Annotated in this window: 55 protein-coding genes, 1 tRNA gene and 2 pseudogenes (1 of these 58 only partly in view); 33 read left to right on the top strand and 25 right to left on the bottom strand. The window is 63.1% G+C overall.

The features are described from left to right. The first annotated feature begins 36 nt into the window (after positions 1–36). A complete protein-coding gene (locus CXY73_RS15480; RefSeq protein ID WP_092107921.1) occupies positions 37–516 on the top strand; it encodes an Lrp/AsnC family transcriptional regulator in 480 nt (159 codons plus the stop codon). Between the two features lie 71 nt (positions 517–587). On the opposite strand, the gene CXY73_RS15475 is transcribed toward CXY73_RS15480, so the two are convergent. After that, complete coding sequence (locus CXY73_RS15475; protein ID WP_035840308.1) at positions 588–791, bottom strand: cold-shock protein; 204 nt, start codon at positions 789–791, stop codon at positions 588–590. 309 nt (positions 792–1100) lie between these two features. Next, the gene (locus CXY73_RS15470) at positions 1101–1937 is read right to left on the bottom strand and encodes a DUF3097 domain-containing protein (RefSeq protein WP_104134989.1); all 837 of its coding nucleotides are present in this window, start codon (positions 1935–1937) and stop codon (positions 1101–1103) included. Between the two features lie 73 nt (positions 1938–2010). On the opposite strand from CXY73_RS15470, the gene CXY73_RS15465 reads away from it, so the two are divergent. The 3 genes from CXY73_RS15465 (at position 2011) to CXY73_RS15460 (ending at position 4054) form a co-directional block, all read left to right on the top strand. Next, positions 2011–2730, top strand: coding sequence for an SOS response-associated peptidase (locus tag CXY73_RS15465; RefSeq protein WP_104178193.1), 720 nt, complete (start codon positions 2011–2013; stop codon positions 2728–2730). 91 nt (positions 2731–2821) lie between these two features. Further along, positions 2822–2986 carry a hypothetical protein gene (locus CXY73_RS22375; protein WP_199184242.1) on the top strand — a complete coding sequence of 55 codons (165 nt, stop codon included), beginning with the start codon at positions 2822–2824 and terminating at the stop codon, positions 2984–2986. 129 nt (positions 2987–3115) lie between these two features. Next, positions 3116–4054, top strand: a complete 939-nt coding sequence (locus CXY73_RS15460; RefSeq protein WP_104178192.1) for a DnaJ domain-containing protein — start codon at positions 3116–3118, stop codon at positions 4052–4054. Positions 4055–4057: 3 nt separating this feature from the next. Here CXY73_RS15460 and CXY73_RS15455 read toward each other — a convergent pair whose 3' ends face one another. Beyond that, entirely contained in the window at positions 4058–4936 is an 879-nt protein-coding gene (locus CXY73_RS15455; protein WP_104134986.1) for a hypothetical protein, read from the bottom strand. A gap of 83 nt (positions 4937–5019) precedes the next feature. Here CXY73_RS15455 and CXY73_RS15450 point away from each other — a divergent pair, with 83 nt between their 5' ends. Genes CXY73_RS15450 through CXY73_RS15435 form a run of 4 tightly spaced genes read left to right on the top strand, consistent with a single transcriptional unit; the run spans position 5020 to position 8494 of the window. Further along, complete coding sequence (locus CXY73_RS15450; protein WP_104135014.1) at positions 5020–5424, top strand: hypothetical protein; 405 nt, start codon at positions 5020–5022, stop codon at positions 5422–5424. Between the two features lie 50 nt (positions 5425–5474). Beyond that, on the top strand, positions 5475–6632 hold the full coding sequence (locus tag CXY73_RS15445) for a DUF2092 domain-containing protein (protein WP_104178191.1): 1158 nt from the start codon (positions 5475–5477) through the stop codon (positions 6630–6632). A gap of 37 nt (positions 6633–6669) precedes the next feature. Beyond that, complete coding sequence (locus CXY73_RS15440) at positions 6670–7638, top strand: ATP-binding cassette domain-containing protein (RefSeq protein WP_233198381.1); 969 nt, start codon at positions 6670–6672, stop codon at positions 7636–7638. Beyond that, a complete protein-coding gene (locus CXY73_RS15435; RefSeq protein WP_104178190.1) occupies positions 7625–8494 on the top strand; it encodes an ABC transporter permease in 870 nt (289 codons plus the stop codon). The genes CXY73_RS15440 and CXY73_RS15435 overlap by 14 nt, the downstream gene beginning before the upstream one ends. A 92-nt stretch (positions 8495–8586) precedes the next feature. Here CXY73_RS15435 and CXY73_RS15430 read toward each other — a convergent pair. Then, positions 8587–8671: transfer RNA gene (locus tag CXY73_RS15430), tRNA-Leu, on the bottom strand. 106 nt (positions 8672–8777) lie between these two features. Between CXY73_RS15430 and CXY73_RS15425 the strand changes: the two genes are divergently transcribed. The 3 genes from CXY73_RS15425 to mshC are packed head-to-tail and all read left to right on the top strand — an operon-like array spanning position 8778 to position 12376. Then, entirely contained in the window at positions 8778–10145 is a 1368-nt protein-coding gene (locus CXY73_RS15425) for a M20/M25/M40 family metallo-hydrolase (RefSeq protein ID WP_104178189.1), read from the top strand. A gap of 59 nt (positions 10146–10204) precedes the next feature. Next, positions 10205–11059 (top strand): undecaprenyl-diphosphate phosphatase, encoded by an 855-nt coding sequence (locus CXY73_RS15420; RefSeq protein WP_104178188.1) that lies wholly within the window; start codon positions 10205–10207, stop codon positions 11057–11059. 42 nt (positions 11060–11101) lie between these two features. Beyond that, on the top strand, positions 11102–12376 hold the full coding sequence (mshC, locus tag CXY73_RS15415; protein ID WP_104178187.1) for a cysteine--1-D-myo-inosityl 2-amino-2-deoxy-alpha-D-glucopyranoside ligase: 1275 nt from the start codon (positions 11102–11104) through the stop codon (positions 12374–12376). Between the two features lie 3 nt (positions 12377–12379). Here mshC and CXY73_RS15410 read toward each other — a convergent pair whose 3' ends face one another. Continuing rightward, complete coding sequence (locus tag CXY73_RS15410) at positions 12380–13336, bottom strand: proteasome assembly chaperone family protein (RefSeq protein WP_104178186.1); 957 nt, start codon at positions 13334–13336, stop codon at positions 12380–12382. Positions 13337–13419: 83 nt separating this feature from the next. On the opposite strand from CXY73_RS15410, the gene CXY73_RS15405 reads away from it, so the two are divergent. From CXY73_RS15405 to lnt, 9 genes are all read left to right on the top strand, one after another. Then, a complete protein-coding gene (locus tag CXY73_RS15405; RefSeq protein WP_255411393.1) occupies positions 13420–14184 on the top strand; it encodes an HAD family phosphatase in 765 nt (254 codons plus the stop codon). Further along, entirely contained in the window at positions 14181–15182 is a 1002-nt protein-coding gene (locus tag CXY73_RS15400) for a tRNA (adenine-N1)-methyltransferase (protein WP_104134979.1), read from the top strand. The genes CXY73_RS15405 and CXY73_RS15400 overlap by 4 nt, the downstream gene beginning before the upstream one ends. A gap of 127 nt (positions 15183–15309) precedes the next feature. Beyond that, positions 15310–16257, top strand: a complete 948-nt coding sequence (locus tag CXY73_RS15395) for an FKBP-type peptidyl-prolyl cis-trans isomerase (RefSeq protein WP_146071776.1) — start codon at positions 15310–15312, stop codon at positions 16255–16257. Between the two features lie 17 nt (positions 16258–16274). After that, a complete protein-coding gene (locus CXY73_RS22905; protein WP_233198380.1) occupies positions 16275–18410 on the top strand; it encodes a YafY family protein in 2136 nt (711 codons plus the stop codon). Between the two features lie 3 nt (positions 18411–18413). Continuing rightward, positions 18414–18740 (top strand): hypothetical protein, encoded by a 327-nt coding sequence (locus tag CXY73_RS15380; protein ID WP_104178185.1) that lies wholly within the window; start codon positions 18414–18416, stop codon positions 18738–18740. An 18-nt stretch (positions 18741–18758) separates the two neighbouring features. Further along, positions 18759–19001: a twin-arginine translocase TatA/TatE family subunit gene (gene tatA / locus CXY73_RS23340; RefSeq protein ID WP_104178184.1), complete on the top strand. Its 243-nt coding sequence runs from the start codon at positions 18759–18761 to the stop codon at positions 18999–19001. A gap of 47 nt (positions 19002–19048) precedes the next feature. Then, on the top strand, positions 19049–19810 hold the full coding sequence (gene tatC / locus CXY73_RS15370) for a twin-arginine translocase subunit TatC (protein ID WP_104178183.1): 762 nt from the start codon (positions 19049–19051) through the stop codon (positions 19808–19810). Positions 19811–19843: 33 nt separating this feature from the next. Beyond that, positions 19844–22291 (top strand): RNA helicase, encoded by a 2448-nt coding sequence (locus tag CXY73_RS15365; RefSeq protein WP_104178182.1) that lies wholly within the window; start codon positions 19844–19846, stop codon positions 22289–22291. Between the two features lie 7 nt (positions 22292–22298). Beyond that, complete coding sequence (gene lnt / locus CXY73_RS15360; RefSeq protein WP_104134973.1) at positions 22299–23825, top strand: apolipoprotein N-acyltransferase; 1527 nt, start codon at positions 22299–22301, stop codon at positions 23823–23825. Positions 23826–23920: 95 nt separating this feature from the next. On the opposite strand, the gene CXY73_RS15355 is transcribed toward lnt, so the two are convergent. The 4 genes from CXY73_RS15355 to CXY73_RS15340 form a co-directional block, all read right to left on the bottom strand. Beyond that, positions 23921–24289 (bottom strand): RNA polymerase-binding protein RbpA, encoded by a 369-nt coding sequence (locus CXY73_RS15355; RefSeq protein ID WP_104134972.1) that lies wholly within the window; start codon positions 24287–24289, stop codon positions 23921–23923. Between the two features lie 111 nt (positions 24290–24400). After that, complete coding sequence (locus CXY73_RS15350; RefSeq protein ID WP_233198379.1) at positions 24401–25165, bottom strand: glycerophosphodiester phosphodiesterase family protein; 765 nt, start codon at positions 25163–25165, stop codon at positions 24401–24403. Positions 25166–25168: 3 nt separating this feature from the next. Beyond that, complete coding sequence (locus CXY73_RS15345; protein ID WP_104134971.1) at positions 25169–26173, bottom strand: SPFH domain-containing protein; 1005 nt, start codon at positions 26171–26173, stop codon at positions 25169–25171. Further along, entirely contained in the window at positions 26166–26651 is a 486-nt protein-coding gene (locus tag CXY73_RS15340; protein WP_104134970.1) for an NfeD family protein, read from the bottom strand. Before CXY73_RS15340 ends, CXY73_RS15345 begins: the two co-directional genes overlap by 8 nt. A 193-nt stretch (positions 26652–26844) precedes the next feature. Here CXY73_RS15340 and CXY73_RS15335 point away from each other — a divergent pair, with 193 nt between their 5' ends. Together CXY73_RS15335 and CXY73_RS15330 are read left to right on the top strand one after the other, a co-directional pair. Beyond that, entirely contained in the window at positions 26845–27609 is a 765-nt protein-coding gene (locus tag CXY73_RS15335) for an SDR family oxidoreductase (protein ID WP_104178181.1), read from the top strand. A gap of 1 nt (position 27610) precedes the next feature. Continuing rightward, positions 27611–29995: an excinuclease ABC subunit UvrA gene (locus CXY73_RS15330; protein ID WP_104134968.1), complete on the top strand. Its 2385-nt coding sequence runs from the start codon at positions 27611–27613 to the stop codon at positions 29993–29995. Positions 29996–30129: 134 nt separating this feature from the next. Here CXY73_RS15330 and CXY73_RS15325 read toward each other — a convergent pair whose 3' ends face one another. Beyond that, on the bottom strand, positions 30130–31179 hold the full coding sequence (locus tag CXY73_RS15325; protein ID WP_233198378.1) for a tellurite resistance/C4-dicarboxylate transporter family protein: 1050 nt from the start codon (positions 31177–31179) through the stop codon (positions 30130–30132). 28 nt (positions 31180–31207) lie between these two features. Beyond that, entirely contained in the window at positions 31208–31735 is a 528-nt protein-coding gene (locus CXY73_RS21610) for a hypothetical protein (protein ID WP_146071775.1), read from the bottom strand. A 262-nt stretch (positions 31736–31997) separates the two neighbouring features. On the opposite strand from CXY73_RS21610, the gene CXY73_RS15315 reads away from it, so the two are divergent. Beyond that, the gene (locus CXY73_RS15315; protein WP_104134304.1) at positions 31998–32261 is read left to right on the top strand and encodes a pyridoxamine 5'-phosphate oxidase family protein; all 264 of its coding nucleotides are present in this window, start codon (positions 31998–32000) and stop codon (positions 32259–32261) included. A gap of 330 nt (positions 32262–32591) precedes the next feature. Here the strand turns inward: CXY73_RS15315 and dhaM are convergent, their stop codons facing one another. Genes dhaM through dhaK form a run of 3 tightly spaced genes read right to left on the bottom strand, consistent with a single transcriptional unit; the run spans position 32592 to position 35002 of the window. Then, the gene (dhaM, locus tag CXY73_RS15305) at positions 32592–33299 is read right to left on the bottom strand and encodes a dihydroxyacetone kinase phosphoryl donor subunit DhaM (RefSeq protein WP_104134306.1); all 708 of its coding nucleotides are present in this window, start codon (positions 33297–33299) and stop codon (positions 32592–32594) included. A 2-nt stretch (positions 33300–33301) separates the two neighbouring features. Then, positions 33302–33943 (bottom strand): dihydroxyacetone kinase subunit DhaL, encoded by a 642-nt coding sequence (dhaL, locus tag CXY73_RS15300; protein ID WP_104134327.1) that lies wholly within the window; start codon positions 33941–33943, stop codon positions 33302–33304. A gap of 57 nt (positions 33944–34000) precedes the next feature. Next, complete coding sequence (gene dhaK / locus CXY73_RS15295; protein ID WP_104134328.1) at positions 34001–35002, bottom strand: dihydroxyacetone kinase subunit DhaK; 1002 nt, start codon at positions 35000–35002, stop codon at positions 34001–34003. 214 nt (positions 35003–35216) lie between these two features. On the opposite strand from dhaK, the pseudogene CXY73_RS15290 reads away from it, so the two are divergent. Further along, positions 35217–35482, top strand: a pseudogene (locus CXY73_RS15290) (FGGY-family carbohydrate kinase); the annotation flags it as partial. A gap of 43 nt (positions 35483–35525) precedes the next feature. Here CXY73_RS15290 and trpD read toward each other — a convergent pair. Then, positions 35526–36578 (bottom strand): anthranilate phosphoribosyltransferase, encoded by a 1053-nt coding sequence (gene trpD, locus CXY73_RS15285; RefSeq protein WP_104134307.1) that lies wholly within the window; start codon positions 36576–36578, stop codon positions 35526–35528. A gap of 143 nt (positions 36579–36721) precedes the next feature. On the opposite strand from trpD, the gene CXY73_RS15280 reads away from it, so the two are divergent. The 6 genes and pseudogenes from CXY73_RS15280 (at position 36722) to CXY73_RS15260 (ending at position 41921) form a co-directional block, all read left to right on the top strand. Beyond that, a complete protein-coding gene (locus CXY73_RS15280; protein WP_255411392.1) occupies positions 36722–37351 on the top strand; it encodes a heme-copper oxidase subunit III in 630 nt (209 codons plus the stop codon). 37 nt (positions 37352–37388) lie between these two features. After that, positions 37389–38204, top strand: coding sequence for a cytochrome c (locus CXY73_RS15275; RefSeq protein ID WP_104134309.1), 816 nt, complete (start codon positions 37389–37391; stop codon positions 38202–38204). 96 nt (positions 38205–38300) lie between these two features. Continuing rightward, positions 38301–39374 (top strand): ubiquinol-cytochrome c reductase iron-sulfur subunit, encoded by a 1074-nt coding sequence (locus CXY73_RS15270; protein ID WP_104134310.1) that lies wholly within the window; start codon positions 38301–38303, stop codon positions 39372–39374. Next, entirely contained in the window at positions 39371–41047 is a 1677-nt protein-coding gene (locus CXY73_RS15265; RefSeq protein ID WP_104134311.1) for a ubiquinol-cytochrome c reductase cytochrome b subunit, read from the top strand. The genes CXY73_RS15270 and CXY73_RS15265 overlap by 4 nt, the downstream gene beginning before the upstream one ends. A gap of 34 nt (positions 41048–41081) precedes the next feature. Continuing rightward, positions 41082–41171: pseudogene (locus CXY73_RS23600) on the top strand (hypothetical protein); the annotation flags it as partial. Positions 41172–41255: 84 nt separating this feature from the next. Then, the gene (locus CXY73_RS15260) at positions 41256–41921 is read left to right on the top strand and encodes a methyltransferase domain-containing protein (protein WP_158252963.1); all 666 of its coding nucleotides are present in this window, start codon (positions 41256–41258) and stop codon (positions 41919–41921) included. Between the two features lie 76 nt (positions 41922–41997). On the opposite strand, the gene CXY73_RS15255 is transcribed toward CXY73_RS15260, so the two are convergent. The 5 genes from CXY73_RS15255 to CXY73_RS15235 all read right to left on the bottom strand — a co-directional run bounded on the left by CXY73_RS15255 (position 41998) and on the right by CXY73_RS15235 (position 47278). After that, complete coding sequence (locus CXY73_RS15255; protein WP_104134313.1) at positions 41998–42420, bottom strand: cytochrome c oxidase subunit 4; 423 nt, start codon at positions 42418–42420, stop codon at positions 41998–42000. After that, a complete protein-coding gene (gene ctaD / locus CXY73_RS15250; RefSeq protein WP_104134314.1) occupies positions 42421–44151 on the bottom strand; it encodes a cytochrome c oxidase subunit I in 1731 nt (576 codons plus the stop codon). It abuts the gene before it with no gap. A gap of 3 nt (positions 44152–44154) precedes the next feature. After that, positions 44155–45045: a cytochrome c oxidase subunit II gene (coxB, locus tag CXY73_RS15245; RefSeq protein ID WP_104178179.1), complete on the bottom strand. Its 891-nt coding sequence runs from the start codon at positions 45043–45045 to the stop codon at positions 44155–44157. A 255-nt stretch (positions 45046–45300) separates the two neighbouring features. After that, positions 45301–45684 carry an iron-sulfur cluster assembly accessory protein gene (locus CXY73_RS15240; RefSeq protein ID WP_104134316.1) on the bottom strand — a complete coding sequence of 128 codons (384 nt, stop codon included), beginning with the start codon at positions 45682–45684 and terminating at the stop codon, positions 45301–45303. Between the two features lie 130 nt (positions 45685–45814). Further along, positions 45815–47278, bottom strand: a complete 1464-nt coding sequence (locus tag CXY73_RS15235; RefSeq protein WP_104178178.1) for a dipeptidase — start codon at positions 47276–47278, stop codon at positions 45815–45817. A 38-nt stretch (positions 47279–47316) separates the two neighbouring features. Here CXY73_RS15235 and CXY73_RS15230 point away from each other — a divergent pair, with 38 nt between their 5' ends. Further along, entirely contained in the window at positions 47317–47910 is a 594-nt protein-coding gene (locus tag CXY73_RS15230) for a DUF3043 domain-containing protein (RefSeq protein ID WP_104134318.1), read from the top strand. A 37-nt stretch (positions 47911–47947) separates the two neighbouring features. On the opposite strand, the gene CXY73_RS15225 is transcribed toward CXY73_RS15230, so the two are convergent. Beyond that, positions 47948–49093 carry an alkaline phosphatase family protein gene (locus CXY73_RS15225; RefSeq protein ID WP_233198377.1) on the bottom strand — a complete coding sequence of 382 codons (1146 nt, stop codon included), beginning with the start codon at positions 49091–49093 and terminating at the stop codon, positions 47948–47950. Between the two features lie 123 nt (positions 49094–49216). Here CXY73_RS15225 and CXY73_RS15220 point away from each other — a divergent pair, with 123 nt between their 5' ends. After that, positions 49217–51706, top strand: coding sequence for a DNA topoisomerase (ATP-hydrolyzing) subunit A (locus CXY73_RS15220; RefSeq protein WP_104178177.1), 2490 nt, complete (start codon positions 49217–49219; stop codon positions 51704–51706). 14 nt (positions 51707–51720) lie between these two features. Here the strand turns inward: CXY73_RS15220 and CXY73_RS15215 are convergent, their stop codons facing one another. Next, the gene (locus CXY73_RS15215; protein ID WP_233198376.1) at positions 51721–53799 is read right to left on the bottom strand and encodes a type IIA DNA topoisomerase subunit B; all 2079 of its coding nucleotides are present in this window, start codon (positions 53797–53799) and stop codon (positions 51721–51723) included. 194 nt (positions 53800–53993) lie between these two features. Between CXY73_RS15215 and CXY73_RS15210 the strand changes: the two genes are divergently transcribed. Then, positions 53994–54245, top strand: coding sequence for a hypothetical protein (locus tag CXY73_RS15210; protein ID WP_166787589.1), 252 nt, complete (start codon positions 53994–53996; stop codon positions 54243–54245). A 125-nt stretch (positions 54246–54370) separates the two neighbouring features. Here CXY73_RS15210 and CXY73_RS15205 read toward each other — a convergent pair whose 3' ends face one another. The 3 genes in view from CXY73_RS15205 to CXY73_RS15195 are tightly spaced (at most 44 nt apart) and all read right to left on the bottom strand, a layout consistent with a single transcriptional unit that may run on beyond the window. Further along, the gene (locus CXY73_RS15205) at positions 54371–55132 is read right to left on the bottom strand and encodes a type 1 glutamine amidotransferase (protein ID WP_104178176.1); all 762 of its coding nucleotides are present in this window, start codon (positions 55130–55132) and stop codon (positions 54371–54373) included. Then, entirely contained in the window at positions 55133–56413 is a 1281-nt protein-coding gene (locus CXY73_RS15200) for a MurT ligase domain-containing protein (protein ID WP_146071774.1), read from the bottom strand. It lies immediately after the preceding gene. Positions 56414–56457: 44 nt separating this feature from the next. Beyond that, on the bottom strand, positions 56458–57200 hold the 3' portion of the coding sequence (locus tag CXY73_RS15195; RefSeq protein WP_104134322.1) for an RNA polymerase sigma factor. 535 nt of this gene lie beyond the right edge of the window; the window shows 743 of its 1278 coding nt (coding positions 536–1278); the start codon falls outside the window, past its right edge; its stop codon occupies positions 56458–56460.

Genomic DNA, 57200 nt, shown 5'->3' with positions numbered 1-57200 from the left:
ATCGCATAAACTTGCTAGAAATAAGGGAGTCTGTTGATGGAATCGAAGAAGCCGGAACTCGACCGGGTCGACCGTGCACTACTGCGCGCGCTGTCGGTCAACGCTAGAGCTTCGGGAGCGGCGCTCGCGAGCGAAATCGGAGTCGCCGAGTCCACCGTATCCCTGCGCCTGCGTCGGCTGCAGCAGCTGGGCCACATTCGCGGGTATCGGGCCAATATCGACCTGGCCGCGCTCGGGGCCAGCCTGCAGGCGCTCATCTCGGTGCGGCTGGCCAAGCATGCCCGGGTGCAGATCGATGACTTTCGCAACGCCGCCCCGCACTGGCCCGGCGTGATCGGGCTATTCCACACCGCTGGTGCCGACGATTACCTGCTGCACGTGGCCGCAGCGGATGCCTCGCACCTGCGCGACTTTGTGCTCGAGCATCTTGCGGAGCATCCGGCCGTCGCCCACACCGAGACCAACCTGATCTTTGAGTACGTCGACGGTGATGGCTGGCAGGACCTGGTCAAATAGGGCAATTCACCGGAACGGTTAAAGCGAGAACGCCCCCCGCCGAAGCGGGGAGCGTTCTTCGCAAGCTCTATTTAGAGGGCGCGGATGTTCTCGGCCTGAGGACCCTTGGGGCCCTGGGTTACCTCGAACTCGACCTTCTGGTTCTCATCGAGGGACTTGTAGCCATTCGACGCGATCGCGGAGTAGTGCGCGAAAACATCGGCGCTTCCGTCGTCGGGTGCGATAAAGCCGAAGCCCTTTTCAGCGTTGAACCATTTCACGGTACCTGTTGCCATTTGTAAAACTCCTCCAGGAGTGTTAGACCGGCCCCGACTGTCGGGACCGTTCGTCGCGGTATTCGTCGTCCGCTTCCGAAAGGAATGTGGCGCACTAACTATGATCCAGATGAATCACAATCAGTGCGTTTAAGACGTGCAAGCACTACAACTTCGAATCCAACACTAGCCCACAAGTCTGGATGGTTTCGGAATTCAGCGTATTTTTTACCGGATAGCGTGTCATTTGCTGTGGAAAAGGGGTGAACTGCGGGTCTACCACTGGGAATGACTGCGATTGCGAGATCACCGAAAACGACGAGCAAACCGTCATTGCGCTGTCACAAAGTCGATCAGGTGTTCCACCCGGCCAAGAATTTGCGGCTCCAGGTCGGCAAAAGTGCCCACCTGGCCGAGGATACGCTGCCACGCCCGGGCGATATCGGCCTGCTCCTCGTGTGGCCAGCCGAGCGCCGCGCAGATTCCGTGCTTCCACTCGATGCTCCGCGTTATCTCGGGCCACGCGGCGAGGCCAACGCGAGCCGGTTTCACCGACTGCCAGACGTCGACAAAGGGATGCCCCACCACCAGCACGTTCGCCGCAAACGGGCCGCGCGCCACGGCCTTGGCAATGCGACTCTCCTTGGACCCCGGCACGAGGTGGTCAACGAGCACGCCGACCCGGCGTTCAGGGCCAGGCCGGAACTCGCGCAGAATCTCATCCAGGTTGTCTACGCCCTCGATGTACTCGACGATGACGCCCTCGATACGCAGGTCGGCACCCCAGACTTTCTCGACGAGTTCGGCGTCGTGCCGGCCCTCGACGAAGATCCGGCTAGCCCGCGCGACGCGCGCCGGGGCATTCGGAACCGCGGTTGAGCCCGAAGCGGTGCGCACCCGGCCGAGGGCTGCCGCCATGGTCGGAGCTATCAGCGTGACCGGTTTGCCGTCGATGAGAAACCCGGAGCCGAGCGGAAACAAGCGCAGCTTGCCGTGCCGGTCCTCCAGCGTGACGATCTTCTTCTCGACCCCAATGATTGCGCCGCAGAACCCGGTTGCGATCTCTTCCACCACGAGGTCCCTGGTCGCTTCCTGGATGGGGATAATGATGCGACCGGCCTCGCGCCAGCCGGGGGAGAGTACGTCTTCGCTATATCGATCGTCCATTGCACCGACGCTAGTCGATTGTCGTCTCGTGCACTCCGCGCCGTGCTCGGGCGGGCCGCGGTATTCTGGAGACATGTGTGGTCGATTCATCATTACCGATACGGCGCCCGATCTGGCCGCCATGTTCGACGTCGAGCATGAGGGGGAGAACCTGCCGGAGCCGTCCTGGAATATTCGGCCCACGGAGCAGATTCCCATCGTGCTCGAGTCAGCGCGCACCGATCCGGCCGTGCGCCGGCTGGAATCGGCGCGCTGGTCCCTGATTCCGTCCTTTGCCACCGAGCCCACCTCGAAGTTTCCAACCTTCAATGCGCGGGCCGAGACCGCCGCCGAGAAACCGACCTTTAAAACGTCGGTGCGTTCCCGTCGGGCCCTCGTGCCGGCTACCGGTTACTTCGAGTGGCACACCGACGGAACCACGAAGAAGCCGTTTTTCATCCACTCGGATGACGGTCTGCCGCTCGCCTTCGCTGGCTTGTACTCCTGGTGGAAGAATCCGGCGGCTGCCGACGACGATCCCGCGCGGTGGGTGCTGTCAGCCGCAATCTTGACGACGGAGGCCCTGGGCCCGCTCACGCAGATTCACGACCGCACCCCGGTTCCCCTGCCTGAGGAGTGGTGGGATCAGTGGCTGGATCCGGTTACGGACGGCGACCAGACGCTCGTCGATGCTGCTGTGGCCGCATCCCGTGAGGTCGTGGAATCACTCAACTTTTACGAGGTCGCTCCGGTGGTCGGGAACGGACCCGAGCTGATCGAGCCGCTCGACGCGATCGCCGGCGATTTCCTGTAATTCCGACCGGCCCCAGCCGGTACGCTCGAATAAGTACGTTCAAACCAGTTGCTGGGCGAAAACACCGGGCACTGCCGTGAAAGGGTTTCCTATGAACATTGTCGCCTTCATCGTCGCGTTCGCGATCTTCGTCCTCGGCCTCTGGTTGTTCGGTCTGGCGTTCTCCGTCACGTCGCTGATGGGACTGACCTTCGTGGCCGGAATTCTTTGCGTATCCCTCTCCATGGCAATCCCCTTCCACCTGCTGCGCGACTAGCGATTGCGCTGAACCCTGGCTGTAGAGCGACCGGCGCCCTCGGCGGGATGTCAGATTCCCACGATACGGTGAATCCTCGGATCGTCTATGTGACGGTCTGCCCGCACCCGCAGAAAGGTATTGTCCAGGATGCATGACAGCCCGGCCGCATCCACCCCCTATGAGGTGCTCGGTGTGAGCCCGACGGCGACCAACGACGAGTTGCACCGCGCCTACCGACTGCTCCTGCGCCAAACGCACCCCGACGTCGGAGGCAGCGCGATCAGGTTTCATGCCGTGCAGTTGGCCTGGGAACACGTTGGCACGCCCGATAACCGGGCGGCCTACGATCGCCGTCGCTTCGGTGAGCCCGATCCAGAAGTGGATGCCTACGCCGCCTACGCCGCCTCTGCCGCCCGCGGCCCGGCCACGAAATCCAGCCTGAAAACCCGCATGCACGGTCACCCCGGCGGGCAGGCGCGCCTGAGATACCTCGATCTCGTGCGCGAATGGGCCGGCCGTGGCACCGTCATCGACGACCCGTACGCCCCGGCCCTGATCCGCAGCGCCCCCCGTCTCGTGCGGCATTGCCTCGCCAAGGCCCTCGCGGAGGAGGCCACCGCTCAAGTCGTGGCCAACCTCGGCATCGGATTCACCGCCTGGCACGACATCGACACCGGCCCGCAGACCGACAAGCTCGACCACATCATTCTCGGGCCGGCCGGACTGTTCGGTATCCTCTCCGAAGACTGGGGTGGCCCGGTGCAGCTGCGGCGCGGTGAACTGGTCGGCGACGACCAGGGCCCAGATGATCGCCCGATCCATCAGTTCGAAGACGCTGCGAAGTCGATCACGCGCGCTCTCAAGGTACGTTTCACCGCCCTCATTATCGTGCTGCCGGACGGCACTCTCGACGAAGCGGTGTCCCTGCCGAAGCGTGGCCGTCGCCCGATGATCATCGGAATCCCCAGGTCACGACTGGTTGGTGTACTGCGCGAGGGACTGGTCGGCATGGAACGAGGCAGCTTCGAGAAGGTTTTCGAGTTGCGCAGCACGCTGCAGAACGGTATCCGCTTCGTTAATACCTGACTATTAGGCGGGCAGCGCCAGCTGGTCGACCCAGTAGTGCAGAAAAGTCGCCCCGGCTTCATCGTGAATTTGATCACCGATGACGATGACCGGATACGGCCGGTCGAGAATTCCATCGGACGGTCTAACGTCGACGTGTGACACGTCGTAACCGGCCTCGTGCAGGTGGTCGGCCATGCGGTAGTCGCTGCGCGAGTCACCCACCGACCGCCACAACCGGGGCAGCGGACCGCTCTCGGCGAAGTAGGCGAGGGCTCGCTGAGCTGCATGGTCCTTGTCCAGGGTAACCGATTCGATATCCGTCGAGATGATGGTGGCGTCCAGCCGAAACGGAATCTGCCCGGAGGCGTCCGCGCTTTCGAGGTCTTCGAATCGAACGCCGAGCCCGTGCTTGACCATAATGGCGAAGGCGGCGACGTTGAACGCAGATTGGCGGGCCTGAAAGGCCTCCCGGCTGACATCGGTGCGCTGCTCAACGGAGATCATCGCCTGCTTTGTCTCGTCAAAGAACATCTCGGCGGCGAACGAGGTGGCGACCAGCTGGCGCACCTCGTCGGTGACGGCCGACGGCAGGGCGACGGCCCGATCAACCACGACAGTGCCCATGCCTTCGGTGCTGATCGGAAACCAGACAGCACCCTTTTCACAGACCCCATACATGCGAAAGTTCTCGGGCAACCCCCCGGCCACGAGCGGAGCGACGACCTGCTCGCGAATGAAATCGGCGGACCGCCCCGTGATGAAGGCGATCGGCACGTGCGCGCCGGCCAGGGTGATTAGATCGGACACGATGCTCGGCGTACTGATCGTGCGGGTGATCGGGCTCGCAATCGGCCCGTCTACGTCCAGGAGCAGCCCCAGCGGGGACGGAGTGTTTGGCATTGGGTCATTCTCCCATAGTCATGGGCACCTGCTGAGAACGGATGCTCCGCGCGGCCCGCAAAAAACGCCTATCGTTATTTGAGATGATTACGCGACGAGAAGTAGCACTGCGCCTGGATATCCCCCTGGAAATGGCCACCCGCCACGGCATTCCCTCGCGCCTGAGCGAGGCACAGCTGGTCAGGCTGGAAGCCGAGCCGCCGGCCTGGTTACTGCAGTCGCGCGCGAACCGCACCGGAAAGAAGCCGGTCTGGGTGCAGCTCACCTGCACCATCTGTGGCTATACCGAGGCCGTGCGGCCCAAGAAGTGGTGGCCGACGTTTACCTATATCACCTGCTCGAACCACGGGGCGGATGAACTGCCCGATCCGGCCAAAGGACTCGCGCGCAACGAGTGCGACGGCATCGGCAGCCAATTCATCGGCATCACCGATGAAGCGCCGAGCCGGAGCGAACCGACCCGCGATAGCCCTTCCGGGGACCTGTAAATACGCTGACTCCATCGTTCGAGCGCGGCGCCGGGGCGTACGATCGCGGTATGAAGCTCGTGTCTCGCAATTCTCTTGGCTGGCTGCCAGCGTTGGTCGTTCCAGCAGTCGTCGTCGCTGCCGTGATCGCTGTGCCGTTCCAGGCCGGTGCCACCGTCGATCTGCCCAGCAAGACGCCGGAACAGGTTCTTGCCCTAGTGAACGACAGCACCGTGTCGGCATTCTCGGGAACCGTTGAACAGTCGGCTGACCTGGGCCTTCCGTCGCTAGACCTCAGCGCGGGCATGAGCGACTCCATGTCGAAAGCCCTGCCCGAAAGTACCGACGGCGCCATCCCCCTGGGAATGACCACGGCCCTAGAACTCCTGAGCGGTTCGCACGAATTTCGACTGTATGTTGGCGGCGAAAGCCAGTCCCGGGTGCAGATCAAGGACCACATGGCCGAACGTGATATTGTGCACAACGGCAGCGACGTCTGGCTGTACGACTCCAGCACGAACGCGGCGATCCACCTGAGCCTTGACCTCGAAGCTAGTGCCCAGGCGAAGTCCGCCGAACTGAAGTCACAGTTGCCCACTGATCTCGCGAATCCGGCTGAGCTCGCCGAGCATTTCTTGGACGAGCTCGATCCAAGTACGACGGTCTCGGTCGGCACCGACGCCCGCATCGCGGGGCGCAACGTGTACCAACTGGTCTTCACGCCACGAACGAACGAGACGCTGAAGACCGACACGCTCGTCGCATCAGTTTCTATCGCCGTTGATTCCGCGACCGGGCTGCCGCTGCAGGTGACCGTGCTGGCCCAGGGCCAGACCGCGCCGGCAGTGCAGGTCGGTTTCACCGCCATCGACTTCGCGGCCCCGAACGCCGGCCTGTTCGACTTCACGCCCCCGGCCACCGCCACAGTGACGGAACAGGCCATGCCGTCTCCGACGGAAGGCGCTACCGGCGACCAGCCGGGCGATCACAGCCCGGCAGCGGACGAGGTTCCCGTCGTGACGGGTGCCGGCTGGTCCACCATCGTCGAGGTGCCGGCAGCAGCCATGCCGGCCGAGGTCACCGACAACCCCTTGCTTGACCAGCTGACTACGACCGTCGACGGTGGCCGTGCCCTGACCACCTCCCTTGTGACGGTATTCCTGAGCAACGACGGGCGGGTGTTCACCGGCGCGGTTCCGCTCGCCGCGCTCCAGGCAGCCGCGGAGTGACACCGGTGTCCGGGGCCGGCATCCTGCGCACGGCACTGTGACCGGCGAAACCCAGGTTCAGGGCCTGGCGATCGAGACCCGGGGACTCGCTAAGAAATTTGGCTCGCAAACGGCAGTGAATGGCATCGACCTCATGGTTCCGCGCGGCTCGGTCTTCGGTTTTCTCGGGCCTAACGGATCGGGCAAAACGACGAGCATCCGCATGCTGCTCGGGCTCAGTCTGGCGACGAGTGGCACCATTAGCGTGCTCGGTCAGTCCATGCCCGCCCGACTGCATGAGGTCCTGCCCCACGTCGGCGCCCTCGTCGAAGGTCCGGCCTTTTACCCGTTTCTGTCCGGTGCGGCCAACCTGCGTCGTCTCGACACCGCCGATCGGTTCGCCCCACGCGGCACCCGCCGGGCCAGGGTTCAGGGTGCCCTCGAACGGGTCGGTCTCTCCCACGCTGCCGATAAAAAGGTGCACGCGTACTCGCTGGGGATGAAGCAGCGGCTCGGCATCGCCAACGCCCTCCTCCTCCCACGCGAGCTGCTGGTGCTCGATGAGCCCACCAACGGCCTCGACCCGCAGGGCACCCGTGAAGTGCGCAGCCTCGTGCACTCGCTGGCCGCCGAGGGCACGACCGTGTTCGTCTCCAGCCATCTGCTCGCCGAGGTTGAGCAGATGTGCACGCACGCCGCCGTGATGAGTGCGGGCAGCCTCGTCGCGCAGGGCACCCTGGCCCAGCTGCGGCAGGTCGGCGAATCACGGGTCCACCTGCGCACACCGGATGCCGCCGGCGCGTTGCGGGTGCTCACTCACCTCGGACTCGATCCCGTACTCGCCACGAGCGATGCGGCCGACGAGGTCGTCATCGCGCTGCTCGGGGACACCAACTGGCAGCCGGAGGCTATCGTGACGGCTCTCGTGGCCGGTGGCGTGCGCATCCGAGGTTTCGCCATCGAGGAACCCAGCCTGGAAGAACGATTCGTCGCACTGACCGGGGAGGGTTTTGATGTCGTCCAGTGAATTCCTGCCGCAGACGCAGACGCACACGCGGGCGCGCGTGGGAGGCTGGGATCTGCTCGGCTCGGAGATCTCCGTACTGTTTCGTCGTCGTCGCACCTGGGCCATGCTCGCCGCCGTGGCGCTCATCCCGACCCTGCTCGCCGTGGCTGTGCGCCTGTCGTCGTCGACGCTGGACCCGGGGGAGGGGCCGCCGTTCCTCGACCGGGTCAGCCAGAACGGCCTGTTTGTCGGCTTCACCGCCATGGTGGTCGCCATTCCTCTGTTTCTGCCGCTCACCATCGGTGTTGTCGCCGGAGATACCATCGCGGGGGAGGCAAGCCTCGGCACCCTGCGCTACCTCCTGGTGGCCCCAACCGGCCGCGTACGGCTGCTGCTGATCAAGTACGCGGGCGCTGCCCTGTTCTGCCTGGTCGCCACGCTGACGTTGACCGTGTCCGGCGCCCTCATCGGCGCAGCCCTGTTCCCGGTCGGACCGGTGACGCTGCTCTCCGGCGACACCATCAGCGTGACCGAGTCGCTGTGGCGGTCCCTGCTGGTGGCCGCATATGTCACAGTGTCGCTGCTAGGACTGTCCATGATCGGACTGTTCATCTCCACCCTCACCGATGTGCCCGTTGGAGCCATGGCTGCGACGATCGTCGTTTCGGTCGTCGCGCAGCTTCTCGACGTCATCCCACAGCTCGACTGGCTGCACCCTTGGCTGTTCAGCCACTACTGGCTTGGCTTCGCCGACCTGCTGCGGCAGCCGCTCGACCTTGGCTCGTTCGGCCAGAATGCGATCGTGCAGGTTTGCTACGTCGCCGTTTTCGGGGCTTTGGCTTACAGTCGATTCGTGACCAAGGACATCTTGTCGTAACCCCTCGTCAATGAGACAATGCCGGATCCTTGGGATCCGGCATTGTGAACTGTCTCAACCAGTCCTCGTTGATCTCTCGAAAGAAATCTCCGTGTCCGAGATGGGAATTGAACCCACACGCCCTTAATGGGCACTGGCACCTCAAGCCAGCGCGTCTACCAATTCCGCCACCCGGACTGGGTGAAACGGCCTCCGGATCAACCGGCTGCCGAGGTAATAACTTAGCACGGTTTAGAACGCCCGTTGTGTCCGTGCGCCCGTTGGCGACGGGTAGCGTGTGGTTATGGCTTCCTCCCCGAACACGTTTCCGGCCCCGAGTTCCGCTGATTCAGTGGGTGCATCACCCACGGCGGCCGCTCCGAAACTCGATCTGACCGCCGAAATCGCACGTGATCTCATCCGTTTCGACACGACAAATTATGGCGGGGGTCGTTCAAACGGTGAAACGGATACCGCCGAGTACGTTGCCGAGAAACTGCGAGCCCTCGGGCTCCTGCCGCAGCTCTTCGATTCGGAGCCCGGCCGCACGAGTGTCGTGGCCCGGGTGGCAGGCAAGGATCGATCCCGCCCTGCCCTGGTTGTGCACGGGCACCTCGACGTCGTACCGGCCGACCCGGCGAATTGGAGCGTCGACCCCTTCGCCGGCGTTATCAAAGACGGCCTGCTGTGGGGGCGCGGCGCAGTCGATATGAAAAACATGGACGCCATGATTCTCGCTTCCCTGCAGGATGTGATTGGCTCCGGGGGCGCGCCGGAGCGTGACCTGGTCATCGCGTTCTTCGCCGATGAAGAGGCCGGCGGTGTGCTCGGGTCCCATTTTCTGGTGAACGAACACCCGCACCTGTTCGACGGTGCCACCGAGGCGGTCAGCGAGGTTGGCGGGTATTCCATCACCCTCGGGGGCAAGCGCGCCTACCTGCTGCAAACCGGCGAGAAGGCCCTCGTCTGGATCAAACTGATCGCCCGCGGCGAGGCCGGACACGGCTCCCGCATGCACCCGAACAACGCGGTCACACGGCTCGCCGAGGCTGTGGCGAAACTGGGGCGCCACGAGTGGCCGATTCGCCTCACCGACACGACCGAGCAGCTGCTCGGCGAGATAGCACGCATTCTCGACGTCGATCCGCAGCAGGTCGGCCCCGATGAGCTCGCTCTCGCCACCGGAACCGCGTCCGGCTTCATCCAGGCCAGCCTGCGCACCACGGCGAATCCAACCGGCCTTACCGCCGGGTACAAGCACAACGTGATCCCGGATGCGGCCGAGGCTCTCATCGACATCCGCTCGGTGCCGGGCGAGGAAGACCTCGTCCTCGCCCAAATTCAACAGATCGTGGGGAGTGACATCGAAATTGTGACGATGCACCGTGACATCGGCCTCGAGACCGAGTTCAGCGGTCCGCTGATCGAAGCCGTCGTGGGCACCCTGGGGCGCCACGATCCCGGAGCGCCGGTGTTGCCGTACCTGTTGTCGGCCGGCACCGACAATAAGGCCTTGAGCGCGCTGGGCATCAAGGGCTACGGTTTTGCCCCGCTGCGGCTGCCAGCCGACCTCGATTTCCCGGCCATGTTCCACGGCGTGGATGAACGAGTGCCCCTTGACGCATTAGTGTTTGGCAGGCAGGTTTTGACCGACCTGCTTTCCAGCTACTAGCAAACCCTGGATCCAGCTCGGAGAGGGCATCCATTGAATAATCTGAGAAAGCGAAGCGTGTGGACTTTCTGAATGCGATCATCCTGGGCTTGGTCCAGGGCCTGACCGAGTTCCTCCCGGTATCATCAAGTGCGCACATCGCCATCGTCGGCCAGTTTATGGGCACCGGCGAAGATCCGGGGGCACGCTTCACCGCGATCACCCAGATCGGCACCGAGGCGGCTGTGGTCATCTTCTTCTGGCGCGATATCGTTCGCATCATCGGCCAATGGGCCAGATCACTCGGGGGCAGCGTTCCCCGCACAGATCCGGATGCTCGAATGGGCTGGCTCATCATTCTCGGCTCGCTGCCGATCATCATCCTCGGACTGCTGTTCCAGGACCAGATCGAGACCGTGCTGCGGTCGCTCTGGATCACCGCAACCATGCTCATCGTCTTCGGCATTCTGCTCGGAATCGCCGATCATGTCGGAGCCAAACGGCGTCGACTACAAGACATTACGGTCGGGCACGGCGTCATCTTCGGATTCGCCCAGGCCCTCGCCCTCATCCCCGGCGTGTCGCGCTCCGGCGGGACCATCACGGCCGGACTGTTCCTCGGCTACGAGCGCGCCGCCGCCGCCCGCTACGCCTTTTTGCTGGCCATTCCTGCGGTGCTCGGCAGCGGCTTCTTCCAGATCTACAAGTCCATCGCCGAGCCGTGCCTGGCTGGCGCAGCCAACTGCACGCCCGAAATCTTCGGCCCGCTCGAAACGCTCGTGGCCACCGTCATCGCCTTCTTCGTGGCCCTCGCCGTGATCGCTTTCTTCATGAACTACATCTCCAAGCGCAGCTTCCTGCCGTTCGTGATTTACCGCATCGTGCTGGGAATCGTGCTGTTCATCCTCCTCGGCACGAACGTCATCTCCGCCTAGGCACTCGCAAGGCGACTGCACTTTGAAAGCTAGGCTGGTTGCATGCGTGCATGGGAACGACCCGAAATTGTCTCTGTCCCCGGCGAATCCAGTGCTCCCTGGCTCCACGACACCAAAACGGACAGCCTGGTGCTGGCGCAGCCGCGCCATGCGGCCCGGCTGTACGTCTGCGGCATCACGCCGTACGACGCGACGCACATCGGTCATGCCAACACCTACCTGGCCTTCGACACTCTGCAGCGGGTCTGGATCGATGCCGGCTTCCGCGTGCACTATGCCCAGAATGTGACGGATGTCGATGACCCGCTCCTGGAGCGTGCAACGGCCACCGGCGTGGACTGGCGCGACCTCGCCGAATCGCAGGTCGAGCTGTACCGCACCGATATGCAAGCGCTCAGCATTATTCCACCGAACGATTTCGTCGCCGTGACCGAGGTCATCGACGAGATCGCCGCCGCAGTCGCCGCACTTCGCGATGCCGGACTGGCCTACCCGGTACCGACCGACGATGCCGTAGCCGGTGCTGACGGGCAGATCGCCGCCGATCTCTACTTCGATATCGCAGCTGCGCAAGCGAACACGGGCTGGACGCTCGGCGAGGAGAGCAACCTCGACCTAGTCAGCATGCTCCGACTGTTCGCTGAGCGCGGGGGAGACCCAGACCGATTGGGCAAGCGCGACCGTCTCGATCCGCTGCTCTGGCGGGCCGCCCGGGCTGGAGAACCGGCCTGGGAATCCTGCGTCGGTGCGGGGCGACCCGGCTGGCACATCGAGTGCTCGGTCATTGCCCTGAAGGAACTCGGTACCGACTTCACCGTGCAGGGCGGCGGATCCGATCTGATCTTCCCGCACCACGACATGAGCGCCGGACACGCGGAAGGGTTGTCCGGGCATCCGCTCGCCGGCGTCTACAGCCACACCGGCATGGTCGCCTACCGGGGTGAGAAGATGAGCAAGTCGCTCGGAAACCTCGTACTGGTGTCGCAACTGCTGGCCGGGGGCATCGATCCCCGGGCCATTCGTCTCGCCCTGCTCGACCGCCACTATCGCGCCGACTGGGAGTGGACGTCGTCCCTGCTCGACGAAGGGGTGGAGCGTTTGGCCCGCTGGTCAACGGCCTTCGGTGCCGGTGCCACGGCCTTTGACGGTGCCTCCGGTTCAGCGACAGCGGTCGTGCAATCGCTTCGTCTGGCTCTCCGCCACGATCTGGACACTCCGGAGGCGCTGCGCATCATCGACCACGCTGCAGCCGACACCGTCGACGCCCCTGAACTGGTCCAGCGCGCCGTCCACGCCCTGCTGGGCGTGGCGCTCTAGAACTTACTGCCGGGGGCCCTCTGGCCGACTGCCAGGCCCGTCGGGTCGACCGTCACCGCGTCCATCACGTCCGTCAGTGCCGCGTTTACGCAGGTATTTCTCGAACTCCTTCGCGATGGCTTCGCCGCTCGCTTCGGGGGAGTCGACGGTATCGCGGGCCTGCTCAAGTTGGGCGATGTAGGCGGCCATCTCTTCATCCTCACCGGCCAGTACATCGATCCCGGTTTCCCATTCGGCCGCCTCGGTGACGAGCGCACCACGGGGGATCACGACGTCGATCACTTCTTCCAGCTTGTCGATCAGGGCCAGCATCGCCTTGGGCGACGGCGCGTTATGCACATAGTGGGGGACGGATGCCCAAATCGACAGCGTCGGAATGCCCGCAGTCTCGGCGGCATCCGACAGTACGCTGAGAATGCCGACGGGGCCCTCGTAGTTGCTGCGTTCAATCTGTAATTCGCCGCGCACTTTTGAATTGTCGCTTGACACGAAGATAGAAATGGGTCGGGTGTGCGGAACGTCGGCGAGCATCGCTCCCAGAAACACCACGCCGCTCACATCGGCGGCGAGAGCAGCGTGGAGAATCTCCGCCGCAAAACTCTTCCAGCTTCGTGAGGGTTCGGTACCGATGAGCAGGTAAATATTGCCGGCATTCGCACCACTGACGCGCAGCTCGGCGTCCTCGGCCAGCGGAACGCTCACCGGTCCGGCGGCCGTCGGTCCATACATGATCGCGCTCGGCCACCCGATCGCTCGCACGCCGTCTTCATTGGTCGACACGGTCGGTCGGTTGAACTGGTAGTCAAAGTACAGTTCCGGATCGACCTCGGTGATGACCTCGACGTCGAGGAGGTCTTTGAGCGCACGTACCGCCCCGGTCGCAGCTTCGCCGGCATCATTCCAACCCTCGAAAGCTACGACGAGAAGCCGCCCGCCCAGAAACCTAATACCGTCAGTCACCGTGTATGTCCTCAATTCTTTCGGCCTCCCGGTGGAGCGCCTCAGTCAAGGATAGGCGGTGGCCCTAGCTAGACTTGGATCCCGTGAATGTTTATCCTGTACAGCTCTCCGCGCCCGTTTCCCTGCCCGCCGCCGTCCTCTGGGACATGGACGGGACCATCGTCGACACCGAACCGTACTGGATGCGCGCCGAAACGGAGCTGGTCGCTGAATTCGGCGGCGTCTGGACGCAGGACGATGGCATGCTGCTGGTCGGCTCCGGACTGTGGAACTCTGCGGCGATTCTTCAGTCGCGCGGAGTGGATCTCACGCCAGACGCCGTTGTGGCTCGCCTCACCGACCGGGTTCAGCAGCAGCTTACCGAGCATGGTATTCCCTGGCGTCCAGGATCTCGTGAACTCCTGCAAGAGCTGAAGAAGGCGGGAGTGCCGACCGCGCTCGTGACGATGTCGGTCGAGCGCATGGCTCGGCAGATCATCAACCTGATTGATTTTCCCGCGTTTGACCTGGTGATCGCTGGCGACATGATCGCCAACAGCAAGCCGCACCCTGACCCTTACCTCGTAGCGGCCGAACGGCTCGGTGTCGATCCGCGCCGGTGCATCGCCATTGAGGACTCCGTTCCCGGTGTCGCTTCCGCTGTCGCCGCCGGAACCATCACCATCGCCGTGCCCCACCAGATCGACCTGCCGGAAAGCGACCAATACACCCGCTGGCCGACGCTGGTCGGTCGCACGATCGATGATGTGGCAGCGCTCTATCGTTTCTCCACCGCTGAACTCTCCGAATCCGTTCATCCTCTCGCCCCCACCGGGGCTGCCCGACACGAAAGCGCACCACTCGCATGAGCAACAACCAGGTCATTCAAAACAGTGGACTCTTTCGTGTCGGCGACCGCGTACAGCTCACCGGACCGAAGGGGCGGATGAACACCATTTCTCTCCAGGCCGGCCTGACTTTTCACACGCACCGTGGAATTCTCGCGCACGACGACATCATCGGGCAGCCCGACGGCTCGGTCGTCACCAACAACGTCGGGGTCGAGCATCTTGCGCTGCGCCCCCTACTGGTGGACTTCGTGATGAGCATGCCGCGCGGCGCGGCTATCATCTATCCCAAGGATGCTGCGCAAATTCTGGCCCAGGCCGATGTATTTCCCGGTGCCACTGTCGTCGAAGCCGGAGTCGGTTCAGGAGCGCTCTCGCTCTGGCTATTGCGGGCAATCGGTCCGGCCGGTCGGCTCGCTTCCTTCGAACGACGAGAGGAATTCGCTGACGTCGCCCGGGACAATATCGCTACCTTCCTCGGCAATGATCCGGAGAACTGGAGCATCACCCTCGGTGACCTCGCCGAAACCCTGCCGAAGACCATGCCGGCACAGAGCGTTGACCGAGTCGTCCTGGACATGCTGGCACCGTGGGAATGCCTTGGCTCGGTTTCCGACGTGCTCAAGCCCGGTGGGGTTTTGCTTTGCTATGTCGCCACGGTAACGCAGCTGTCCCGCGTGGCCGAGGCTATTCGTGGTACCGGTTTTTACACCAACCCGGACTCCAGCGAGACCATGATTCGCGGCTGGCACGTAGAGGGACTCGCCGTTCGCCCTGACCATCGAATGATTGGGCACACCGGATTTCTCATTACCGCCAGACGACTCGCTCCCGACACGATTCTGCCCGAATTGAAACGGCGACCGTCGAAGACCGACTTCAATGACGCCGACGTCGAGGCGTGGACACCGGGGGCGCTCGGTGAGCGCAATGTCAGTGCCAAGGTCATGCGCAAACGCGTGCGGATCGCCGGGACCAGTGCAGACCTCTCCAAGGCTCGAGACCTCGACGCCGGTTAGGATAGGGCCCGGCCCGCTTCGGTTCTACTACGTGCGAAGCGACGGCAGCACCACCCGGTCACAGAACGACCCCAGCATCCAACGCAGCACCCTGTGCTGCAGCAACCCCGTACCGAAAGAAGGACTTGTGCGCAAAGCATCCGCGCTGATCGCCACCGCCGGACTCGTGATGGCGGCATTGACCGCCTGTGCCAGCCCCGGTACGGCCCAGGCCTCCTGTGACGCACCGGTCTCCTCGGGTGCAGCCTCCGAGCTGGTGTCGGTTTCCGGCAACTTTGGTACGGCACCGGATGTCACTTTTCCGACGCCCCTCAAGTCCGCGTCCACCCAGCGCACCGAGGTCATTGCCGGATCGGGGGAAAAAGTCGTTCCCGGACAGAAGATCACCGCAGAGTTCAACCTCTACAACGGCACGACCGGTGCTGCGATCCAGCAGAGCGCTTTTGACGGCTCAACGGCCGTCCCGATCATCCTCAATGAGAGCACCCTTCCCGGATTCGTCGACGGTCTGCTCTGCGCCCAGGTCGGGGCACGCGTCGCGATCGTCATCGCACCCGAGGATGCCTTCGGACCAGCCGGCGGCAACGAACAGTTCCAGGTCGCGGAGACGGACTCCCTCGTGCTCGTGGTCGACATTGTGAAGGCCTTCCTGCCTCGGGCCGACGGCGCAGACCAGCCGGTCGCGAACGGTCTTCCCGCGGTAGTCCTGGACGCCGATGGTACGCCCGGCATTGTCGTGCCGTCCGGTGACGCGCCCACCGAACTCGAAATCGGGGTCCTCAAGAAGGGCTCCGGGGTGAAGGTCCAGGAAGATTCGACGGTCACCTTGAACTACACCGGAGTGCTCTGGAAAGAGAAGACGGTCTTTGATTCCAGCTGGGCGAACGGCAGCCCGGTCGAGTTAGTTCCCACTGAGCTCATCCCCGGCATGGCAGCGGCCCTCACCGGGCAAACCGTCGGGTCGCAAATCGTCGCCGTCATTCCGCCCGCACAGGCCTACGGCATGACCGCGTCGGGCGCAGTTCCGGCCGATTCCACGCTCATCTTCGTCTTCGACATCCTCGGCATCAACTGAACGGCGGGAGCGACCTCGTGCCTTCCCCGGTCTACCCAGACGAACGCCGCGACGCACCCAAACCGCGGCCGGTCACCGCTCCGGAACGCCTGTTCAGCCTGGTCCTGGCACTCGTAGCGACGGAATCCGGGCTGACCAAGGCGGATATCCTCGCTAACGTTCAGGGCTATCGGCAGCGATTCCTGATCGCTGGACCCAATGGCAGTCTGGAGCGCCAATTTGAGCGCGACAAGGACGACATTCGGGAACTAGGCATTCCTCTCGAGACGATCGAGACCCTGGACGATCCCGGCAGCAACCATCACTTGCGCTATCGCATACCGAAAGGACTGTACGACCTGCCGGCCGATGTGACCTTCACTCCCGACGAAGTGTCGCTGCTCAAACTCGCCGGCACGGTGTGGCGCGAAGGATCATTGTCCGGTGAATCCCGCCGCGCCCTGATCAAGTTAAATTCGCTCGGCGTCGACTCGAGCGAACCTGTGCTCGGCTACGCACCGCTGCTTCGTACGCGGGACCACAGCTTCGACCCGCTGAGCAAAGCGCTGGATCGCACCCAGGTCGTGGCCTTTCTCTACCTCAAGCCAGGCAAGAGGAAACCGCTCCGTCGCGTGGTCGTCCCCCGGGCTCTCGTTCAGCATGAGGGACGCTGGCACCTCTACGCGACCGATGAGGTTGCTCATGCGCCGCGCACCTTCCTCCTCTCGCGCATCGTGGGAGCGGTCACGGTCCTACCGGCGGCGTCCCCGGCCCCGGTCACCGACGCTGCCGACGATACGTTCGCGGGCACTGCTGCCGACAGTGCCCGCGCCCTGGCCGAATTAGAAGAGCTGTGGGCGAGCAACGTCGCGCACATCCTGGTGCAGCCGGGCACCGACGCGGCAGTACGGCTCGGCGCGCGCCAGTATGGCATCCCGGCAACGGACCCGGCGTCCAGCCGGGAGCGCATCCTGCATTTCACCGACCTGCACGTTCTCGCCGACGAATTGGCCGCCTTCGGGCCGGAAGTATTCGTCGTTGGTCCTCTCGCTCTGCGCACGGCCGTGACCAGCCGATTGCTCGCCGTTCGCGATGGGCATTCGCCCGATTTGCCGGTCCGGGCAGCCGGAGGGGCGCCGCGTCGTCGGCTGACGCAACCCAAAACGCAGCCCTCCACGCCGGCCTCGCAGTCGCGGATCGCCAGCGACCAGCTCACCATCCTACTTTCGCTGGTTCCGTACCTCATTGAGCAGGGTCCGGTGACCGTCACAGAGGTCGCCGAGCATTTCGGCCTGCCCCCTGAACGTGTGCGATCCTTGGTCAGTCTCATCGCCTTGTCCGGAATTCCCGGGGAAACACGTCAGTATTTGCACGGCGATCTCTTCGACATACTCTGGGATGAATTTGAGCTGAACGACCGCATCGTCCTCACCCATCAGGTCGCTATCGACGATTCTCCCAGGTTCTCGGCTCGGGAGGCTGCAGCGCTCATCGCCGGCCTGCAATACCTCTCGGCCCTCCCCGACAACGCTGATACGAATGCGATTGCATCGCTGATGGCCAAGTTGACGCGCGGGGCGTCGGCTCCGCCAACCCAACTGGCCGTCGCGCAGAGAGATGGCGGGGCGACACGTGCACTCGTCCAGGCAGCTCTCACGTCGGGGATGCAGGTCGAGTTCGACTACCTCAACGCTCGTGGTGCTCACGAACACCGTCGCGTCGATCCGCTGCGCATCGAATCCGTTGACAACGACTGGTACCTGCGCGGCTGGTGCCATCTCCGCGAAGCGGTGCGCACGTTCCGTCTTGATCGCATCAGCGACCCGCGCACGACCACCAAGGCACGAAGTACGCATGCCGCGGAGATTTTACTGCCCGATACCCTGTTCCAGGCCTCCAGCGGCGATCTGGATGTACGACTCGAACTCGAAACCGCCGCGCTGCCGTTGCTTGCGGACTACCGCCCCGAACGTTCGGTTCCGGTGGGTACAGGGGTTCGCACTCGCACCACCCTGCGGGTCGCCCACTCCCACGCCCTTAAACGACTGGTTGCGGGACTGGCCGGGATCGTCACCGTACTCGAACCCGCCGAACCACGCCGTGTCGTTGCCGATTGGGCGGCGGCAGGCGTCGCGCAGTACACCGATGCCCCTGTCCCGGCTGACGAGGATTAGCGGGTGCCGTGGTGGTCCTGGTTGCTTATCTGGAGTGGGCTGACGCTGGGTTCCCTGGCCGTGTTGGTATGGTCCGGTCTGCGGCTCTACCGGAAATCCCTCGGCGCTCTTTGTGCGTTCGAAGCCCTGGCCGATCAGGTCGCTGCACTGAACGTGGATGTCAGCCCGAGACCGGAGGAGTTCAGGCCAGCCGTCTTCATGGATCTTGCGGGACTGCGCCACGAGGTCGAGCAGCGCGAAGCGGAACGCGTCCATCGGCGTCAGGTGCGTCGCGACGGCCGGATCGTGCGGGGTAAACTGATAGGGAACGCCCGCTACGTTACCCGCTAACACAGAGGACACGCCCTCATGCTGCAAAATCTGACCGGATGGCATTTTCTGATCATCCTCGTCGTCGTACTGCTTCTCTTCGGTGCGCCCAAACTTCCCGGACTCGCCCGCAGCCTTGGCCAGTCGATGAAGATTTTCAAAAGCGAGATCAAGAGCGACAGTGTCGATCCCGATCCCAACGCACCGACCCAGTCGGGCGGCTCTACTGGCGATGACGCTGCGAAGTCCTCGGGTCCGATCGACCCTTCCGCGAAGCCCTAGCTACCGTGGCGGTACGCACGCGTCGGCGTACGCCCGTTGAAGGCAAAATGTCGCTCGGCCAGCATCTGGTCGAGTTGCGTAAGCGCCTCTACCTAGCCGCCGCTGGCCTCCTGATCGGTGCGATCGCCGGTTGGTTCCTCTCGGATTTCGTCTGGGACCAGCTGCGTGAACCGATCTACGCCATCATCAACGCCCAGCATCGCAACGCGCAGATCAACTACCCCGACATTACGAGCGCCTTTGACCTGAAGCTGAAGATTTCCCTCTACGTCGGTCTGATCGTATCCAGTCCGGTCTGGCTGTACCAGGTGTTCGCGTTCCTCGTACCCGGCTTGACGCGCACGGAGAAGAAGTACATTTTCGGCTTTTTGTTGACCGCCATCCCGTTGTTCCTAGCCGGCTGCGCGGCCGGCTGGATCGTGCTGCCGCACGTGGTCGAACTCATGACGGGTTTCGCCCCGACCGAGGACTCCGCATTCATCAACGCCCAGGGGTACTTCGACTTCGTGCTCAAGCTCGTCGTTGCCATCGGGATCGCATTCGTCTTGCCGGTGTTCATCGTGCTCTTGAACTTCGCCGGTGTCATCAGCGCAGCATCCATCATCAAATCCTGGCGGATCGCCATTCTGGTCATTGTGTTGTTCACCGCGATCGCCACCCCCGCGGCCGATGTCGTGTCAATGTTCCTTCTCGCGATCCCCATGGTCATGTTGTACTTTGCCGCCTACGGGATCGCATGGCTGCACGATCGACGCACGGCCAAAAAAGTGCTCGCGTTCGAGAAGGATCTCGGACTCGGGGCCAGCTAGAACTTCTATGTCGCAAGTGTTAAGGATCACGTGATGCACACGCAATCGCCGGCCGAACGATATTCGGCCGCGCGCACCCGCACCAGCCAGCCGAAACTACGGGCCTTCGAAGGCGCTCTGAAATTCGACCTCGACCCGTTTCAACGCGAAGCCTGCGCTTGCCTGGAGACCGGCAACAGCGTGCTCGTCGCCGCGCCGACCGGCGCGGGAAAAACGATCGTCGCCGAGTTCGCGATCTATCTCGCGATGCAGCAGCTCCGCGCCAAGGTGTTCTACACCGCGCCGATGAAAGCCCTCAGCAATCAGAAGTTCCAGGAGTTCGTCGCCGAGTATGGTGCGGAGCAGGTCGGGTTACTCACCGGTGACAGCAATGTGAACCCGGGGGCGCGCATCGTTGTTATGACCACCGAGGTGCTCCGGAACATGCTCTATGCGGATTCCGACCTGTTGACCGATCTCGCCTTCGTGGTGATGGACGAGGTGCACTACCTCGCCGACCGCTTTCGCGGGGCCGTCTGGGAAGAAGTGATCATTCATCTGCCGCGGGCGGTACGGATGGTCTCGCTCAGCGCCACCGTGTCGAACGCAGAGGAGTTCGGGGACTGGTTGCAGGCAGTGCGCGGTGAGACCGACGTCGTCGTCTCCGAGGAACGTCCGGTTCCCCTTGAACAGCACGTGCTGGTCAAAAACAACATGCTCGATCTCTTTGATTCCACGGGCTTGATCGGCACTCACCGGGTCAATCCGGAACTCGTTCGGCTCGCCCACGCCGGTGGGCGTTCGGCCGGTGGTCGTGGCCGTGGTTCCAGTCGGCAGGGCGGCGGCTTTCGCGGTCACGACAAGCAACGCCCACAGTTTGATGCTGGGCGCATGGATCGCGGTGACATTGTGCGCATGCTCGACGGTAAACACCTGCTGCCCGCGATCTTTTTCATCTTCAGCCGGGTCGGCTGCGACCAGGCCGTGCGGCAGGTGCTGCGCTCAGGCGTGCGCCTGACCCAGGAACACGAGCGCGACGAAATCCGCCAGATCGTCGACGATCGGTGCCGCACCCTGCTCGACGAAGACCTCGGCGTGCTTGGCTACTTCGAGTGGCTCGACGGCCTCGAACGCGGTGTTGCCGCCCACCATGCCGGCCTGCTGCCCGCGTTCAAGGAGGTCGTCGAGGAACTGTTTCAGAAGAAGCTGGTCAAGGCCGTTTTCGCAACCGAAACCCTTGCCCTCGGTATCAATATGCCGGCGCGCACCGTGGTCCTCGACAAGCTCGAGAAGTTCAACGGTGAAGCCAGGGTGCCAATCACGCCGGGGGAATATACCCAGCTGACCGGGCGGGCCGGTCGTCGCGGCATCGACACACTCGGTCACTCCGTCATCCAGTGGGCCCAGGGTCTGGACCCGCAGTCGGTCGCGTCGCTGGCCTCTCGGCGTACCTATCCGCTGAATTCGAGTTTCAAGCCGACCTACAATATGGCTGTCAACCTGATCGATCAGTTCGGCGTCGCCCGCACCCGTGCTGTCCTCGAATCCTCCTTCGCACAGTTCCAGGCCGATCGGGCTGTCGTCGATCTCGCGCGCTCCGTGCTTCAGCAGGAAGAGTCCCTGTCCGGGTTCAAGACCAGCATGACGTGCCACCTCGGCAATTTTGAGGAGTACTCGTCGATTCGACGTCGGCTGACCGAGGTCGAGCGTGAAGGCACCAAGGCCGACAACTCACTCCGGGGGGAGCGCGACAAACGGCAGCGTGAGGTAGCCAGCCTGCGCAAGCAGATGCGCGCCCATGGCTGCCACCACTGCCCCGACCGCGAGGCGCACTCGCGCTGGGCTGAGCGCTGGTTCAAGCTCAAGCGGCAAACGGATGCCCTCAGCCAGCAGATCTCCCAACGCACCGGTGCCATTGCGCGGGTCTTCGACCGGGTGACTGACGTTCTGCTCAGCTACGGCTACCTCGAATCCGACGTTCGCGGAACGATCGCGTTGAGCGAAAGCGGACGCATCCTGCGCCGAATCTACGCCGAACGGGATCTACTTGTCGCCGAATCCCTGCGCCGCGGCCTGTGGAAAGACCTCGACGCCGCCAGTTTGGCCGCCATGGCCTGCGCCCTGGTGTTCGAGCCGCGCCGCGAGGAGGGTCTGATCGACGCGCGTTACCTGCCCAAGGGACCGTTCCGACCGGCTCTGGACGAGACGCAAGAACTGTGGAGCCGCATCGACGACCTGGAACGAGACCATAAACTACCCGGCAGTAACCCGCTCGCGGTCGGCCTCAGCCTCGCCATGTGGAAGTGGGCCCACGGCGCGTCACTCGCCGACGTGCTCTACGAAGCCGAAATGGCGGCGGGTGATTTCGTGCGCTGGACCAAACAGACCATCGACCTGCTCGACCAGCTCTCGATCGCGGGTGACGGTCATGTCGGACCGACCGCACGCGAGGCCATGGACTCGATTCGTCGCGGCATCGTCGCCTACTCTTCGGTGGCCTGAACCAGCCATGTGGAGAAGTGAGCGTGCGTTCAACCTGCCATTGTGGGCATCCGTTCTGGTAGCGGCCGGCGCCGGCGCCATTCTGGACGCCGGATTTCCGGACCGGGACTGGTGGTTTCTCGCCCCGGTCGGCGTGGCGCTCATGCTCGTGGCTCTGCTCGGACGAAGCCTCGGCACCGGGCTGCTGGTCGGGTTGGTCGCCGGACTGTCCTTCTGGCTGATCCACATCTACTGGATCACGCTGTATCTCGGACTCGTTCCGTGGTTCGCGCTCGGTGGATTGCAAAGCCTGTTCTTCGCGTTCGGCCTCGGCCTCAGCACGCTCGTTCTGCGCCACGGGCCACGTATCTGGCCGAGTGTTTGGGGCCGCCTCGGATTGGTTCCGGTCATCGTGGCCGGGCTCTGGACGGCCAGAGAGGCGATCAGCGCGGTCTGGCCCTACGGCGGATTCGCCTGGGGCCGGGTCGCGCTCTCGCAGTCGGAAAGCCCGTTCGGCACGCTTGTCGCCTGGGTAGGACTGTCTGGCCTGAGCTTCATCGTGGTCTGGCTGAGCGCCCTCGCCGTGCAACTATTGCGAGAGCCAGACCTGGCCCACACCCTGCGGGCAGCCGTGGCGGTCGGCGCGGTCGCCCTCGTGCTCGCCATCCCCGCCTGGCCGACGCTGCCCAGCGGCACGACCCGACTGGCCGCGGTGCAAGGCAACGCCGACGCCGGACTGTTTGCGGAGAATTCGCCCGGTCAGATTCTGCAAGACCACACCTCGGCCACCCTGCCGCTGATCGGCGAAAGCGTAGACTTTGTGGTCTGGCCAGAGAACGCGAGCGACATCGACCCGACCCGGTCGGCGGCGGCGGCGCAGGTACTCGACTACATCAGCACCGAAATGGATGCTCCGCTCATCACGGGCACGATCACCCAACCCGAAGACATCTATTTCAACAGTTCCCTGCTCTGGGAGGCCGGGCGTGGGGCCGTCGACGTCTACGACAAGGCGCATCCGGTGCCGTTTGCCGAATATATGCCGGATCGAGCATTTTGGCGACCGTTCGCACCGGAGCTGATCGACCTGATCGGGCGCGACTACGGCATCGGCACCCGCGACAACGTCTTCGATATCGATGGCGTGCTGGCCGGTATCGCGATCTGCTTTGACATCGCCGATGACCAGCTCGTGCACGAGATGATCGACAGCGGAGCGCAGCTAATTTTGGCCCAGACCAACAATGCCGATTTTGGGCACACCGATGAGAGCGTGCAGCAGCTCGCCATTGCCCGGCTACGTGCTATCGAAACCGGTCGCACCGTCGTGAACATCTCCACGGTCGGGTCGAGCGCCATCATCACACCCAGCGGTGACACTCTGGACAGCTTGGCCACCTTCACTGCGGGCAGCATGGTACAGACTGTGCCGCTCAGTGACACCATTACGCCGGCCATGGTGGCCGGTCGGGGAATCGAGTGGTTGCTGTCGGGTCTGGGCTTGGCCGGTCTGGTGCTCTGCCTGGGCGCGGCCCGGCGACACCGCCAGCCCTGAATCCTCGCGGTTAACCAACGACGACCCCGCCACCACGAGCACGAGTACGGGGGTACAAGCACATTGGTGCGGGGTCGTGCGGGGGTTTCGGGCGGTTAGGCACCAATCTTCTGCTGGCCACCTCGGCGCAGGCGCAATACCGAGAGGCGCTCTTCGAGCAGCTCTTCGAGTTCGTCCCTGGTGCGACGTTCCAGCAACATGTCCCAGTGGGTCCGAGGAATTTTCTCGTCGGAGTGGTCAACAACTACGGGCATGGAGTCGACGAGCCGAGTCGCCGTCCGTGCGCAGTACTTGCATTCCCATTCGTCCGGAGCCTCGGCTTCGGCCGAGAAAATCATTACCGTCTCGCGTCCGCATGCTTCACACCGGTAGGTGTGTCCCACTCGGGGGGAGAAGGTGACGCCTTCTTCGCTCTGCAGGCTTTGTGCGCCCAATCTCATGCCACGCAAACTGCGGTCAGCCATAGTGTGGTCTCCTCTCGCTCGCAATCACAGATCGATCACGATGCCTTCACAGTTCTAAACCATCAAGCTGGGCGTTACCCTTCCCGCTCCCCCCGTTCTGGGAGATAACTCTCAGGTTCGGCGAGTAACGGCGGCCACGGCTAGATCTGCACGGTCCGTGACGAGGCCGTCAACTCCGCTATCGAGGAGTCGAATCATGTCGATTGGATCGTTGACGGTCCACACATGCACCTCGACGTCGATCCGATGCATCATCGCGATGAATCGGGGAGTGACTATGCGCACCGGTCCGAACCGTTCAGGCACCTGCACAGCGACGCACCCCTGCAGTGTGCGTCGAACCAAGGCGGTCAGCCCCAGATTCGTCGCGGCGACCGCCTGGGCCACGAGTGACGATGACGCCGACGACACCACGCCGGGGAGCAGCCTGAGAGCATGCTGCCGCCGTGGTTCGTTGAACGAGGTCACGAGCACCCGTTCCGAAGCCCGCTGGTCGAGAATCGCCCGTGCGGCCGGCTCGGCCGCGGCATCCGTTTTTATATCAATGTTGAACAGTGCGTTCGGAAAAGTCTCGAGAGCATCGCTGAGCGACGTGAACCCCTGGCCCTCGCCCAGGCTGATGCGTTTGAGTTCGACCATGGTGAGCTGATCAATGCGTACGTCTCGGCCCAGTCGCGTCAGGTCGGGGTCGTGGCTGAGCACCGCGACACCGTCGAGTGAAATGTGCACGTCGGTTTCGAGATGCGTGGCCCCGGTCGCGAGCGCCTTCACGAAAGCAAGCAGCGTGTTTTCGGGGGCTTCCAGGGTCATGCCCCGGTGGGCGATCACCCGCGGTTGCGTCCCGCTCAGAAACACCGACCGTGCATTTTCCGCCACCGGCTAGCTTTGCGGCGAAACCGGGGGAGCGGATGCCGTCGGTGTGGCTGCGCTGGCCGCCGACGCCGGGTACGCACCAGCAGTCTGTGCACTGCTTTGTTGAGCACCGTTTTGTTGAGCACCGAACGCGCTGCCGATTCCCTTCATCGCCTCGGAGAGTTCACTCGGAACGATCCAGAGCTTGTTGGCGCTTCCCTCGGCAAGCTTGGGCAGGGTCAGCAGGTATTGGTACGCCAGCAGCTTGGGGTCGGGGTCGCCCTCGTGGATGGCCTTGAACACGGTTGTGATCGCTTCGGCCTCACCCTGGGCGCGTAGCACGGCAGCCTTGGCGTCACCCTCCGCCTCGAGAATGGCTGCCTGGCGGGCGCCCTCGGCGGTGAGGATCGCGGACTGTTTGGTTCCCTCAGCGGTGAGGATGAGCGCACGGCGGTCACGTTCGGCACGCATCTGCTTTTCCATCGAGTCCTGAATGGAGTGCGGCGGCTCGATAGCCTTGAGTTCAACTCGGCCGACGCGAATGCCCCACTTGCCGGTGGCTTCGTCGAGCACGATGCGCAGCTGGCTGTTGATATTGTCCCGGCTGGTGAGGGCCTCTTCGAGGTTCAGTCCACCGACGACATTTCGCAGGGTGGTCGTGGTGAGCTGCTCGACCGCGCCGAGGTAGTTGTTGATTTCATAGGTGGCCGCCCGGGCATCCGTCACCTGAAAATAGACGACGGTATCGATCGAGACGACGAGGTTATCCTCGGTGATGACCGGTTGCGGGGGAAAGGACACGACCTGCTCGCGAATATCGAGGAGGGGGCGCACCCGGTCGACGAACGGCACGAGCAGGTTCAGTCCGGGCAGCAGGGTCTTGTGGTACTTGCCGAGGCGCTCGACTACGCCGGCGTTGCCCTGCGGAATGATGCGAATGGCGCGCACCAGAATGACGATGACGAACACCGCCAAAACGGCGAGCAGGGCGAACACGAAGATCTGTCCGATGAAAGCTGCGGGGTCAAGCATGATTCTGGGTCCTTTCGGCGGTGATGACGACGGCGGTGGAGCCTTCGATGAGATGCACGGTGATCGCCTGTCCGGGATCGATAGATCCGTTGGCGGCGGTACCTGCCGGTTTAACCAGGCGCGCGGTCCAGGTTTCACCGTTGGCCAGCTTGACCAGCCCGCCGGTCTCGGTCACCGTCGCGACGACGCGGCCGGTCATACCGATCAGGGCGTCAATATTGCTTAAAGCCGGATCACCGCCCTTGCGCAGGGCACGCAGCAGGAACGGACGGATGGTGAGCAGGAGCAGCACCGAGAGGCCGGCGGCGACGACGATTTGCAGCCACCACTCCAGACCGAGCAGGTTGGCGGCCAAGCCCCCCAGGCTGCCGATGGAAATCATCAGGAAGGTGAATTCCAAGCTCAGGAGCTCGATCGTGATGGCGACGAGAATGAACACGAGCCATAGAATCCAGAGATAATCAGTCAGGTCGACCATGGGTGCCACTTTCCCCAATCCATTTCCTCTGAAACTAGCAGGTGCGACCGACAACACGTCGGGGGGAGCGGCGGTGCTTGTTGATAAGGTCGTCAGGCGAGTGTGTGGCAGTCGATGCCAGCCTCACCTAAATTCGACGTGAATGACTGACGTGCATGGCTACCGGCGTGTATGCAACAAAAAAGGAGCACCCGTGACCAATCCACTTGCAGCAGGATCACTCGAGGGCAAGCGTGTACTCGTCACCGGCTCCTCCCGCGGTATTGGTGCCGATACGGTCGGGTACTTCGCCGAAGCCGGCGCCAGGGTCGTCATCAACTATCGCAATAAAGAAGTACGTGCGAACAAACTTGCCGACGCTATTCGCGCTGCCGGAGGTACGGCAATCACGGTCGGTGCCGACCTGACCGACCCGGCATCGGTCGCCGCGATGTTCGAGACCATTCGCACCGAATTCGGCGGCCTCGATATTCTGGTGATGAACGCCTCGGGTGGCATGGAGAGCGGCATGGCCGCTGACTACGCCATGACGTTGAACCTCAATGCCCAGGTGAACCTGCTCAACGAGGCGGTCCCGCTGCTCGGCGACGACTCCCGGGTCGTGTACGTCACTAGCCACCAAGCGCACTTCATAAAGACCACCCCGACCATGCCGGAGTACGACCAGGTGGCTCGCAGCAAGCGTGCCGGTGAGGATGCCCTGCGCGCGGTGATTCCGCAGCTCGAAGAGTCCGGTATCGGCTTTGTCGTGGTGTCCGGCGACATGATCGAGGGCACTATCACGGCGACCCTGCTCGAGCGGTCCAACCCCGGCGCCCTCAGCGCCCGCAAGGAGGCGGCCGGTCGCCTGTACAACGTCAGCGAGTTCGCAGCCGAGGTTGTAGCCGCTGCCGTTGAGCCGGTTCCGGTGGGCAACACGCGCTACGTGGGTGACACGGCCGGGTTTACGGGCGAATAACATGACCACGAACACGGCGAACCCGGCATCGGAGACGCAGGTTGCGGACAGTCACGACCTGATCCGCGTGCAGGGCGCTCGGGAAAACAATCTCAAGAACGTCAGCGTGGAGATTCCCAAGCGCCGGCTGACCGTGTTCACGGGCGTGTCCGGCTCCGGTAAGAGTTCACTGGTGTTCGGCACCATCGCTGCCGAGTCGCAACGCATGATCAACGAAACGTACAGCACATTCGTGCAGGGCTTCATGCCGACCCTGGCCAGGCCCGACGTCGATGTGCTCGACGGACTGACGACGGCCATCATCGTCGACCAGGAGCGGATGGGCGTCAATGCGCGCTCCACAGTCGGCACCGCCACCGACGCCAATTCCCTGCTGCGCATTCTGTTCAGCCGGCTCGGCGCCCCATACCTAGGCTCGCCCCAAGCGTATTCGTTCAACGTTGCCTCAATCAGCGGAGCGGGTGCCGTTTCAATCGAGCGCGGGGGACAAACCGTCAAGGAACGCCGCAGTTTCAGCATCACCGGGGGTATGTGTTCCCGCTGTGAAGGCCGGGGATCGGTCACCGATATCGATCTGAGCGCGCTCTACGACGACACCAAGTCCCTGAACGAGGGAGCACTGACCGTCCCCGGCTACAGCATGGATGGCTGGTTTGGCCGGATCTTCACCGGCTGTGGCTTCTTCGATCCCAACAAAGCGATCAAAGACTTCACCAGGGAGGAGCTCGTCGACCTCCTCCACAAGGAGCCGACCAAGATCAAGATCGAGGGCATCAATCTCACCTATGAGGGCTTGATTCCCAAGATTCAAAAGTCGATGCTCACCAAGGATGTTGACTCGCTGCAGCCGCACATTCGTGCGTTCGTGGAGCGGGCGGTGACCTTCACCGTTTGCCCCGACTGCAACGGCACCCGACTCAACGAGGGCGCGCGATCGTCGATGATCAACGAAATCAGCATTGCGGATGCCTGTGCGATGCAGATCAGCGACCTCGCCGGGTGGGTTCGTGGCCTAAACGACTCGTCCGTCGCGCCGCTGCTCACGGGTTTGCAGCTCCTGCTGAACTCGTTCGTGCAGATCGGGCTGGGCTATCTGTCCCTGGACCGGGCCGCTGGCACGCTCTCCGGCGGCGAGTCGCAGCGCACTAAGATGATCCGTCACCTTCGATCTTCGCTCACCGACGTGACCTATGTCTTCGACGAACCGACCATCGGACTGCACCCGCACGACATCCAGCGCATGAACACCCTGCTCGTCCAACTGCGCGACAAGGGCAACACGGTGTTGGTCGTCGAGCACAAACCGGAGATGATCGCGATCGCCGACCACGTCATCGATCTCGGGCCGGGTGCTGGTTCGGACGGCGGCGAGGTGGTCTTCGAGGGCTCTCTCGCCGGGCTTCGAACCAGCGGCACGTTGACCGGTCGGCATCTGGATGACCGGGCCGCAGTCAAATCGACCGTGCGTGCATCGTCGGGTGTCATGCCGGTGCGCGGTGCCAGCGCCCATAACCTGCAGAGCGTCGATGTCGACATTCCGCTCGGTGTGTTGACGGTGCTCACCGGTGTAGCCGGGTCGGGTAAGAGCTCGCTGATCACCGGCTCGGTCTCGGGTCGGGACGGTGTGGTGACCGTCGACCAGGGCCCGATCAGGGGGTCGCGGCGCAGCAACCCGGCGACGTATACCGGCATGCTCGAGCCGATCCGCAAGGCATTTGCGAAGGCTAACGGTGTGAAACCGGCGTTGTTCAGCTCCAATTCAGAGGGCGCCTGCCCCAGCTGCAACGGTGCCGGCGTCATCTACACCGACCTGGGAATTATGGCGGGTGTCGCCATTCCCTGTGAGGTCTGCGAGGGCAAGCGATTTCAGGCATCCGTTTTGGACTATCACCTCAATGGTCGCAACATCAGTGAGGTGCTGGCGATGTCGGTGACGGAGGCCGAGCAGTTTTTCGGTGCGGGGGAGTCACGCATGCCGGTGGCGCACGCAATTCTGCGCCGCCTCGCCGACGTCGGCCTCGGCTACGTTAGCCTCGGCCAGCCGCTGCCGACACTCTCTGGCGGTGAGAGGCAGCGGCTCAAGCTCGCCACGCAGATGGCCGACAGCGGCGATGTCTACGTTCTGGACGAGCCAACGGCTGGCCTGCATCTCGCCGACGTCGAGAACCTGCTCGCACTGCTCGATCGGCTGGTTGACTCCGGTAAGTCCGTCATCGTGGTTGAGCACCACCAGGCGGTCATGGCGCACGCCGACTGGATCATCGACCTGGGTCCCGGGGCCGGGCACGACGGCGGCCGAATCGTCTTCGAAGGAACGCCCGCTGATCTCGTGGCCGGGCGTTCGACGCTGACCGGTGAACACCTGGCAGCCTACGTCGGCGCCTGATCCGGCGCTACCGGAAGGGTGCCAGGTCGGCAGTTCTGCGGATCGGTCACCCCTCTCGGTCGCTCACATGCTTGTGACCGATAATGCACATTATGTCAACAAACGAGCTGAAGCGCGCTTCAACCGCCTCGAAGTTACCGTGAAACGGTCTCCTGCCGCCGGGCATCCTGCCGAATCCGACGCCGCCGAAGCGGTTGGCGTGCCATCGCGGTGAAGATGATGAGCCAGACTCCGAGTGCTACCCAGAGTGTGACGGTCCCAATCTGTCCGACGAGTGGCAACGTGTCGGCCTGGCCGAGGTAGATTCCAGCGACTGCGTACATTCCGACCGGAAAGGCGATGCTCCACAGCGTTGCCTGGTAGCAAAGTGGAACATGACGTTTGAAATGACGCCAGATACCCACGGCGATCAGTACGGGGATGAGCCAGGTGGCAAATGCCCAAAACATCACCGAGATACCGCCGACTAACCCGCGGGTCGCGCTCACCATCGGAGCATCCGCCATTTCCACGATGCGGGCGCCGGCCAGAACCGTGATCGCGCAGGCGCCCATGGACACCCAATACGGCGGGTCGAGGTCCTCTGGGCGCAGCTTATAAAGCATGAGGCGCAGGGAGACGAACACGCCGGCGGCCCCGTACAGAAAAATTCCGACCGACCAGGACAGTATGGCGAGGACCGCTAGCAGCGCCCTGGCCTCACCGGCGACTGGCTCCAGCGCAGCTGCGACCACGGCAACCGACTGGCTGGCCACGACCCAGATGAACCAGGTTCCATTCGCCGAGCCGAGCACGGGACGGGCCGTGCGACCCAAGACGGCCAGCCATGGCACCGCATACCCGAGGACTACCCAGGCCACGCCAGACACGCCGAGGAGAACCGTTGCCGCACCGAACCATCCCTCGACCGCCAACCGGGCAGCAAGCACATTGGTTCCGGCAACGAAGGTAAAGAATTGGAATCCACGGTTCGGATCGTGCAGGTCGTCGAGAAAGGCCGAACGAAAGGCTATGAAACGCCACGCAGTGAGAATCAAGAGCGCCAGATAAGCCCCGGCACAGACCACCAGAAGTACGTAGCTGAGGCCCTCGACTCGGATCAGGTTCATGCCGATCGAGATGATTCCGGTGGCCATGACCATAGCAAAATAGCCCGGTGGCATCGTGCGTACGGCGGAAGCCACTCGTACACGTCGTTCGGACACCATAGTCTCAGGTTAGACCTCGGCGCGATGCTCGCTGACACCCCGGGTCCCACGAGATCGACCGCGAACGGCGCCGGGTAGCCAGGCGGTAATGGAACCCCGGCCAGGTGGTCTCCACTGATCTGCGTGGAACAGCATCCGTCGCGGTCACGGCGCGAATGTACTCGAGGGCACGCTCCAGGGCCATATCGCTGACGGCGGCGTACCCGAACACCAGACCGGCCGGGGCATCCGCTGCACCGGGCGAGGCTGAATAGTCCCGAAGGTCGGCGACCCTGATCCCCGAGCTGCCAGCTCTGAAATCGCTGTGCTGGCCCGGGCCTGGTTTTGCAGGCCGAGCACCGCGTGCAGCCCGCCGTCCAGTGCCGACAGCGTCGTGCCCGGGTGGCCGGGCAGATCGTGACGCACAGCCAGCACCGCCCGGCGCACATCGCACTCCCCTGGCGTGCCGCAGGTTGTCGGCGATTTCCGCACGCAGGGCCAGGGTGCCCTGCAGGGGTGGTTCGCTCTGTGGTATGAGTTTCGCGGTGGCCACTCGCCACGCGGCCGTCCAGGCACGCCCCGACAATCTTTGGGTCGACGGGTATCCCGGTGTCAAATCCAGCAAATCGAGCGGATGCTGCTGACCTCCTTCCATTCGCGGTCACGCCGGCGTCGCGAGGGTTGTCCCGTGAAGCAGGACTGCCACGCGCGTCGGCGCTCCCTGGGTGCTGACCAAACACCCCCTACCGTTGAGCTGCTCGTAGGCCGTGACCACGCTCCCCCGCGACACGTCGAGCCGATGAGCGAGCGCTCGGCTGGACGGTCTGGTCTTCGTGCGCACCCTGTTCGACAGCAGCATAAACTATCGCAGCGCGGTGATCTACGGCCTCCCGACCGTGATTCCGTCGGAGGAGAAGGAACGGGCGCTCCTCGTTCTCTCCGACCGGCTCATGCCCGGTCGAAGCGAAGAGGTACGCCTGACAACGCGCCGCGAATTGGCCGCGACCATCGTGCTGCGTATCCCCTCACCGTTGACGGCGGACGGAACGAAACTTCCCGCCTCTGTTTGCCGTCGCTGAACCAGTGGCAGAGAACTGGCTGTGCAATCAGAATTGCAGATCAGGCGTGCACATGGTGTACAACCATGCCAAATTCGTTGACCGGTTCGAACGCGTCACGATCCCAAGCCCCGGGGTGCGACACCGGACAATTGACCACCGCGTTTCGCGACGAGTGGTCGATGGTATGTTCGCGCATCGCATGACCGCAGATCGGGCACAACCGGAAATCGGTCGCACCCCACTGTTCCATACCGCCTAGGGTCTTCCTATCCTGCATCATGCCATTACGATACGCCCGATTGGACAATATAGCACGTAACTGGTATGCAAAATAACGTGCGGGGTGAGCTAGTCCTCGCCGAATCCGGCTTCCAGCAGGGCCGCGAGGGCGTTGATCGCGGGCCCAGCCGCAGGATCGGTTGAGGCCAGGTGCACGCTACTCCCCCGGGCTAGTCCGAGCGACATGATGCTGAGCAGGCTCGTCGCGTCCGTGCCGTTTACCGTGAGGGGCACAGCGAAGGTGCTTGCGAGGTTCACGAATTCCGCCGCCGGACGAGCGTGCAGACCGTCCTTGTTCACCAAAACCACGGTCCGGGAGATTTCCCCATCACCAGCTAGAACTGCGGTCCCGGCGTCGGCACTGGTCTGGCACGTGTCGGTCGACTGAAGTGCGGTGCGCGCAGCTGCCACGACGGCGTCGAGGTCTCCCCCGATCTCCGCGGCGACCGCCGCCGCAACCCCGCCTTCGACTAGCGGAGCATCCACAATCCGTGCCCGAACCTGTTCCGCTTCGTCGAGAAAATCGCGGGCCGTTTCCGCGGTCAAAATGGCCGAGCCAAGGTCGCACACAATCACCACACCGGCGCCCCCATCCGCCTCGGCCAGTGCCGCCGTGACCTTATCGAAGCTCGTACCGATTGTGCCCTCGTCGGTACCGCCGGCGGCGACGAGTCGCACGGTCGGTGCCATCTGACGCGCGAGTTCAACCAGCCCCGCCGCGATCTTCGCGCTGTGCGAGACGAATACCAGGCCAACCCGGTCAGCGGATGCCGGCATGCTCAGTCCATCACTCGGGTCGCATCGGCCGCGGCGCGTAGCAGGAGCGCCGTCGACTGTGCGCCCGGATCCCGGTGTCCAATCGCCCGCTCACCGAGGTAGCTCGCCCGGCCTTTATGCGCCACGAGCGGTTCGGTATCCTGGGCGCCCCGTGCTGCGGCATCCGCTGCCGCTGTCAGCACGGCCGGTGCGCTCTCGCCGGCCGACTGCGCGGCCTGGGCCGCATCGACGGCCGGACTCCAGGCGTCGATCATGGTTTTGTCCCCCGCCCCGGCCTTGCCGCGCAGCACGATGCCGTCCCTGGCCGCCGTCAGGAGCGCGACGAGCGCCAGACTGTCGAGGGTACCAGTGGCAGCAGTTGCGCCGGCGGCTTTCAGAAACGCGGTACCGTACAGTGGCCCGGCGGCTCCGCCGACGGTAGAAATGAGCGTGGTGGCGAGCAACTTGAGCACGGCACTCGGGTTCGCATCGTCAGCCAGACCGTCGAGTTTGGGCAGGACCGCCTGAAAACCGCGATCCATGTTTTCGCCGTGATCGCCGTCGCCGATGTCACGATCGAGCGTGTTCAACGCGGTGCGCTCGGCGGCCAATATCTCGGCGCTACGCCGAATCCACCGCACGGTCCAGGCGGTATCCAGAGTCAATGCCCCGTCGGCCTGGTCCGAATTTCTTCCTGCATCCGGGCTCATCGGCGCCACCTTCTATCGTCCCCACCGTAGCGCGGCCGTCTGCACCGGTGCGTCCCAGAGAGCGGTGAGCTCCGCATCCAGCTGCAGCACGGAAATCGATGCTCCCGCCATTTCGAGGCTCGTCGTGTAGTTGCCGACGAGGCTGCGCGACACCGTAATGCCCCGCTCGCGCAGTACTTCGGCCGCGCGCCGGAATACGATGTACAGCTCAACCAGCGGCGTGCCGCCCATACCATTGACGAAAAGCAGAACCTGGTCGCCGCTGGCCAACGGCAGGTCCTCCAAAATGGGCGCGAGGAGTCGGTCGACGATGGCATCGGCCGGCTCGAGCTTGATGCGCTCCCGGCCGGGCTCACCGTGGATTCCGATACCGATCTCGATCTCATCGTCCGCGAGCACGAAGCTCGGCTCGCCGGCGTGCGGCACCACGCACGGCGTCAACGCGACCCCCATGGTGCGCACCCGAGAGTTGACTTTTTCCGCTACTGCGACGACGGCTGTCAGGTCATCCCCGCGTTCGGCAGCCGCACCGGTGATTTTCTCGACCAGCACCGTTCCGGCCACACCGCGGCGTCCGGCTGTGTAAAGCGAGTCCTTCACAGCGACATCGTCATTGATGATAACCGTACGAACGTCGATTCCTTCAGCGGATGCGAGATCGGCTGCGGTCTCAAAATTCAGCACGTCCCCGGTGTAATTCTTCACGATGTGCAGCACCCCCACGCCGCCATCCACTGACTGGGTCGCGGCGAGGATGGGATCCGGCGTCGGGGAGGTGAAGACCGGACCGGGAACGGCGGCGTCGAGCATGCCGAGACCCACGAATCCGCCGTGCAGAGGTTCGTGTCCGCTGCCGCCACCGCTGACGATGCCCACCTTGCCTTTATGCGGTGCATCCGCTCGCACAATGAAGAGCGGATCGGGTGAGACGCGCACAATATCGCCGTGCGCAGCCTCGAATCCGGCGACGGCTTCGTTGACGACGTGCTTCGGATCGTTGATGAGCTTCTTCATGACCTGCCATTCGCTCGGTGCTACCACGGATCGATCGGACACTTCGCCCCAAGCGCATTCTCCCACGGTCGACATACGCGCCCTGACCACGTTCGAGCGGGGCTCGAGGCAACTTGAACGAGCGGTTCCCCTTCGCGACACGCGGCGCTATGTTGAGGCCATCCGCTCACCGTAAAGGGGCGGCTTCGGTATCCCCGCGGCGACAGCCTTTTAGACTTGCGAGTTCATTGACGCGGTCAATGTCGACTCCGGCGTTCCCCTGACCCGATTCAAGGTCGACGGCGGAATGATCGCCAAAACATGTTCTTGCAGTTTCAGGCCGATATCCACGGCGCTCCCGTGGTGCGTTCCATCGTCGCCGAGACGACCGCCTGGGGCGCCGCCTACGCGGTCGGCTTCGCGGTCGGATACTGGAGTGGACTCGACGAACTGCGCACAAACTGGCCGGAGGGCAGCCGTTGGAGGTCGAAGATAGATGACGAAAACGTGCAGTAGCAGGCCCCCGATTGGACAGCGGCGGGGGTCAGATCCGTGTCGCCGCCACCCACGCGGACAATTTGGCTGCGGCTGCCCCGGAGTCAATCGCTTCGGCAGCCACGACCATTTTGCTGCGAAAACGATCCAAAATCGCGACCTGCACCTGAGCTGGATCGTTGGCCAGATCGAAGGCGACGAGACCGGCAGCGGCGTTGAGCAGCACGATGTCCCGAATCGGACCCCGGTCGCCCGCCAGCACGGAACGCACAACATCGGCGTTGTGCTGCGGGGAACCGCCAGCCAGGTCGTTAAGCTGCGCCCGCTTGAGGCCGAGGTCACGAGGGTCAATGTCATGCTCGGTTACGAGGCCACGGGAGACCTCCCAAACGTGGCTATGCCCGGTCGTGGTGAGTTCGTCGAGTCCGTCATCGCCACGAAAAACTAGGGCGGTCGCACCGCGAGTCTGAAACACGCCGACGAAGAGGGGAACCCGGTCCAGGTTCGCCACGCCGACAGCGGATGCCTCTGGGCGCGCCGGGTTGCACAGCGGGCCGAGGTAGTTGAACACCGTGGGGATGCCCAATTCGCTCCGGGTGAGGGCCGCGTGCCGAAAGCCCGGATGAAAGGCCGCCGCAAAGGCAAAGGTAATTCCGGTCTCTTCAAAGACCTGAGCCACCCGAGCAGCGTCGCGCGACAGATCGATGCCGAGTTCACCTAATACGTCTGACGACCCGGAAGCTGAGCTGGCCGCCCGGTTGCCGTGTTTGACGACCGGCACACCGGCCGCTGCACAGACGATCGATGCCATGGTCGAAATGTTGACCGTGCCTAACTGGTCGCCGCCGGTTCCGACGATGTCGAGCGCCATCGGATTGACGGGGAGTTCAATGGCGTGCTCCAGCACCGCATCCCGGAAGCCGACGATCTCATCGACAGTCTCCCCTTTGGCTCGCAAGGCCACCAAAAAGGCTCCGAGTTGGGAGGGGCTGGCCTCGCCGAGCATGATCCGTTCCATACTCCAGGCGGCGTCCGCCACGCTGAGGTCCCGACCAGAGAGGAGGGAATCTAAAATATTTGGCCAAGTCTGCGATTCAAGCATGTTTTCGATCTTAGGAGAACGGGCCTGACTCGCCCGAATTCACGCCGAAACCACCCTGGAAATGAACCACTCCATCGGGCATAAAAGATCACTTGCATGCCCGATTGAGAAAAACCTGTGGGAATATCGGCCATAATGGAGGGGTGACCAGCTCCTCAATTACTCAGACGGCGAGTGCGCCCGTTGTGAACCGGCCTAACAGCGTGGCTGTGGGCACCATTGTGTGGTTGGGCAGCGAAGTGATGTTCTTCGCGGGGCTCTTCGCCATCTACTTCACGCTTCGTTCGACCTCTTCCGAGCTTTGGCTCTTCGAGGCGGACAAGCACAATTTCACCTTTGCGTTGATCAACACGCTCGTGTTGGTGTCTTCGTCGGTGACCTGCCAGTTCGGGGTGTTTGCGGCCGAACGACTGCAGGCCCGGTCGACCGGCTGGAAGCCGAGCGAGTGGGGCATGATCGAGTGGTTCTTCCTCACCTACGCTCTTGGCGCGATCTTTGTTACCGGTCAGGTGTTCGAATACGCCACCCTGGTGTCCGAAGGAATCTCACTTTCTTCCAACGCTTACGGTTCAGCTTTCTACATCACGACCGGCTTCCACGGAATTCACGTGACGGCGGGCCTGCTCGCCTTCCTTCTGGTTATTGGGCGCGGTTTCGCGGTCAAGAATTTCGGGCACAAAGAAGCCACCAGCGCTATTGTGGTTTCCTACTACTGGCACTTCGTCGACGTCGTCTGGATCGGGCTCTTCCTGGTCATCTACGTTCTTAAATAGAAGTTCTGACTGAGAAACGGGAGCGGACTACTTCAGCATGACCACGATCAAAACACCTCGTACACGCCGGCCACGCAAAACCGGGCGTCGCCACCCGCTCGCCAGCATTGCTCTTATTGCCGTTGGACTCCTGTTCACCGGAGGCGCCTATGCGGCCTTCAGTACCAGCACCGCCGTTGCGACAACGGATTCTTCGTCGCAGCAGACCATCGCTGAGGGCGAAAAGCTCTTTGCCGCTAACTGTGCAACCTGCCATGGACTGAGCGCCCAGGGTTCCGCGGAAGGCCCTAGCCTGATCGGAGTCGGCGCAGCGTCGGTGGACTTCCAGGTCGGCACCGGACGCATGCCCATGCAGATGCAGGGGCCACAGGCACAGAAGAAGCCGGTGCAGTTCACTCCTGAACAGATCACAGCGCTCGCGGCCTATGTCGCTTCTCTGGCTCCCGGCCCCGCAATTCCGGCGGCTGAACTGCTCGACGCTGCTGCTGGCGATGCTGCAAATGGCGCAGAATTGTTCCGGATCAACTGCGCGATGTGCCACAACGTGGCCGGCGCCGGCGGCGCCCTGACCGAGGGCAAGTTCGCGCCCGCGATCGAGAACGTGTCAGCACAGCACATCTATGAGGCCATGATCACCGGCCCGCAAAACATGCCTGTCTTCAACGACATGAACATCACGCCTGAAGATAAGCGCGACATCATCACTTACCTCAAGTACGTCGAAGACAACCCGTCTCCGGGCGGCCTGGCACTCGGTTCTCTGGGGCCAGTGGCTGAGGGACTCTTTATCTGGATCTTCGGACTGGGCGCAATCGTGGCCCTAACCGTGTGGATCACCGCAAAATCTAACTGATAAGCGGGTAGCCGGTCTCGACTCGCTACCCGGTTTCACCCGCACGCCGCGCAGTACAAACGCGCAGAGTATTTTCACAGCCCACAAAGGAGAACAATGGCCAAGGACGATAACGGCGCGGAGGACGTAACCGCCCCCGACTCGCCTGGCGAGGAGCTCGCTCCAGTCGCCGCAAGTACAGCCGTCGTCACACGGGATTCCCTGGTTAATCCGGGATTCCCACCGCACCGTCCGCGCGTCACCGACCTTGACCATAAGGAAGAGCGCAAAGCGGAGCGTGCCGTCTACACGTTGTTCTACGTTTCCATCGTGGGTAGCGTTTTCGCGATCGCCGCCTACATGGCCTTCCCCATCGTCCCGGAAGATCCGGGCTCCGTGCGCCTCAACAACCTGTTCATCGGACTTGGACTCAGCCTGGCACTGCTCGCCATTGGTATCGGTGCCGTGCACTGGGGTAAGGCGCTCATGAGCGATCATGAAGGCGTTGACGAACGCCACCCGGTTCGTGGAACCGAACCCGTTCGGGCTCGCGCCGTGGAGATCTTTCAGCAGGCGAATGAGGAATCCGGTTTCGGCCGCCGAACGCTTATTCGTAACAGCCTGATCGGCGCCCTTGTCGTATTCCCGCTGCCGGCCGTCGTCCTGTTCCGCGGGCTCGGTCCAATGGACCAGAACCCGGTCGAATTGCTCCACGAAACCATGTGGAAAAAGGGCGTCCGCCTGACGATGGACCCAAGCGGCACGCCAATCAAGGCGTCCGACGTTACACTAGGATCGTCCTTCCACGTCATTCCCGAAGGCCTGTCCGAGATGGAGCACGGTCGCTTGGAAGAAAAAGCCAAGGCAGCCGTCCTTCTTATTCGTATGGACCCAGCAGACCTAGTTGAATCCGACGAACGCAAGACCTGGTCTTACCAGGGCATCGTTGCTTACTCCAAGATCTGCACTCACGTGGGATGCCCGGTAGCGCTGTACGAACAGCACACCCACCATCTCCTTTGCCCGTGTCACCAGTCGCAGTTCGATGTTGAGAACCACTGTAAGGTCATCTTCGGACCGGCCAAACGGGCACTACCACAGCTCCCGATTGCCGTGGACGCTGAAGGCTACCTGATCGCGCAGAGCGATTTCACTGAACCAGTCGGCCCGAGTTTCTGGGAGCGAGCATGACAACAATAAACACCCGCGAATCCGCTGAGGATCAAACCGTCGGGACGAAGAAGGCTGGCGGCTTCACGGCCACGGCCGCTAATTACATCGACGAGCGCACGAGCATCTCCGGCGCGGTCAAAGAACTTGGTCGCAAGATCTTCCCTGACCACTGGTCATTCCTGCTCGGCGAAGTAGCGCTCTATAGTTTCGTTATCATCCTGTTGTCTGGGTCGTTCCTGACCTTCTTCTTTCAGGCGTCCATGGCAGAGGTCGTCTATGACGGCTCCTACGCGCCGCTCAAGGGCGTCCCAATGTCCGTGGCGATGTCGTCAACCATGGACATTTCGTTCGACATTCGCGGCGGACTGCTCATGCGCCAGGTACACCACTGGGCAGCGCTACTGTTTGTCGCCGCCATTGGGCTGCACATGCTGCGGATCTACTTCACCGGGGCGTTCCGTAAGCCGCGCGAACTCAACTGGGTGATCGGTTTCATCCTGTTCATCCTCGCGATGGCCGAAGGATTCACCGGCTATTCTCTCCCCGACGACCTGCTCTCCGGTAACGGCCTGCGCATCATCGACGGTCTGGTCAAGGGCATCCCGGTGATCGGAACCTGGACCTCGTTCCTGCTCTTCGGCGGAGAATTCCCCGGTACCGATATCGTCGGAAGGCTGTATTCGCTGCACATCTTGCTGCTGCCCGCGATCATCGTCGCGTTGATCGCAATGCACCTCCTCTTTGTCGTCGTGCACAAGCACACCCAGTACCCGGCCGCGGGACGCACCAACCAGAACGTGGTCGGATATCCGGTGCTCCCCGTGTACGCCGCCAAGGCCGGTGGGTTTTTCTTCATCGTCTTCGGCGTAGTCATGCTGATCGCCTCTTTGTTCACAATCAACCCGATCTGGAATTACGGCCCGTATGACCCGTCGCCGGTGTCGGCCGGTACCCAGCCCGACTGGTATATCGGTTTTGCTGACGGAGCCATGCGTTTAATTCCGCCGGGATGGGAGTTCGTGTGGCTGAACCACACCTACTCGCTCAATATTGTGGTCGTGCTGGCCGTGGTCGGACTGTTCATCGTCACTGTCATGGTCTACCCCTTCATCGAAGCCTGGATCACCGGAGACAAGCGCGAGCACCACGTGCTGGATCGACCGCGCAACGCTCCGACCCGCACCGCTATCGGTGCTGCGGGCGTCACGTTTTACGCCTCGCTTTGGGCCGCAGCCTCATCGGATATCATGGCCACGCACTTCCACCTCACCATGGAAGGTGTTATCCACACCCTCCAGGCCACAACGCTGCTGGGTCCGATTCTGGCCTTCTTCATCGCCAAGCGCGTCTGCCTCGCGCTGCAGAAGAAGGACCGCGAGATCGTGCTGCACGGCTACGAGTCTGGCCGCATCGTTCGACTGCCCGGCGGTGAATTCGTCGAAGTACACCAGCCGGTCGATGAGTACGAGCGCTGGAAGCTGGTGAGTTACAGCGACTTCAAGCCGCTCATGCTTCGCCCCAACGCCCAGGGCAAGATCGGCCCTGCCGAGAAGGTTCGCGCCGGACTGTCCCGCTGGTTCTTCGAAGATCGGATCACTCCGATCACGCAGACCGAGCTGAGTCACGCCCACGGCGACCACCCCGCAGCAATCACCGACCAGGAGCACCAGTCGGAGATCACCGACAAGTAGCGCTATATCAGGCACCAGCACAGATCGGGCATCGATGTCACTCCAGACGTTATCGGAGTGGCTTCGATGCCCGAACTGTTTTCTGCCCCTCTCCCCCACCGGCACACTACGATTGGGATGCAGCACGGGGCATTCCTTTGACGTCAACAAACGGGGTTTCATCAATCTCCTCACCGGCGCGCCCAAGTTCATCGGTGATAGCGCAGCTATGCTCGATGCCCGTGACACTTTTCTCGCGGCCGGCTGGTACGAACCGCTCCAGGCCGCCGTCCGCGCCGTTATCTCCGCCGAGCACCCCCGTCGCCTCCTGGACGTAGGCTGCGGCACCGGTTATTATCTACGCGCGGCATTGCCCCCAGGTGAGGACGTGCGTGCGCTCGGCATGGATCTCTCCCCCACAGCCGTGAGTCGAACCATGCGCTCACACGACCGCATTGACGGGCTGGTCGCGGATGTCTGGTCCCCGCTTCCCGTTCAGGACGCTGCTGTCGACGTCATTCTCAACGTGTTCGCACCCCGCAATGCTGCGGAGTTCCACCGCGTCCTCCGACCCGGTGGGCTGCTTCTCGTCGTGGTTCCCCGGCCAACGCATTTGCATGAGCTGCGGCGGGCCGGCCTGGCCGTGGAGATGCAGGCCGACAAAGCCGCACATCTCGAAGCGAGTCTCGGGGCCTGGTTCGCCCTGGAGAGCGCGCAGCAAATGGAACAAAACGCAGCGCTCTCAGCGGCCGAGGTGGTCTCGCTTATCGGCATGGGCCCGTCGTCCCATCACGCTGCATCGGCGGGGCCTGAGTCGACTCCAGCGTCGGTGCAAGACGTGACGATCGCCTTTGATGTCTTTGGATTTCGTCGCCGCGCCACGGAGTTGTGCTGACACGCTTGACGGATCGCTAAACGACGATACCGACCTGCCGGTAACGGCAGATCGGTGTCGCTTGGTTGCTGTGTGGTTAGCGGGCGAACAGGCCTCGGTAGTACTCGTACACCCATCCGGTCAGGGCGATCAGGCCCAGACCGAGCCCAATAAAGCAGATCCAGAAGCCGACCGCTAGGCCGAGGAAGAGCAGCGCCGTAGTAGCGGCGAGGAAGATCGGCCACCAGCTCCACGGGCTGAAGAAGCCCATTTCGGGATCTCCGTCGTCGATGTTGCCATCGAGGCGGTCCTCGGGGAGTTCGCCACCCTGAGCGGCGTGCACCTTGTCCAGGTAGAACGCGACGAATGCCATGAGCAGTGTCGACAGTCCGAGCATGAACGTGCCTGCCCATTCGACCCGTCCGTGGAAGGGATCGAGCAGACTCCAGACGACGTACACAGCCGTGACGACCGCGAAGAAGACGGTGAGCACCCAGAGCAGGTTGACATTGGTCTTCACTTATTTCACCTGATTCGAGTCGATATCGTAGACCAGCACGTCGGGCGCATCCTTACCGGGACCGATTCCGATAGGCAGACCGGCTTCGGGATGGTTGAGGTCGAAGGCCGGCCGTTCGGAACGAATTCGCGGAATGGACGTGAAGTTGTGACGCGGCGGTGGGCAGGACGTAGCCCACTCAAGTGAGGAGCCATAGCCCCACGGGTCGTTGACCGTGACGAGTGGCGCCTTGCGGGCCGTGATGTACACGTTCAGGAAGAATGGAATCATAGACACGGCGAGGATCATGGCACCGGTGGTGGATACCTGGTTCATCCAGGTGAAGCCGTCCTCCGGGGAGTATGTCGCGTATCGACGCGGCATCCCCATGACTCCGAGCCAGTGTTGGATCAGGAACGTGGTGTGAAAGCCGATAAACAGCAACCAGAAGTGCCACTTGCCGAGGCTCTCGTTGAGCATTTTGCCCGTCCACTTGGGCCACCAGAAGTAGAACCCGCTGAACATGGCGAACACGACGGTACCGAAGACCACGTAGTGGAAGTGGGCGACGACAAAGTAGGTGTCTGACACATGGAAGTCGAGCGGCGGCGACGCCAGGATCACGCCAGTGAGGCCACCGAAGGTGAACGTGACCAGAAAGCCGATGGCCCAGATCATAGGCGTCTCGAAGGTCAGCGACCCTCGCCACATGGTGCCGATCCAGTTGAAGATCTTCACCCCGGTTGGCACCGCGATGAGCATGGTCATGAGCGAGAAGAACGGCAGCAAGACTGAGCCGGTGACGTACATGTGGTGTGCCCAGACCGAGACGGAGAGTGCGGCGATGGAGATGGTTGCGTAGATGAGCGTCTTGTACCCGAACATCGGCTTGCGGCTGAACACCGGGAAGACCTCGGACACGATACCAAAGAACGGCAGGGCGATGATGTACACCTCGGGGTGACCGAAAAACCAGAATAGATGTTGCCAGAGTATGGCACCACCGTTGGCCGCGTCGTAGATGTGCGAGCCGAAGATGCGGTCGGATGCTGCAGCGAGCATGGCGGCGGCGAGCACCGGGAAGACCATCAGGCTGAGCAGCGCGGTGATGAGCGTGTTCCAGGTGAAGACGGGCATACGCCACATCGTCATACCAGGAGCACGCATGGTGATGATGGTGGTTATGAAGTTAACCGAGCCAAGAATGGTGCCAAAGCCCGACAGTCCCAGCCCGACCATCCACAAATTGCCGCCGACTCCCGGCGAAAACGTTGTACTGGCGAGTGGCTGGTAGGCGAACCATCCAAAGGATGCCGCGCCCTGCGGGGTCAGGAACCCGGCGACGGCAATGAGGCTACCGAAGTTGAAGAACCAGTAGGCCAGTGCGTTGAGTCGCGGGAACGCAACGTCTGGAGCACCGATCTGGAGCGGAACCAGGAAATTAGCGAATCCAAAGAACAGCGGTGTCGCGAACATCAGCAGCATGATCGTGCCGTGCATCGTGAACAGCTGGTTGTACTGCTCCTTCGTCTGCACGACATCGAGTCCGGGGGCGAACAGCTGGGCACGGATGATGAGCGCCATGACGCCGCCGAGGCAGAAGTAGATGAACGACGTGATCAGGTACATGTACCCGATGACCTTGTGATCGGTAGAGGTGATCCACCGAACGAGAATATTTCCCTTGGGCTCCGCAGACGGAGAGACCGGCGGTGCCGGACGTGACTCGACTGGTGCGATGGTCGTACTCATGATTTAGTTGCCCTCCGGAGCCGTTGGGGCACTCGTGCCCGGCTGAGTCTGATTGCGGTCGTAATCGTTGTCGAGCTGGCCGACGTTGCCCGCGGAACGCAGAGTCTGAATGTAGGTGTCGTAGTCCGACTGAGAGACGACTTCGACGTTGAAGAGCATGAGCGAGTGATATTCGCCACACAGCTCGGCGCACTTGCCCTTGAAGGTGCCGATGCGTTCGGGGATGACCGACATGTAGTTGGTCTTTCCAGGAACGACGTCCTTCTTGTAGAGGAAGTCGATAACCCAGAAGGAGTGGACAACGTCGCGAGATTCGAGAGCGATTTCAATCTTCTGGTCAACCGGCAGAACGAGCACGGGAAGTTCAGACTCGATGAGTGAACCGCGTTCGCCGTCGGGATCTGGCTGACCCTGAATTCCGGGTGAATAAACGTCTTCGTCGACATAATTGAAGTCCCACGCCCATTGCTTGGCTTGCACTTCGATCTTGACGTCTGGAGTTTCGAATCGGCTTTCAATGGCGATCTGGTCACGAACCGTGAAGGCGAAGAATCCGATGACCAGGATGAGCGGCACGACCGTGTAGAAAATCTCGATCGGCATGTTGTAGCGCAGCTGGACCGGGAGCCCGGTTTGGCCCTTCCTTCGGCGGTAGACCACGATCGTCCAGATGACCAGCCCCCAGGTAATGAGACCCACGATGAGGAGAACGATCCACCCCGTGGTCCACAATCCGGCGATGCGATCGGTCTGATTACTGACCGGCGCTTCACCCTCTTCATTAAAGCCGGGCAGGAAGCCGTGAAGCTGGGCCTGCGTGCATCCGGCCAGTACAACGGCTAACGTCGCTGCGAGCGGAATAGCAGCCCAACGAAGGCGGTGGTTATTGCGCACCGGAGACCTTTCGGGAGATTCGAGGACACTTCTCAGGAAGTGTTTTGATCGATCTCAGCCTACTCCGCGATAGCGTGTTCGAAGTGCACCCTCGGGTCGTGGCGGCGAGGTTTTCTGCAGCGCCACCGCTGATGGCCCGTCAAATCCTGCGAGACCAGGAGAAAACGGCCGAAGAATGACGGGGTGGAAACAAGAAAGGCAGGGACATCATCACCCGATGATGTCCCTGCCCAACAGTTTTTCTGAAGCGGATGCCTAGCTGAAGGAATCGCCGCAGGCGCAGCTACCGCCGGCGTTCGGGTTGTCGATGGTGAAGCCTTGCTTCTCGATCGTGTCTTCGAAGTTGATCGAGGCGCCATCGAGGTACGGGACGCTCATCTTGTCTACGACAACTCCGACACCGTCGAAGTTGACGACGGCATCACCTTCGAGAACCCGCTCGTCAAAGTACAGCTGGTAGATCAGGCCGGAGCATCCGCCGGGCTGCACGGCGACGCGCAGACGGAGGTCTTCTCGACCTTCCTGGGTCAGGAGGCTGCGCACCTTGAGTGCCGCGACCTCGGTGAGGGCGATGCCGTGCGCGGCGCTAGGCGTAGCCACGTCAACGGAGCTGATAGTCGGGGTCATGGTGTCGGTCATGGTTCTCCTTGGTTCGCGCAGTGACTGCTTCGCACGCAGGTTTTGGTCTCGATAATTCTACCTCGGACAACCAGAAAGTCGACCTGGGCATTCCCACGCTCTCATACTTCCCTGAACGGGGTTCACGCGGTCAATGCCCGGTGCGTTCATTCAGGCGGCCGAGCAGGAACGCTTCGCTGAGTACGGCCCGTTTGAAGACCCCCAGGTGCAAGGATTCGTTCGGGCTGTGCGCGCGGGAGTCGGGGTCCTCCACCCCGGTCACGAGAATCTGGGCGGCCGGAAAAACGCGCACCAGGTCGGCGATGAACGGTATCGATCCTCCCACGCCAATGTCTACCGGCGGCGTGCCCCAGGCATCCGTCATGGCCGATCGTGCTTCGGTAACGGCCCAGCCGCTGGTGTCGACCAGGAAGGGCTCGCCGGTGTCGACATCGTCGATCTCGATCACCGCACCGAAGGGGGCGTGCTCGCGCAGGTGCGTTTCGATGGCGACCATGGCCTCGACCGCGGACTGCCCGGGCGCGATGCGCGTGCTGATTCGAACGCTCACACTGGGTGTGAGCGTGTTCGACGCATTGTCGACGCTCGGGGCGTCGATACCGGTGACGGTGAGGGCGGGCTGCGACCAGATTCTGCTGAGAATGGAACCGTATCCGATCGGGCTGACACCGGGCAGGAGCCCGGTTTCGGCGCGCAGTTGTTCCTCGGAGTAGTCGGGGGTGGGCACGTCGATGCTGGTCAGCCCGGCAACGGCAACCGAACCATCATCACCGTACAGCGTCGCGAGCAGCTTGATCATGGCCAGCATGGCGTCCGGGACCGCTCCGCCGAACATGCCGGAGTGCGAAGCATGCGCGAGCGTGCGCACGGTGAGCCGCAGGGTGACGTTTCCGCGCAGTGCAGTCGTGATGGCGGGCGTGTTCACGTCCCAATTATTGGAATCGGCCACGACGATCACATCGCTGCGCAGGGCCTCGCGGTTCTCGTCGAGGAAAGTCGCGAAGGAGCGACTCCCGAACTCTTCTTCGCCCTCGATGAAGAGCGCGATTCCGAGCTCAAAGTCCAGGCCAACGGCAACGACCAGGGCACGAATGGATGCCACGTGCGCCATGACGCCAGCCTTGTCATCGGCGGCACCGCGCCCGTAGAGCCGGTCGCCGCGGACGGTCGGGGTGAAGGGGTCGGATTCCCAATCTTCGTCCTTGCCGGGAGGCTGCACGTCGTGGTGAGCGTAAAGGAGCACGGTCGGTCGGCCGTTGCGGGCCGGACGAGATGCGAGGATGGCCGGCTGGCCGAGTTCGGTGCCGCCGCCCGCACTTGCCGGCACTGTGGCGGCCTGCACGATGTTGACGGACTCGAACACGCCGAGGTCGCGCACGAGCGCAGCGACGGCGTCGGCGCTGGCGGCGACGTGGGCACGGTCGAAGGCGGCCCAGGATACCGATGGGATGCGCACCAACGCGCACAGGTCGGCGATCGTGCTGGGGAGCCACTGTTCGACGGCGGTGCGGATGGCGTTTTGCGCCCCCGACTCCGCTTCCGAGTGTGCGGCGAAGCCCTTGGTCGGGGAATTTGTCTGTGCGTTACCAGTCATACGGGTAATCTTAAGGCACCCAATTGCAAGGATTTGATGTGGCTAAGACTCCCGTAACCCCCGACGCCCAGCCGTCGATTGAAAGCTCAGACGAGACCGCAGCGCGCCTCGGTCTCACGCACACTGCCGGCAAGGGTCAGGCGACCCCCACCCGCAAGAAGCAGGAAGCGGCCAACAAGCGCCCGCTGGTGCCGGACGACCGCAAGCTCGCCGCCAAGCAGGCACGCGCCAAATCCACAGCGGCTCGCGATGTCGCTCGGGCCGGCATGGCTGCTGGTGTCGACAAGTATCTGCCGCTGCGCGAACGCGGTCCACAGAAGCGGTATGCCCGTGACTACGTCGACGCACGGTTCAACGTGGGCGAGTTGATGATCCCGATCATGTTCCTGGTCATCCTGCTCACCACGATTCCTAGTGTCGCTGGCGTGTCCATCATTGCGCTCTGGGCTTTCTTCATCCTCGCCGTTGTCGACTGCGTCGCACTTGGCTTCATCCTCACCAAGAAGATCGAGGCCAAATTCGGCGAGGAGAAGGCCGAACGCATCCGCTGGTATGCAGCCATGCGTGCGCTGCAGTTGCGGCCGATGCGTCTGCCCAAGCCGCAGGTCAAGCGCCGCCAGTACCCGGTGTAACCGCTCCGGCACCCCAGCCGGGGCGCCGGAGTCTTCGCTATCGCTCGAAGGCACCAGCACGAACAAGCGGCACGCGCACTTCCTCATCGGTGAGGGAACCGTGCTGCCCGATCATGCCGCGCGCCTTCTGGTTGACCGTCCGGGAATCGTAGTAGGCGATCCCCTTGCGGGCGGCGATGAGCACATCGCCAATGCGCGGCAGCACCTCGTCGGCCACGCGCCCGTAGAGGCCGGCCGCCACCGCCTCGGCGCGAGTATAAACCCAGGCACGATCCCCCTGCGACTGCCGCCAGGCACCCGCAAGCGAGTCAGCGTCGACCACGGACTGCTTTGGTTCAAGGTAGAGCTGCACGCAGCGCGGGTCCCCCGCCACGTGGCGAACCCCAGTAACCAGTACCGGCTCGGTGTCGAACAGCACGTGTTTGGTGCTGGGCACATCGATCACGCCGTGGTCTGCGGTGAGGAGTAGCCCCTCATCGGAGCGCAGCGTCGCCGCGAACCGGGTCACCTCCGAATCGAGGTTCTCGAGTGCAGCCAACCAACGGTCCGATTCCCAGCCGTGCGCGTGGGCGACAACGTCGAGTTCAGCGACGTACAGGTAGATCAGGGCGGTGGGGTTCTCATTCAGGATGCTGCGCGCGGCGGCAAATCGATCGGCCACCGTCTCGGCGGGCACGTACTGTGCTCCACGCAACACCGCCTGGGTGAAGCCGGAGTCCAAAAACTTTTTCGCGCCGATGGCGAAGCTGGGCACGTTGTCGTCGGCGGCCCGGTCGAAAACGGTGCGAGCCCGCTGCCAGGTCGCGGGTTGCATGCCCTCGTCCCAGCCGGTCAACTGGTTGACGACCCGGTCGCGAGCCGCATCGAGCACCTGGTAGCCAACGAGACCGTGCTGGCCCGGTTCCACCCCGGTGGTCAGGGTCGCTATCCCCGCCACGGTCGTGGCCGGGAAGACCCCGTCGATAATGTTGGATTTGTTGAGGCGGGAAGCCAGAAAACGGGCGTGCCCGGCGCGGGCACGGATCGAGCTGACGCCGAGGCCGTCCGCCAGAATTACGACCGCTTTGCGCACCGCGGGCAACCCGAGCGGATTCGGTCTGGCACAAACGGCATCGAGGGAACTGGTGAGAACATCGGCCAGGCGCAGGGCACTGAATTGGCGGGCCGGTAGCATGGTGAGCATCGGGTTCTATTCTTTCACAGGGACGAACCCGCGCCCTCCAGCGCTCCCGAGAGCGCCCCAGACGTAGTGCGGCGGTGACCGGAACACTCGGTCGCCGCCGCACGCTTGAAGCAGAATTCGCGAATGAGCCGCTCAGACAGCACTACACCCGCCGCCAGCACAGCCAGCACCGAACGCATCGAGGACGTCGATGTGTCGGTCGAGATGCAGGGGTCCTTCCTCGAATACGCCTATTCGGTGATCTACTCGCGCGCCCTGCCCGACGCCAGAGACGGTCTCAAGCCGGTGCAGCGCCGCATCCTGTACCAGATGAGCGAGATGGGTTTGCGCCCGGACAAGGGGCACGTCAAGAGCGCCCGTGTCGTCGGTGAGGTGATGGGCAAGCTGCACCCGCACGGCGACACCGCCATTTATGACGCCCTCGTGCGCATGGCCCAGTCGTTCTCGCTACGCGTGCCGCTGATCGACGGACACGGCAACTTCGGTTCCCTCGACGACGGGCCGGCCGCTCCCCGCTACACCGAAGCCCGTCTGGCGGCCCCGGCGCTCGCCATGACCGAGAACCTCGACGAAGACGTCGTCGACTTCGTGCCCAACTACGACAACCAGCTGACCCAGCCCGATGTATTGCCGGCCGCCTACCCCAACCTGCTGGTCAATGGCACGAGCGGCATCGCCGTCGGTATGGCGACCAATATGGCACCGCACAATCTGATCGAGGTCGTCGGGGCCGCCCGGCATCTGCTCGCGCACCCGAACGCGACGCTGGACGACCTGATGGAGTTCGTGCCCGGGCCCGACCTGCCCACCGGCGGCACCATCGTCGGTCTGGCCGGAATCAAGGATGCCTACAGCACCGGCCGCGGCAACTTCAAGACCCGGGCTCGCGTCTCGGTCGAGTCGATCAGCGCCCGCAAGACCGGGCTCGTCGTGACTGAACTCCCGTACCTGGTCGGCCCGGAAAAGGTGATCGAGAAGATCAAAGACGGCGTCAACTCGAAGAAGCTCAGCGGTATCTCCGACGTCACCGACCTGACCGACCGCACCAAGGGGCTGCGTCTCGTCATCGGCATCAAGACCGGTTTCAGCCCTGACGCTGTGCTCGAGCAGCTCTACCGCTACACCCCACTCGAAGACTCGTTCAACATCAACGCGGTCGCCCTCGTCAACGGAGCCCCGCAGACCCTCGGCCTGCTTGAATTACTGCACGTCTATGTGAATCACCGTATCGACGTCGTCACCCGCCGCTCCGCCTACCGGCTGGCCCGCCGCAAGGAACGCCTGCACCTCGTGCTCGGCCTGCTCGTGGCCATTCTCGACATCGACGAGGTCATCCAGGTGATTCGCGCGAGCGACGACACCGAGCAGGCCCGCGCCAAACTCATCGACGTGTTCGACCTGAGCCAGATCCAGGCCGAGTACATCCTGGAACTGCGGTTGCGCCGCCTCACCAAGTTCTCCCGCATCGAACTCGAAGCCGAACGCGATCAGTTGCTCGCCGAAATCGCCAAGCTGGAGAAACTCCTGTCTTCCAAGGCCGCTATCCGCACGCTGGTCTCCGAGGAGCTCGTTGCCGTCGCCGAAAAATTCGGTACCCCGCGCCGCACGGTACTGACCGAGGCGAAGCCGAGCATTGCGGGACTGTCGGCGGCCGCCGCCAAGCGCCAGGCGGCCGTGCTCGAGGTGCAGGACATCGCCACCCGCATCTTCCTGAGCGTGACCGGTCGCATCGCCCGGGTCGACCTCGCCAGGGTCGACGATTCACTTCCGCCCCGAATCCAGCCGCCGCAGCGCCGCAGCAAGCACGACGCTGTGCTCTCCACGCTGGACACGACGAGCCGTACCGAGGTGGGCGCGGTGACCAACCAGGGTCGCCTCATCCGCTTCTCTCCCGTTGATCTGCCCGTGATGCCGCCGACGTCGATTCAGCTCGCCGCCGGGGTGCGAATCAGCGAGTACCTTGTACTGCCCGACAAGAAGGAGCGCGTACTCGCCATTGTCTCCCTCGACTCCGACCGGGCGATTGCTCTCGCCACCCGCCAGGGTGTTGTGAAGCGCGTCACCCCCGGGGACTGGGCCAACAAGCCCGACTTCGAGATCGTCGCGCTCAAACCCAAGGACGAAGTGGTTGGCGCGGTACAGGGCGCAGAGGATGACGACCTCGTTTTCATCACCTCGGACGCCCAACTATTACGCTTCACCGCCGCTGGCGTGCGGCCACAGGGCCGGGCGGCCGGCGGCATGGCGGGCATCAAGCTGACGCCGGGTGAGTCGGTCGTCTTTTTCACCAGTCTCTCGACCGAGGACGTCGCCACGGCGATCGTAGTGACGATCGCGGCGAGCAGTCAGACCCTGCCAGGGACCGACCCCGGCAGTGCCAAACTGAGCGACTTTTCGGAATACCCGGCCAAGGGGCGAGCCACCGGCGGCGTGCGCGCCCAGCGTTTTCTAAAGGGTGAAGACACCCTCGCCATCGCCTGGGTCGGGCCTGCTCCGGCCCGGGCTGTGGGTCCAGACGGCACTCCCCGCGCCCTCCCCGAGTCCGGATCCCGCCGGGATGCCTCCGGAGTCATGCTCGACGCCATCATCGGAGCCATCGGCGCTGAAATCTAGGTTGTTCCTGGCCGTTAGACGTCGATGCGATCGCGGGACAGCTTGTCCGAGCTGTCAATGATGAACTCCTTGCGCGGGGCCACATCATTCCCCATCAGCAGTTCGAACACCTTACCGGCCGCTTCGGCATCGTCGACGCGCACCCGACGCAGGGTGCGATGGGCGCGTTCCATGGTGGTGGTCGCGAGCTGGTCGGCATCCATTTCGCCGAGGCCCTTGTAGCGCTGGATCGGGTCCTGGTAGCGGCGATTCTTCTTTTCGAGTGCCGTCAACACCGCGTGCAGCTCGGTTTCGGAATAGGTGTAGATGGTCTCGTTGGGTCTGCTGCCCGGATTCATCACAACCACCCGGTGCAGCGGCGGCACCGCGGCGAACACGCGGCCCTCGGTGATCATCGGGCGCATGTAACGAAAGAACAGGGTGAGCAGCAGGGTGCGAATATGGGCGCCGTCGACATCGGCGTCGCTCATAATGATGACCTTGCCGTAACGCGCCGCCGACAGGTCGAAGCTGCGCCCGGAGCCGGCACCGATCACTTGGATGATCGAGGCACACTCGGCGTTGGAGAGCATGTCTGAGACGGAAGCTTTCTGTACGTTCAGAATCTTGCCGCGGATCGGCAGCAGCGCTTGATGCTCGCTGTCGCGCGCGAGCTTGGCGGTGCCGAGCGCTGAGTCGCCCTCGACGATGAACAGCTCACTCGTGGACACGTCGTTGCTGCGGCAGTCGACCAGCTTGGCCGGCAGGGAGGAACTCTCCAGGGCATTCTTACGCCGCTGGGTTTCCTTGTGCGCCCTGGCGGAGATGCGCGACTTCATCTCGGCGACGATCTTGTCGAGCAACAGAGCTGACTGGGTTTTGTCGTCTCGTTTCACCGAGGCATAGCGCTCCGCCATAACCTTGGCGACAACGTTGGCAACGATCGCCCGCACGGCCGGCGTGCCGAGCACCTCTTTCGTTTGGCCCTCGAACTGCGGTTCGGGCAGGCGTACGGTGAGCACGGCGGTGAGGCCGGCCATCACGTCGTCCTTGTCGAGCTTGTCGCTGCCGACCTTGAGCCGGCGGGCATTCAGCTCAACCTGGCCGCGCAGAAATTTGAGCAGCCCGGCGTCGAAGCCGGCCTGGTGCGTGCCGCCCTTCGGCGTGGCGATGATGTTCACGAAGCTCTGCACGATCGTGTCGTAGCCGGTCCCCCAACGCAGGGCGATATCCACCTGGCAGTCGCGCACGAGTTCGGTGGGCACCATGGCGCCCTTGTCGGTGAGTACCGGTACGGTTTCGCTGAAGGTGCCACTGCCGGTCAGCCGCCAGGTATCGGTGATCGGGGCATCCGTCGCGAGATGCTCGACGAATTCACTGATACCGCCATCGAACTGGAACAGGCTGACCACGTGCTCGTCGGTACGTCGGTCGGCGACCTCGATCGCCAGGCCGGGAACGAGGAACGCCGTCTGTCGGGCCCGGTTCAGCACCTCGTCGGTCTGGAAGGCTGCACCCTTGGTGAAGATCTGCCGGTCGGCCCAATAGCGAATGCGGGTTCCGGTGATACCGCGCTTGACCTTTCCGATCACTCGCAGTTCGCTCTGGTTCTTAAACGGAGTGAATGGGGCGTCCGGACTTTTCTCCCCCGTGTCGGCAAACAGGCCGGGCTCTCCGCGGTGGAAGGACATGGCCCAGGTCTTGCCGTCCCGGTCGACCTCGACGTCGAGGCGTTCGGACAGGGCGTTGACAACGGATGCTCCCACCCCGTGCAGTCCGCCGGACGCGGCATAAGATCCGCTGCCGAACTTACCGCCGGCGTGCAGTTTGGTGAAAACGACCTCGACGCCGGTCAGACCGGTCTTGGGTTCGATATCGACCGGGATGCCGCGGGCCGTGTCGCGCACCTCGACGCTCTGATCAGGGTGCAGCTCGATATTGATGCTCGCACCGTGACCACCGAGGGCCTCGTCAACCGAGTTGTCGATGATCTCCCATAGGCAGTGCATCAGACCGCGAGAGTCGGTTGAACCGATGTACATGCCGGGGCGTTTGCGCACTGCCTCCAGTCCTTCGAGGACGGATAGGTGGCGCGCGGAATAGTCAGAACTCACAACAGTCAAGAATACCGGGGCCAACCGGGGTGCCTTCGCGCAACGCCCGCCGACCCCTCCCGTCATGCGCGGGTCACAACTGAGCAACGCGGCTACGCGGTGAGCGAAATACCGCCCAATCACCGCGCAAATCCAGCCAGGCCGTGTTTACATTAGTGAAAGGGTTCAAGCAATAAAGTCTGGAGGAGGAGAATATGTCCCAGATCGCCACCGAAAATGGTGCTGTAGACAACGGTGCTGAAAACAAGCAGGGCGCCCCCCACCAGCTCACCGCAGCCGACCGCTGCGATGCCTGCGGTGCCCAAGCCTATATTCGCGTCGTCGTGAAGAACAGTGAATTGCTGTTCTGTGCTCACCATGGCCGCAAGCATCAAGAGAAGCTCGCGAGCATTGCCGAGAGCTGGCACGACGAGTCGAGTCGTCTGCTCGAAGACCAGCGTTCATAGCTGATCGTCTAACCTTAGTCGGCTCTAGCTGACGTCGAACGGATGCCGCGCGCGCGGCTGGCTCAGGCCAGTCTCGTTGCGCGGTTTCCTCGTTAACGCCCGGCTGGCTGCATTCTGACCGCCCGCTATTCGGCTGGTTGCCCCAGTCGCAATGCAACCTGGTTGCGCGCGACCCGCGCGGTCACATCGACGGATTCGGCTACGGCGCCGCGGAAATAGGCGAGACCGCGGCGACGGAAGGCCGCCTCGAGCAGGTGATCGGCCAACCCGGGGTTTTTGGCCAGAACGGGACCGTGCAGGTGGGTGCAGAACACCTCACCCATGGTCAGCCCCTCGATCTGCGGTCCACTCGCCGGTGCATCCGCATTGCCGGTGCCATGGAGCACTCGGCCCAGCGGGCTCGCTTCGGCGCCGGCATAGTCGCGGGCGTGGTTCTCGAACCCGATCAGCCGCCCATACTTTGTCGACACGATGATATCGTCGGTGGCGCGCCGGGTGCGTGGCACCGCATGGCCGGCGACTAGCCCGAGGCCGTCGATCACCGTTCCATCGATGAGGTCGATCCCCCAGCTGAGCAGTTCCCAGCCGGTGCCGACAGCCATAATGGGCACGCCGGAATTCGACCAGACTCGCAGGTCCTCCACTACGGTACGGAGGGCATCCCTCGCGGGCAGCAGCGTAGCATCCGTTCCCGATCCGATCGACACCGCGTCGACGTGCTCGGGCAGGTCTGACCGGGTATGCACGTCGACCACTCGCGCTTCGCGGCCGCTCCACCGGGCCCGCTGGGCGAGCACTCGAGCGTTGCCGGCATCGCCGTTGGTGTCGAGGAGACGGGGCAGCAGCGAGATTACCGTGAAGGGGCGCTCGATTGACGTGGCGGTCATTTACGATTCCTCAACGTTGGAGACGAGGCCGAGGTGGGCGCGAGTGCGCCGCATGCCATCGGCCGAGAAGATTATCGTTTTCATTCCAAACACAGGATCCGGCAGCGCCAGGAAGGCATCCAGTGCGGTCGCGACGTCGGGTTCGATACGATCGACCGAGACTCCGTCGTAGGCCAGCTGCAGGGCGATGTCGTGCGCCTTCAGCCCGGAGGCGATCAGCACGTGACCGAGCCCCGAAGTATCGACCGGCCAGAAATATGAGGGATCCCGCACATCGGAGCCGATGATCACAATGATCTGCTCAGTGCCGGCCTCGAGGCTGTCGACGTTGAGCTGAAAGCTCGACGGGTTTTGCACGAGCACGAATTCGATCGCCTTACCGCCGACGGTGACGACTTCGCCGCGACCGAAAACGGCTGGCATTGCCGAGAGGGCGGCACAGGCGGTACCCGGGTTGAAACTCTCCCCCAGCGTGGCCTCGGCGGCGCCGAGCGCGGTCAGAGCATCAACGGCGTAGTGGATGCCGCGAGCCGGCAGTGCAATGCTGTGGCTGCCGCCGTCGGAAGGAAAATCAACTTTGGCAGTACGCCCCGCCATTCCGGTCAGTTGGAGTCCCGTTCCAGCGGGCAGACGCGATTGGGTGGTGTCGGCGTAGCCGAGGCCACGGGGGTGCTGAGTGAGAACGTCGGCGGTGACACCGTAGCGGGACAGTCGTACGCTCGGTTCGAGCCGGGCGCCGACATCGGCGAGGTAGCGGTCGTCGGCATTGAGAACCACGGTTTCGGTGGCGCGGGCAGCAATCTTCCCGAGCAGGGCCGAGACCATCTCGGAGTCGTGGAACCGGTCGATCTGGTCGACCATGACGTTGGTGAGGGCGACAACGCGTGGAGCCAGCGACCCGGCGATCAAGGCTCCGTGCCCTTCGTCCATTTCGAGAACGGCGACGTCACCGGAGATGCGCCCGGTCAGGGTGACCCGTTCAAGCAGGGCGCTGGTCAAACCCTGGCTGATATTGGCCGTCGACTGGTTGGTGAACACGGTCAGGCCGTGCGCCCGCAGAATGGCGACGAGCATCTTGGTCGTCGTCGACTTTCCGCTCGAACCGGTCACGATGATCAGACCGAGCGGAAAGCCGTTGAGGGTGTCGGCCAAGAAACGAGGCGCGATGCGGTTTACGACGACGCCGGGGATGGCCGAGCCACCACCAGGTTTGCGCCAGCGGGCCAGAACCCGAACCGCTCGACCAATCAGAATCGCCGGAGCATACTTCACCGACTTCACGAGAGCAGGGTCACGATCCGGGACTGCCGTATCAACGCCACTCTTTACTCGAGGTAGTCGCGTAGGGACTGCGACCGGGACGGGTGGCGCAGCTTGGCCATCGTCTTGGACTCGATCTGACGGATACGCTCACGTGTGACGCCGAAGGTATCGCCGATCTGGTCCAGCGTCTTGGGCATGCCGTCGCCCAAACCGAAGCGCATGCGAATGACGCCGGCTTCGCGCTCGGAGAGCGAATCGAGGAGGCTCTCGAGCTGCTTTTGCAGCATCGTGAAACCGACTGCATCCGCTGGAACAACGGCCTCGGTGTCTTCGATGAGGTCGCCGAACTCGCTGTCGCCATCTTCACCGAGGGGGGTGTGCAGGGAGATCGGCTCGCGACCGTACTTCTGTACCTCGACGACCTTTTCCGGCGTCATGTCGAGTTCGCGGCTGAGCTCCTCGGGCGTGGGTTCGCGGCCGAGGTCCTGCAGCATCTGCCGCTGCACCCGGGCGAGCTTGTTGATGACCTCGACCATGTGCACCGGAATACGGATGGTGCGGGCCTGGTCGGCCATGGCTCGGGTGATCGCCTGACGAATCCACCAGGTGGCATAAGTGCTGAACTTAAAGCCCTTGGTATAATCGAACTTCTCGACGGCGCGGATGAGCCCGAGGTTGCCCTCCTGGATCAGGTCGAGAAACTGCATGCCGCGACCGGTGTAGCGCTTAGCCAGCGAGACGACGAGGCGGAGGTTGGCACCGAGCAGGTGGCTCTTGGCGCGGGCGCCGTCCTTGGCAACCCACT

This window comes from Cryobacterium sp. Y50 (genome assembly GCF_002929805.1).
GTDB lineage: Bacteria > Actinomycetota > Actinomycetes > Actinomycetales > Microbacteriaceae > Cryobacterium.
This window is presented reverse-complemented; position numbering and strand designations above follow the sequence as displayed.

Excerpts from the sequence above, each read along its gene's own strand:
- CXY73_RS15480 (WP_092107921.1), top strand. The coding sequence starts at position 37 with ATGGAATCGAAGAAGCCGGAACTCGACCGGGTCGACCGTGCACTACTG.
- CXY73_RS15475 (WP_035840308.1), bottom strand. The coding sequence starts at position 791 with ATGGCAACAGGTACCGTGAAATGGTTCAACGCTGAAAAGGGCTTCGGC.
- CXY73_RS15470 (WP_104134989.1), bottom strand. The coding sequence starts at position 1,937 with ATGGACGATCGATATAGCGAAGACGTACTCTCCCCCGGCTGGCGCGAG.
- CXY73_RS15465 (WP_104178193.1), top strand. The coding sequence starts at position 2,011 with ATGTGTGGTCGATTCATCATTACCGATACGGCGCCCGATCTGGCCGCC.
- CXY73_RS22375 (WP_199184242.1), top strand. The coding sequence starts at position 2,822 with ATGAACATTGTCGCCTTCATCGTCGCGTTCGCGATCTTCGTCCTCGGC.
- CXY73_RS15460 (WP_104178192.1), top strand. The coding sequence starts at position 3,116 with ATGCATGACAGCCCGGCCGCATCCACCCCCTATGAGGTGCTCGGTGTG.
- CXY73_RS15455 (WP_104134986.1), bottom strand. The coding sequence starts at position 4,936 with ATGCCAAACACTCCGTCCCCGCTGGGGCTGCTCCTGGACGTAGACGGG.
- CXY73_RS15450 (WP_104135014.1), top strand. The coding sequence starts at position 5,020 with ATGATTACGCGACGAGAAGTAGCACTGCGCCTGGATATCCCCCTGGAA.
- CXY73_RS15445 (WP_104178191.1), top strand. The coding sequence starts at position 5,475 with ATGAAGCTCGTGTCTCGCAATTCTCTTGGCTGGCTGCCAGCGTTGGTC.
- CXY73_RS15435 (WP_104178190.1), top strand. The coding sequence starts at position 7,625 with ATGTCGTCCAGTGAATTCCTGCCGCAGACGCAGACGCACACGCGGGCG.
- CXY73_RS15425 (WP_104178189.1), top strand. The coding sequence starts at position 8,778 with ATGGCTTCCTCCCCGAACACGTTTCCGGCCCCGAGTTCCGCTGATTCA.
- mshC (WP_104178187.1), top strand. The coding sequence starts at position 11,102 with ATGCGTGCATGGGAACGACCCGAAATTGTCTCTGTCCCCGGCGAATCC.
- CXY73_RS15400 (WP_104134979.1), top strand. The coding sequence starts at position 14,181 with ATGAGCAACAACCAGGTCATTCAAAACAGTGGACTCTTTCGTGTCGGC.
- tatA (WP_104178184.1), top strand. The coding sequence starts at position 18,759 with ATGCTGCAAAATCTGACCGGATGGCATTTTCTGATCATCCTCGTCGTC.
- tatC (WP_104178183.1), top strand. The coding sequence starts at position 19,049 with ATGTCGCTCGGCCAGCATCTGGTCGAGTTGCGTAAGCGCCTCTACCTA.
- CXY73_RS15365 (WP_104178182.1), top strand. The coding sequence starts at position 19,844 with ATGCACACGCAATCGCCGGCCGAACGATATTCGGCCGCGCGCACCCGC.
- lnt (WP_104134973.1), top strand. The coding sequence starts at position 22,299 with ATGTGGAGAAGTGAGCGTGCGTTCAACCTGCCATTGTGGGCATCCGTT.
- CXY73_RS15355 (WP_104134972.1), bottom strand. The coding sequence starts at position 24,289 with ATGGCTGACCGCAGTTTGCGTGGCATGAGATTGGGCGCACAAAGCCTG.
- CXY73_RS15345 (WP_104134971.1), bottom strand. The coding sequence starts at position 26,173 with ATGCTTGACCCCGCAGCTTTCATCGGACAGATCTTCGTGTTCGCCCTG.
- CXY73_RS15340 (WP_104134970.1), bottom strand. The coding sequence starts at position 26,651 with ATGGTCGACCTGACTGATTATCTCTGGATTCTATGGCTCGTGTTCATT.
- CXY73_RS15330 (WP_104134968.1), top strand. The coding sequence starts at position 27,611 with ATGACCACGAACACGGCGAACCCGGCATCGGAGACGCAGGTTGCGGAC.
- dhaM (WP_104134306.1), bottom strand. The coding sequence starts at position 33,299 with ATGCCGGCATCCGCTGACCGGGTTGGCCTGGTATTCGTCTCGCACAGC.
- dhaK (WP_104134328.1), bottom strand. The coding sequence starts at position 35,002 with ATGAAGAAGCTCATCAACGATCCGAAGCACGTCGTCAACGAAGCCGTC.
- trpD (WP_104134307.1), bottom strand. The coding sequence starts at position 36,578 with ATGCTTGAATCGCAGACTTGGCCAAATATTTTAGATTCCCTCCTCTCT.
- CXY73_RS15275 (WP_104134309.1), top strand. The coding sequence starts at position 37,389 with ATGACCACGATCAAAACACCTCGTACACGCCGGCCACGCAAAACCGGG.
- CXY73_RS15270 (WP_104134310.1), top strand. The coding sequence starts at position 38,301 with ATGGCCAAGGACGATAACGGCGCGGAGGACGTAACCGCCCCCGACTCG.
- CXY73_RS15265 (WP_104134311.1), top strand. The coding sequence starts at position 39,371 with ATGACAACAATAAACACCCGCGAATCCGCTGAGGATCAAACCGTCGGG.
- CXY73_RS15260 (WP_158252963.1), top strand. The coding sequence starts at position 41,256 with ATGCTCGATGCCCGTGACACTTTTCTCGCGGCCGGCTGGTACGAACCG.
- ctaD (WP_104134314.1), bottom strand. The coding sequence starts at position 44,151 with ATGAGTACGACCATCGCACCAGTCGAGTCACGTCCGGCACCGCCGGTC.
- CXY73_RS15240 (WP_104134316.1), bottom strand. The coding sequence starts at position 45,684 with ATGACCGACACCATGACCCCGACTATCAGCTCCGTTGACGTGGCTACG.
- CXY73_RS15235 (WP_104178178.1), bottom strand. The coding sequence starts at position 47,278 with ATGACTGGTAACGCACAGACAAATTCCCCGACCAAGGGCTTCGCCGCA.
- CXY73_RS15225 (WP_233198377.1), bottom strand. The coding sequence starts at position 49,093 with ATGCTCACCATGCTACCGGCCCGCCAATTCAGTGCCCTGCGCCTGGCC.
- CXY73_RS15220 (WP_104178177.1), top strand. The coding sequence starts at position 49,217 with ATGAGCCGCTCAGACAGCACTACACCCGCCGCCAGCACAGCCAGCACC.
- CXY73_RS15210 (WP_166787589.1), top strand. The coding sequence starts at position 53,994 with ATGTCCCAGATCGCCACCGAAAATGGTGCTGTAGACAACGGTGCTGAA.
- CXY73_RS15205 (WP_104178176.1), bottom strand. The coding sequence starts at position 55,132 with ATGACCGCCACGTCAATCGAGCGCCCCTTCACGGTAATCTCGCTGCTG.